The organism is Cyanobacterium sp. uoEpiScrs1, assembly GCF_947331815.1.
Lineage (GTDB): Bacteria > Cyanobacteriota > Cyanobacteriia > Cyanobacteriales > Microcystaceae > Rippkaea.
On the sequence record NZ_OX373462.1, the window covers coordinates 461,371 to 519,041 of the forward strand.

The following is a 57,671-nucleotide window of genomic DNA, read 5'->3' on the forward strand; positions in this document are numbered from 1 at the left end:
GATGAGTAGAATCTCCCACTAACCAAAGATTCTTCAATGGAGTTCGGGTGGCGATGCCAAAAGGACCAAAGGTAGAAACACGTTGACCAATCCCCCCAACAATACCTTTATCTCTAGCGGTAAATCGAGCAAATGTGTAAGGCGTTGCGGCTTCTTGGTAAATAAGAGTATCTGAAGTAAGATGAAAATAGGAACTTAAACGGGCAATCGCGTCTGAAGTGTATTTTTGTTTTAAAGCCTGATAGGCTTCCGGGGCTTGATGGAACCAAATTTGGGGATCAGTAAAGGACGAAGCAATGATAGTAGCTTTTCCCTTAGGGGCGCGCCCATCCCCTGGTTCACTGACCGAAATAAACAAAGAGTTATTTTCACTAATGGGTTGATTATTCTCATAAAGAAATTGTAAATGGGGGGGGCAGCCATCTGGAATAGCCTGACGATCAACCCCTAAATAAACTACAAATGCCCCTGATGATCTAGGTAGTTTATCCACACGGTTGCGATAAAGTCCCCAAAAGAGGGACGGGGGGGGATCTAATAATTTAATTAGGTTTTGAATCGTAACATTAGCAACGAAATGATCAGCAGTTTCTATCGAAGTTTCTCTTGTTTTCTGATGTCGGATAGTGACCTGTTCAACGCGATTATTCTGAGAATGAATGTTTTCGATACTGTAACCAAGTTTCAGTTTTCCTCCATATTTTTCCAATGCTTCTACTAGACAATTGCTTAACACTTGCATGCTGCCATGAAGATGATACAAACCTTGTGGCGCTTGAGAAACCGCTAAGACAGTAGCTGCATATAACAAAGCAGTTTCATCAGCGTTAACCTGGGAGTAAAGTTTTAATTGTAAGTCTAGAAAGCTCTTAAGACGTTGATCATTGCCTAACCCATACAACCGTAAAGCGTCCCCCACTGTCATTAAAGCGAAGGGAACAGTGATAAGAGTGTCTAACCGCAGTGCAGAAATTAACTGCCAGAAATCCCAAATGTTGCGGGGAGGTAACACTGGCTCCCGTCCTTGAAAGTTCCAACTAGCACGAAATAATTCAGCCATTAATTGCCAAAAAGGTTCACTCCCTGGAAATTGTCTTTGTCTTTCTAATTGCCATCTCTTGGAATCTCGCCATACTTGAATTGGCTCAGTTTCATGCGGTAAAAACACAGCACAAGCCGGATCGCACGGAGTAGCGGTAGGGAGATTTATACCCAATTCAGCAAAAACTCGTTGATGAACACCTCCAGGTTCTAACCCTGCTACTTGAGTTGCCCCCACATCAAAGCTAAATCCCTGTCGTTTAAAAGTGGATGCGCACCCTCCAGGAACCCTTGCCTGTTCATAAATAGTGACATCATAACCCCGACGGGCTAGCAGTGCCCCTGCAGTTAATCCTCCAATTCCGGCACCAATAACAATAATGGAGTGTGGCATGGTTGCTGAATTTACATTTTTTAATACTATTTCTTAATTATTGTAGCGTCTTCATCCCATCAGCAACTACAATGAGTTGAAATGTTGAATTCGTTTTAGGTCTTTGTCCAAAGTACTCCACACATTGGAACCTCTTTTATCTGTTTGGTATCCTCTAAGCTTAATTATGATTTATTTAGGAGCTATAATCAGTCTAGCTGAAGGAATAAATCATTTAACAAACTATGATGCGGAGTTTACTCGCAAAATCGTTCATATCAGTTCTGGTAATATAATTTTAATAGCTTGGTGGTTTAAGCTACCGACATGGGTATTGTTAAGTGCCTCATTGATTGCTAGTTTTATCGCGTTGATTTCCTATTTTTTTCCTATTCTTCCTAGCATTAATAGTGTGAGACGTAAAAGTTTGGGAACTTTCTTTTACGCTGTAAGTATCGGCATTTTAACCCATTGGTTTTGGACTATAAATAAACCTCAATACACTACTATTGGCATTTTAATAATGGCCTGGGGGGATGGAATGGCGGCAGTTATTGGAACAAGATTTGGTAGACATTCTTATCAAATTTTTGGTACAAAAAAAAGTTTGGAAGGTTCAATAACGGTAATGTGCATAAGCTTTTTAATTACCAGTGTTATTTTATTTATTACAGGTGAGTCTATTAACTTAATCCTGATAACTTCTGTACTAGTCTCTAGTATAGCGGCAGGATTAGAAGTATTTTCTAAATGGGGAATCGATAACTTAACAGTTCCTTTAGGTAGTGCCATTGTTACTTTTTATTTAACGTGAGTTCTAGTCTGAATTACGATATAAAAAATTAGATAACTATTCTAAATAATTAACGTCAAAAATCAAGACTACAATAGTTGTAAAAAATAGTAGTAGGCGACTAATTGCTTGTGCAGATAACAAGTTGCCTATGGTTAAAAGTATTTGGCATAAAATTCAATTAATGTTAAGCAGATTTTGTATAAATTTAAGACTTAGTAAGTTTTGTTAACCACTTGTTTGCTTTCTATATAAAAAACTAACGCTTCTGTTCAAAAATAGAGGCTTGCTTTTATGGTAGAAGTAATATAAATCGTAATACCGACAGATAAAGAACTCACTAATGATAATAATCGCGGTAATAGAAGAGACTTAAAATAATTTATTTTAGATGTGTGAGCTGATGCTCAGGGTATATCTAAATATAGAAGAAAAATGTTTATTGCTTAAAAGGTCAACTATAATTTTAATGAGGTGGGTTAGGAATAATTTTTGTGGAAATTAATACTTTTATCCGCACCATAACCCATCCTACCTAGATTAGCTTTAATATGCTAAATTAACTGTTTAACTAAGGCTTTCCCTACGATTTCAGCTTCTTTTTCTGTCATTCCTGATGTTAACGGGGGACAAATATGTTTAGGACACCAATATTCAGCGTTAGGAAAACTCTGTCCGCTACATATTCCTTGAAAAACTGGTTGTAGATGACAGGGAATTTCGTAAACGGTTCCCCCTAAAAATATATTTTCTTCAGCCAATGCAGCTTTAATATTCTGGGCTGTTTTTCCATCAGGAACATGAACAATTAATTTATATTGACTTGCATTATCCATGTGATCTGTAGACACAAATTTGAGTCCCGCTTCTCGTAAAGGGGCAGTAATTAACTGATAGGACTTTTGCCGTCTAGCTAACATTTGTGGTAACCTAGCTAGGTGAATTAGACCTAAAACAGCGTTAATTTCTGTCATACGGGTACTATTGCCAAAATCTGTATGTAATCCTCCAAAGTCCATCCCCCGTTTCCCCTGATTTCGTAGTGATCGTGCAATATAATTTTCTTTCTCGTCATTGAGGGTAATCATTCCGCCTTCAAAGGTTGTCATTACTTTCGTAGGAAAAAACGAAAATGCCGCACCATCTCCTAAATTTCCTGCCTTTATTCCATTAATTTGACTTCCATGAGCGTGAGCTGTATCTTCAAGTACAAAAAGCCCATTTTGATGACAATATTCGATAATAGAAGGAAACTCTGGAGAAATAACTCCACCAATATGCACCCAAAGTATCCCAGAAATTTTAGGAGTTGTCACTTTACTCACAGCTTTTTGTACCATTTTTAGAGATGGGGAAAAGGTTCTCTCGTCCATATCAAGGTATTGAACCTGCCCCCCTATACGAAGAACAGCAGCGATAGTAGCGAAATTAGTATTGGTGGGGACTAATACGGTCGTGTTCTCAGCTTTTTTAAGGCGTAGGAGGATTTCTAATCCTGAAGAACCACTATTAACAGCGATCGCATATTTTGTTCCTATATATTCAGCAAAGGCTTTTTCAAATTCTAAGGTATTCTCCCCTAAGATTAGTTTGCCAGATTTAAGAATTATTTTGGCTTGTTCAGCAAAGAACTCAATTTCCTCTTCTGTAATATCGAAATAAAAAGGCTTAATGGGTTGTTTTGTCATGTTAATAGTAGAAATCACACTAATTCAGTTGATTTTAAACCTAAACTTAAGGATTGGAAACGAAGTATACGGGAAAATAAAGAAGAGTTTTAACTTCTCAAAAGACTCCATTATATCTTCTATCTCTAACTAAAGATAGAAGATATAATGGAAGAAGACAATTAAGCTGTAAGACTAAAACTTTCAGTGTCATAAAAAATTTTTTATGGAGTTATTAAAATTTAGCCAAAATAGAATTTTATAAAAAATCAACTAATGAATTATTAAACTAAACTTGGAAGGACTAGGATTTTACGTTAAATCTATCGTTTGACTTTTTTCCAAATTATTGAATAATTACAATAAACTTTTACTGTCCTTTCATTGAGTTTGCATGTGTAGTTTTTTATTATAAAATTTAACCTGTCCACCATTTTACTTTAATAGAGATATGAGTTAAGATATAATCTCTTAAGTTTTGATATGGACAAATATGTTTTTTTGAAGTAGCTGACACAGACGATTCATTCTACTATTCTTCTGTAGAAAAATTTTTTGGATATATAAAGGCATAAAAAACTTAAAATTGTACTCTAATGATATATTTATAATTTGATTATGTAAACTAACACTGACACAGTGGTATTCAAGTAAATTATAGTTTTGATTAGTCATTTTTTAACATCAGGAAGAAATAGGTAGTATTAAGCTATTGACTAATAAACCAAAAAAATACTTTTAAAACATTATTATTATATTAAATAATTTAAAAAACAGTCTTTTTAGATTGTTCTATAATAAACAAGTACTTGCCTGAAAAAATACTGGGACAAGTTGGCTATGATGTGTATTTATTACTCTACCATAAGAAGAAAATCACTAGGTAAGCTTATGCTTTTTAAGCAATAATTATTTTTTTTGATAGATAGCTATTTTATTTGAAGCTTAAATCAAATACTAAATTAATCTGTAAAATTTTTATAGAAGTAATTATAATTTATATTTTTTGAACTTATCTGGTTTTCGAACTAAATATTCTAAAAATCAGATGGGTTCAACAACGGTCTATACTTGAAGTGAGTTAGAATCAGAGGCGAAAGCCATAACACTACTACGGGTCAGGCAAAGGGCAAAAGGCTTGGATTTATACGCAAGTTTATCATTTTTAGCCACTCCCTAGTCTTCATGGGTGGTGTTATGTATCCCAGGCAGTGGGACTACTAACAGACAAAACTAATAATTGACCAATGGAGATCAAAGCCGTTCAATCTGCTTACTACGGAGAGATTAATTTCCGAACACCTCCCCCAGATTTAGAATCCTTAATACTAAAAGAACGTATTATTTATCTGGGAATGCCTTTATTTTCTTCCGATGATGTAAAACAACAAGTCGGGATTGATGTTACTCAATTGATTATCGCTCAACTATTGTATTTACAGTTTGATGATCCAGACAAGCCCATTTATTTTTACATTAACTCCACAGGTACTTCTTGGTATACCGGAGACGCTATTGGTTTTGAAACAGAAGCCTTTGCCATTTGCGATACTATGAGTTATGTTAAACCGCCCATCCACACCATTTGTATTGGGCAGGCCATGGGAACGGCAGCGATGATCCTCTCAGCAGGAACTAAAGGTTGTAGAGCAAGTCTTCCTCACTCTACCATTGTTCTCAATCAAAACCGATCAGGAGCTAGGGGCCAAGCTACCGATATACAAATTCGGGCAAAAGAAGTATTATCTAACAAACAAACCATGTTAGAGATTCTCTCTAAGAATACGGGACAACCTATAGAAAAAATCGCTAAGGATACTGACCGCACTTTCTATTTGACTCCTGAAGCCGCTAAAGAATATGGCTTGATTGATCGGGTCTTAGAAAGCTCCAAAGAATTGCCTAAACAATTAACTACTATTTAGTTAATTGTTGTTCACCTTTACCTTTGAATTAATCGCTTATGCCTCTTGGTGTTCCTAGTGTTCCATATCGTCTTCCTGGTAGTCAATACGAACGATGGATTGACATTTACACCCGTTTGAGTCAGGAAAGAATTATTTTTCTCGGTCAGGAAGTGACTGACAGTTTAGCGAATCGTATTGTAGCCTTTTTGTTATACCTCGATTCAGAAGATCCTGGTAAACCAATTTATTTGTATATCAACTCTCCTGGTGGTTCTGTCACTGCAGGAATGGCTATTTACGACACAATGAAGTACATTAAATCTGATGTAATTACTATTTGTGTTGGGTTAGCCGCCTCGATGGGAGCATTTTTATTGGCTTCCGGAACTCCAGGAAAACGTTTAGCTCTTCCCCATGCTCGTATTATGATACACCAACCTATGGGTGGAACAGGAAGACGACAAGCCACAGACATTGAAATTGAAGCTAATGAAATCTTGCGAATTCGCCGTCAACTAAATCAAATTTTAGCAGATGAAACTCAACAAACTCTTGAGAAAATAGAGAAAGATACAGACCGAGATTATTATATGTCGGCAGAAGAGGCTAAAGGATATGGTCTGATTGATAAAGTTATTGATGAGCGTACGGTTTAGTTAATTGGTTACGTTTGTCATTATTCTGTTCCCTCATAATAGCTACTATTTTGGGGGACATCGAGGTTCAAAAATAGTATTTTTTCAATATCTAAGTCAAATTCGGTGAGATTGAATAAGTGTGAAGTAAAAAAGGAGTTAGAAAAATCTATCTACAATGACCTTTAGAATAGGAGTAGAAGCTACGATATCTAAATCTAGAAGGGTAGAAAGTTAAAGAAAATTTAGAGTAGGTAAAATTTTTGGAAACGACAGTTAGGATAGCAATTGCTAGATAAGTTATGTAAGTGAGTAATAAAAAGATACTGGGAACCTCTGAGAAGAGACTATAAAAGAACTAAAAAAAAGAAGATATAAAATATTTACTGAGAAATTATTTTTTATTTTAATAGAGTTTAAAATAACCTAGATTAAACTATCCAATAACACAGCTGTGTCAAATTATTAAATTCTTAAATTTATATCTGTTAATTGTCAATTAATATGTTTTTTATTCCTATTATTCATTATAAATTTTAAAAATAGTTATTGACTCCCTAATTAAACTCAGCTTCTTTTTTTTGCTACAAAAATTATGCAAATCGACAATAATATACTTTTTGTTTTTTTATTTGAATAAAAGTTTATGTTTTAAGTAGTTATTTTAAATATTTTTCACAAATTAATGATTAACAAATTAGGTTTTTAGACTTTAAATATAAATTAATTTATATTTTATCACCGTGATGGCAGCAACCACTTGACTATAAACGTTAACATAACGCTTTTGTTTCTCTAGTTAAGTATCGCAAATTATTTTGTTCTATGTTTTTAGTCACCATTAATACTTTTAGATATAATCCAGTTTTAATCCCTACTATATGGCAAATAAAGTACCATAGTTAAACTACCAAAGTCACAACGCCCACAGGACAGGCCAAAATTTGTATTAAGACCAAACTTTAGGGTTAAAATCAAAACCGAGTTATCATCTGCCCACTGATGTTGTGTGTGTCTGAATTGTACGAGAAAATATGATCTTAAGTCCCAATGGACGGACTGCCATAGTTTAAGGAGAAAACCCTTGTGTTTTGCTTAAAAATGCGATCACGACTCATCAAGTCTGTTTGTCTATCATTTCTTATACTCTCTCTTAGTTGGGGATTATTCGGTTGTAAAGATCGCCTAGAAACATCCCGATCTTTATTAGAATCGCTTCCTGAAGCTATTATTACCAACAAACTGGCAGAAGTAGCTCCTCCATCCATCATCCAAGAATTGGACAATAATCTAGATCAATATCAGCCACAAGTTGACATTGTTAGCCCTGGAAATGATCATGTTTTTTCTAAACCTAGCGTTGTTGTCAAACTAGAGGTGAAGGACTATCCTCTATTCAAAGATCCCAACTTAGGACTTGGTCCTCATCTTCACCTGATTCTTGACAATGAACCTTATCAGGCAATTTACAGTCTCGATGAACCAATTATTTTAGAGAACTTAACTCCAGGAACCCATACACTGCGGGTGTTTGCCTCTAAACCTTGGCATGAAAGCTTTAAAAACGATGGTGCCTATGATCAAACTACATTTTATGTTCTGACCAAAACGGAAAACAACGCTCCAGACATGTCTCTTCCCCTTCTCACATACAGCCGCCCTAGTGGAATTTATGGCGCACAACCAATTATGTTAGATTTTTACTTAACGAATGCCCCGTTACATTTAGTAGCACAAGAAAGTGCCAATGATGAAGTGGCTGACTGGCGTATTAAGGTTACCATTAATGGGGAAAGTTTTTTTGTTGATACATGGAAATCTATTTATCTTCAAGGATTTGAGGAAGGAACAAACTGGCTCCAATTAGAATTTATTGACGAACAAGGAAATATAATTAATAATGCCTTCAATAATACAGTTCGACTCATTACTTATAAGCCTAACGGTCAAGATACTTTATCTAAACTAGTTCGAGGAGAACTCTCAGCTGAACTTGCCCAGTCTATTGTTCATCCTGATTATAAAGCTAAAGTCCCCCCGACCTCTCTAGTAAAAGAAGCTCTCATACACGATATAGAGCCTTATAACAAAGAGATCACACCTTCGGACGAAGAGCCTCCATCAACTTTAGAAAAAATTACGACAATTCCCGACTACCCCGCTGCTATGTCTGAAGCACCGGGAGAGATATCTGAAGTTTCCCCCGGAAAAACTAAGCTATCATACACTCAGGAAACAAACATTGAAGAGGAGAAAACTATTGAAAACAAATCTTTGGACTCTCAAAAAAAAGTCACTCAGACCTCCTCTGATAGGATATTCTCTCTAGAGAGAATGCACCAATGGGGTAACAGTGTCTCAACTTTTTTCGAACAAGTTAATGATTTAATCTCTCAATGGGGTAGCAGTGTCTCAACTTCCTTTAGGCAGGCTAATTACCACATCTCTCAATGGTTGGAAAACCTAATAAATAAAGTAAATTCTTAAAGATTAAATAATCTATCAGGTAATGTAAGAATTAATACTAAAGATTTATAAATTTATCTTTAAATTTTGAGGTCTACCCTAAGGAACTGAATTATGCTGATAGGCGTCTACGGATAATTTGCCCATAAAATTCAGTTGGAGTGAGGTTATCGTGTTTTTTAAACAGTCTCATCTATTAGCAGGGTTAGCAGTGGCTGCCATGTCAGCTTTATCCATTGCTCCTGTGCAAGCAGAACCCACTAACGGCGAAGTTTTGATCAGTCAGTTGCGCGGCCATGAACTAGAAGATCCTATCGAAGTCTATCAACAGGATTGGGTTAAGTTCAAGTTTGAAGACTATGCCATTGGACGTATCAGAGGTGTAACTGGTGATGTAGCTCAAGTTCAAACCATATCTCCTCCCTATGTTCAAATCGGAAATGATGAGGTATGGCGCATCACTACTCGTCTCCCTAAGCGCTGGCCAACTTTGGTTGCAGGCTCTGACGTGATCATGAAAATAGTTGACAACAAATGGGTTATCCTCAGTGAGGATGTAGAGGAATTCGATTTGCTCTATGATTATGCCATGCCTGCATGGGTTTCTCGTCTAGACTTGAGAGAAGTGGCCCTCATTGAAAGGACCGACATTGATTGGGATCGTCCTGACGTCAGCTTACCTCCTTTAGCGCCTAGTAATGCTGTAATCGAACCGGTAGAAACGGCTCCTGTTCGGGGTATGTGGTAAAGATTTGCCCTGACGGAAGTTAGAGTATTTGGTGACAAGAGCACAACATAACTGTACTACAATCAATAGCGTTACTCTATCAAGATAAGATCGGGTAACGTTATTATTTTGTAGACGATACGAGTGTACTTTAAGTTTCCAAGTTTTCTGGAACGAGAAAACCTATAATAGGTTTTCTCGTTCTTCAATCGCTATTCTATGAGCTGGAAACTCTTCATAATTAGCTAAAGTTTTGGCTGTGTGTTTGATATTGTCAAAACCTTCGGGCGTTAAATAAGCTACTGTCGAGCGTTTTAGAAAGTCAAAGACGGATACAGCCGAATAAGACCGGGCAAAGCTTCCTGTTGGTAATACGGCATTAACCCCAATGGCATAAGTAGCCGCCGAAGATGGAGTATGTTTTCCTAATAAGATTTCCCCAGCATTATTAATTTTTCCAAGTAAACTAATGGGATCTGCTACCAGTACTTCTAAATGTTCGGGAGCATAATCATTAATAAACTGAATTGATTCTTCTAAACTCGAAGTTAACAAAATACCGCCATAAGCAGCTAACCCATCTTGACAAAATTCTCTGCGCCATTGAGGTAGTTCTCTGAGATATTTTAAAGCAAATTCCTGTGCTTTTTGGGCAACCATTTCACTATGGGTAACCAATAATGCTGCTGAGTCTGAACCATGTTCAGCCTCAATTAATAAATCCACAGCGGCTAATTGAGGATCAGTAGTTTCATCAGCTAAGATAATACTTTCACTAGGACCTGCAGGAAGTCCCACATCTACTTTACCAGCTAAAATTCGTTTAGCAGCCGCTCCGTAGACGCTGCACGGACCAATAAGTTTATCAACTTTAGGAACATTCTCAGTTCCCAAGGCAATTGCTCCCAAAGCTTGAATTCCACCAAGCTTATAAATATCCTTGACACCAGCCATTTCAGCCACCAATAAAGAAATGGGTTCTATATTTCCCCGTTTATCAGGAGGAGTACAAACTACAATCTTTCCTACCCCTGCTACCATCGCTGGAATAGTCAACATTAACATAATTGAGGGAAACGCTCCACGACCCCTAGGAACATATAATCCTACCCTAGGAATGGGAGTAATTTTTTCTCCAGCAAAAATGCCGTTATCAATTTCAGCTAGATGTATAGATTCTGGCATTTGCCCTTGATGAACAGCTCTAATATTACGAAACGACTGTTCAATAGCAATTTTAACCTCTGGCTCAATTAACCTCTTTGCTTGAGCAAATTCTGCTTCTGTTACCTTAATATTGTCAGCTGATGCTTCGGGATAATCGAACTTACGAGCATATTTAATAACTCCAGCATCTCCAGTTTGAACTATCGCGTCAATTATCTGCCTAGCAATGGGTAGCATTTGATCGACATCAACTTCCGCTCGTCGGTGCAGAGCAGTAAGTTCTTCGGTGCTTAATTGAGCAAGTTTAAGAATTCTGACCATGATCGCTACTCCTAAATGTTGCGTCATCTCTTCATTATAAGCTCTGATTATATCTAGTGCTAAGAGATAATACTGGTCTTTGTTTTATAGAAAATGTAGATAAGTAACAGATTAGGCTATCCGATGTTATCTTGTTTATTTGAGTTTTTAAGACTTAATATTAATAATCTTCTCAACGTTATTATTTATCTTTTGCTAGAAGGATTTTTAAAATTCACACCCTATTTCATTGTAAAATGAATCAATAATTCAAACTATTGATTCATTCTTGTTAGAATAATACTTATATAGTATACACATTATCCGTTAGTAAAAGCCGTAACTAGACTAATATATGGTTGATTTTTTCCAGCTTTGCTTAATAGATATGGGGGGTTAAATTTTAAGTAGCTAGTTAATAACTCTGCCCTTATGGTAATTTTAAAACATTCAATCAATATAAGCTATTTTTTTACTTTTAATTATCATATTATTCGTGTAAATTTTCTTGTTTATACAATAAAAACCTTCTTGCTATCTAATAATAAAAACTGTATTAATTGCCAATTATTTTAAACTTAATACTTTTATTTGTATCATTATTTGCTTAAGCTTTTGAGTGCAATTTTTGATTATTTTTTGTCTATTTTGTTAATGTTATAGATCAATTTAAAATATAGGGTTAATAGGGTTAAGCAGTTTTAAAATTTTACAGAATATAAATAGTATATATTACAAACAATTAATGTCGTGTCCAATATTATTTTTTGCCAAGAAAAATTTAGAATAAGACATAAAAAAGCACAATTAACCAAAAAGTATTTACTACTATCAATAAGCAAGGTTTATATTTTAACTTTAAGTGATTTTAGTACCAAATGTAATATTAACTATGTATTTCTAATACATAGTTAATATTACATTTGGTAAAATAAAAAATAGGTAAAAGTTTTATTTTAGAGAAATAGTTTTCAAAAAGGTTTGTATAACAATCTGTTAATAAAATAAACTAGAATAAATAGAATAATTTCAAATATTCTGTGCAATTAAATAAAAAGAGACAGTGTTTGTAGACTTTGTTCAAGCCAAGTTAATGTAAGTATCGTTTATCATCTATATCCAACTACTTATTATTTGAAGTTAAAGATTAACTTCTAAAGACTGATGAATCCGGATAAAATGAGCTCTGTATTTTTAATTACAGTAGGGATTGTTAGGTTTTATTGGGAAACTTAAGTTAATGCTGTTAGAGTTATGTGGAGCAAATGTTCGTCATGTATGATACATCAAGCCGTGTAATTGACGTTGATATTGAAGTCCACTGTAACTAGGGTTATCAAACTATTCTATAAGTTCATCCTCCTAATTGGCGGGCGGCTTTGTTATTATTAAGTTTACCTGAAGAAGATTAAATCTACGGTGGATCACAACTTTATCAGTTAATTTAATTATTGAAATTTATATGTCTCTATTAGACTGGTTTGCTAACCGAGAAAAATCTGAACCCATTATTCAAAAAACACAAGAACGGGAAATTGCCGATGGATTGTGGACTAAATGTGTTGCCTGTGATGTCCTTACTTATACGAAAGATCTTCAAGCCAATCAACTCGTTTGTGCTGAGTGTGGTCATCATATGCGGGTAAACAGTGATGAACGGATTGCTCAGTTAATTGATGATGAAACCTGGAAACCTCTCAATGAAAATCTAAGACCCACTGATCCCTTAAAGTTCTTTGATCGTAAACCCTATTGTGATCGACTCAAAGATACTCAGGAAAAAACAGGACTAATTGATGCAGTACAAACAGGAACAGGATTAGTCGATGGTTTACCTTTAGCTCTTGGCGTAATGGATTTTCGATTTATGGGAGGAAGTATGGGATCAGTGGTTGGGGAAAAACTTTGTCGTTTGGTTGAGTATGCCACCCAGGAACGATTACCTGTTGTTATTATCTGCGCTTCGGGAGGAGCACGGATGCAAGAGGGAATGTTAAGTTTGATGCAGATGGCAAAAATTTCTGGAGCCTTAGCATTACATCGGGATAAGCAGTTATTATACGTTCCTGTGTTGACCCATCCTACCACTGGAGGTGTGACAGCCAGTTTTGCTATGTTAGGGGATGTTATTCTAGCTGAACCTAAAGCAACTATTGGCTTTGCTGGACGACGAGTTATTGAACAGACCTTACGAGAAAAACTCCCTGAAGGCTTTCAAACCTCAGAATATTTGCTGAAACATGGCTTTGTTGATGCGATTATCCACCGTACTCAATTAAAGAAAGTTTTAGCTCAGTTAATCAGTCTTCATCAGCCTTTTTTCCGTGTTCTTCCTCCCTTAAAAAGGGAAACATTACACCCAGAACCAGAGCTGTTACTAAAAGTTGATGGAAAACAAATTTCCTAGGAAATGAACACAATCTATAAGAACACTCTTCAAAGAAGATGGTAAACTGTTGTATCAGGCACAAATTATCAAGATCAAATGGTCTAGAAAGCATCAAGATCTGGTATTTTTACCGAAAATTGGCAAAATAATTTATTGAGTCAGTATGAAAGTTCTGGTTATTGGCGGCGACGGTTACTGCGGTTGGGCAACCGCATTATATCTTTCCAACAAAGGATATGAGATTGGAATTCTCGATAATTTAAGTCGGCGATATTGGGATAGTAAATTAGGGGTAGATACCTTGACTCCCATTACCCCGATTCAAAAGCGTATCCAACACTGGAAGGATTTGACAGGGAATGGCATTGATCTATTTGTGGGCGACATTACTGATTATGGTTTCCTGAGTAGAACTATACGCCAGTTTGAACCAGAGGCGATCATTCATTTTGGAGAACAGCGATCAGCCCCTTATTCGATGATTGATCGTGAACATGCAGTTTTTACCCAAGTGAACAATGTAGTAGGGACATTAAATATCCTCTACGCAATAAAAGAAGACTTTCCCGAATGTCATCTCGTCAAATTGGGAACTATGGGAGAATATGGAACCCCGAACATCGATATTGAAGAAGGGTATATTACTGTCGAACATAATGGACGCAAGGATACACTACCCTATCCCAAACAGCCTGGTAGTTTCTATCATTTAAGTAAGGTCCACGATAGCCACAATATTCACTTTGCCTGTAAAATTTGGGGCTTAAGGGCGACCGATTTGAATCAAGGGGTGGTTTACGGCGTTCTTACTGATGAGACGGGGATGGATGAGATATTCATTAACCGCCTTGATTACGATGGAGTATTTGGAACAGCGTTGAACCGTTTCTGTATACAAGCAGCTATAGGTCATCCTTTAACCGTTTATGGAAAGGGAGGACAAACCAGAGGGTTTTTGGATATTCGAGACACAGTACGCTGTGTCGAAATTGCAATCTCTAATCCTGCTGATGCTGGTCAGTTTCGAGTCTTTAACCAATTTACTGAATTATTCAGTATTAAAGACTTAGCTTTAATGGTTAAAAAAGCAGGTAGTTCCTTAGGGTTAAATGTAGAGATTAATAACTTAGAAAACCCCAGAGTCGAATTAGAAGAACACTATTTCAACGCTAAAAATACTAATTTACTCGATCTTGGATTGCAACCCCATTACTTATCTGATTCTCTCTTAGATTCTTTGCTGAACTTTGCTCAGAAGTATAAGGGTCGGGTTGATAAAGAACAAATATTGCCCAGGGTATCTTGGCATAGAAAATAAGGGCAATTGATTAAATAAGCACCCATAAGGTAGGCATCGCCCACCTTATGGGGTCATAACATAAATTAAGTTTTCTAAATATACAATGTAATATTTATTCTTATTTGTCTTTAGGTATCTTGATCTACTTTATTTTATAGTCACTTAAGTGAGCTGTTTGTAGTATTATATATTTCTAGAGACTTCGTGACGCAGTCTACAAGAACTTTGATAAAGTTAAGTCGTGGATACTCTCGGTAGGATTTCTAGTAAACGAGAAAATTTGATTTAGTTGTGAAAAGTAGCTTATAAATTTAAGTAATTTTAAGGAAATCTAAAAGAGAAAAGAGTGATCAAGAAACATTAGCTTTATTAATAATGACTGATAACTATAAATTATCTATGAGATGAGAATAAAAAAGCATAAATTGTCTGTACACAAGAAGATAAAAAGTTAAAGAAATTGTATGTTAGATTAACATATCAGAAAATATAACTACAATAACAATTACCAAATACATTTTTCTAAAAATAGAAGAAAGGAACTCATATTATATGATTGATAACAATTATATAATTTTATTAAAAAAACACAATAATTAAATTAACTTTCATCAGAGTATGTAAGATTCTAAAAAGAGCTAGAAAAGGTAGACTTTAACAATTTTGAACACCACATTCTGGGGTACGCTATTTATATTTTTCAAAAATTACACGCCATTTACTCATATTTTTTATTCTCTACCGATTGGAGGCTTATATTTTCATTTCATTGCGATTTATCTCTCCTGTAAGAGTATATTTATAAGATTTAATTACCTGAATATCGTCATTTAAACCTAATCTCCAGGAAATTATAGGATTACCTATTTAGTCTAAAAATGACTATTATCTTTCTTCAATTTCATAATTAAACATTAAACCTGAATAATAAAACATCTCCTTCTTTAACTTCATATTCTTTCCCCTCACTACGAACTAACCCTTTTTCTTTTGCTGCACTCATAGTTCCACTGGCTACTAGGTCATTGTAAGCCACCGTTTCAGCTCGAATAAATCCTTTTTCAAAATCAGTATGAATAACTCCTGCTGCTTGGGGTGCTTTCATCCCAGCGTGAATTGTCCAAGCACGAGTTTCTTGTGGTCCTGTAGTTAAATAAGTTCGTAGTTTTAATAACTCATAGGTGGCTTTGACTAAAGACTGCAATCCACCTTCTGTGACTCCTAATGATTCTAAATAGTCGGCTCTTTCTTCACTAAGGATTTCTACTAATTCCGATTCTACCTGAGCAGAAACAATGACAACTTTTGCATTTTGCTCTTGTGCTTTTTTTTCAACCTGCTTAACCCAGTCATTCCCCATTGCTAGATCCTCCTCTGAAACATTGGCAGCGTAAATAATTGGCTTTTTTGTTAATAATCCCAAAGATTTAATTAACTCTTCCTCTTCTTCTGTTAAGTCGACGTGACGTGCTCCAATTGATTCATTAAGTGCGGCAATAATTTTCTCTAAGACAGGTATTTCTTCGTGTCCCTCTTTCTTCCCTTTAACTTGTTTTCGAACTCGTTCTAAGCGCTTTTCTGTTTGATATAAGTCTGCTAAAGCTAGTTCTAAGTTAATGACTTCAATATCTCTAGTAGGCTCAACTGAGCCAGATACATGGATAATATCGTTATCATCAAAACAACGAACTACATGAACAATAGCATCTACTTCTCTTATATTAGCTAGGAATTGGTTTCCTAAACCTTCCCCTTTACTCGCACCTTTTACCAAACCGGCAATATCTACAAATTCAATTCGGGTAGGGACAATTTTTTCAGAGTTAGATAACTTTCCTAGTACTTCCAAACGTTCATCAGGAACCGCGACGACTCCTATATTCGGTTCGATAGTACAAAAAGGGAAATTAGCTGCATCTGCTTTAGCATTAGCGACTAAGGCGTTAAATAGAGTTGACTTACCAACATTCGGAAGTCCTACAATTCCAGCTTTTAACATAAATTAATTACTAATCTAAAATAATCTCTTGAACGATTATATCTGCTTATAACAGAAAAAACGATCATAACGATCATTATGATGTTCATCGGTTGTTATTTCTTGTTTGTAAATAACAACCGATGAATTGATAATATTAATAGTTTATTTAAATACCAAATAAACTATTAGGATTTTTTGGAAACCAATAAAAGTAAATTAAGAGCTTATTGAAACAATTTTAGAAGCATTGAATCATAGTTAGTTATTAAAAAAATATTTTCTATAGATCACAAAGAATAATTTATTAATTTTGTTTAAAATATTCTGGCTTGTCATTGAAATAAATATTTTTTAAAAAAATACAAATTATTATGTGAGTTAATATAAAATATTTTGTAAATGGCATTGAATTAAATCTGGGGAGTTTTAACTACTTTGTCACTACTTAAAGTATAGAAAAAATCGAAAATATTTTCTATAATAGATTGGATTAAGTTTTATTATTCAGACAATGCTTAAACAGATAAATTTATATCAATTAGTATAATAAAACAAAAATAATTAAATTCATATGAAGTATACATTTTATACAGCTGATGTGTTTACTGATCAAATCTTTGGGGGGAATCAGTTAGCTGTTTTTCCAAATTCTCAAGGATTAACGACTAAACAAATGCAAAAAATTGCTGCTGAATTCAAATTTTCAGAAACAGTCTTTGTTTTTCCTCCCCAAACTACCCAAGGAACAAGAAATTTAAGGATTTTTACTCCTGTAACTGAACTTCATTTTGCTGGTCATCCGACGATAGGAGCTGCCTATATTTTAAGCTTAATTGGAGATATCTCTATTTTTGAAGAAAAGCAGACTATTTTCTTCGAAGAAACAATAGGATTAGTCCCAGTTTCAATTACAATTGAAAAAGGAAAACCAGTTTATGTAGAATTAAAGGCTATCCAATCTCCAGTATTTAACAATAATTCTCCCTCAGCGTTAGAATTAGCATCAATTTTAGGATTAAAAATCACTGATTTTAGAAGCGATAAATTTTTTGTCCAAGGAGTCTCTTGTGGAGTTCCTTTTTTATTTGTTCCCCTTCATAACCGAGAAGCATTAGGAAATATTCAATTTAACCATGAGTGTTGGAAACATATTTTAGCGAATCATTGGGCGCCCTCTATCTACGTTTTTTGTTTTGAGCCTGAAAGGGAAGAGTCAGATCTACGAGCACGCATGTTTGCTCCTTCCATGGGAATTTTGGAAGATCCCGCCACCGGATCGGCAGCAATAGCTCTAGGAAACTATTTGACTATACAAGAGGAGATTTCCGATGCAACCTTTAATTGGACAGTTGAACAGGGTTTTGAGATGGGTAGACCGAGTATCTTGAAGATAATTGCAAAAAAAAAACGAGGGAAAGTCAGAGAGATTTGGGTTGGGGGATCGTCAGTATTAGTCAGTGAAGGCTCAATGGAGATTCCCGAGCTCTAAAGTATGATTTGAGAGTAAATAATATTTTCTCTTCGAAATCACAGCTAAATACGTGATAATCTCATATAGGCAATTAGACAACACTCAAAATGCATTGAATAAAACGGTTTCCAAATTAAACATTAAGTCAAGATATATCAAGTTGATGTAATTTTTAGTATTATCGAAGGAATAGGAAACATATTTTAACTTTATTTTTTTTAAAAATACCAATAACTATTAGTATTTTACTCCTTAATAAATAAAAAATAATTTGTATTTTTTATATACACATAATATTTTTTTTTAGATAGAAAAATGCAAATTAATACATCAACTTGATTTTTACAAACTTTATAAAGTAGATATACTATTTCTTAGTATAATTTTTATCTCTTTATAAGATCTTATCTCAAACTAGAATAATTATTTTTGTGGTTTATTGATATATCCCGTATGATTTATATCCGATACTAATTGTAGATCTACAATTAGTATTATTGTTATGAGAATAAAAATTATTGACATGGTAAGTTTTTACCATCATCAACATATGATATTCTTATAGTTTCTTTTTTTATTTTCAACTTTTCGATTAACGGTTTTATGCGTTTTTATATGTTGTATATAAGTAATTTTATTAAGATAAACTTTAGACAGAGAACATAAAAAATAATACCTATTTAATTTAACATCTGAATAAATAATATACAAAATGATTCAGAAAAAAAGATGTTGTTAACCAGATTAATATAGGATTATCCTGGTCATAAATCCCGGTTTTCTTTGATCGAGAGTATCATCCAGTATCAAAAGTTAATATTTTGATACTGGATGATACTGCAAAAAATAAGGTTTAAAATTGAACTTAGAGTGCCATTGATTTAACAATTTTATCTTATGTCAGATCAGCCAATATCGATCGCTACTCATTATCACGAACGGACTAAATACCATCCTGAAACTATCACCATTAAAAATAAAGAACTAGATTGGTCAAAACAACCCTCAGTTTTTAAACAATATAAGGTCGGTAAAACTTATGACCTTACCACTTATTTATCAAAAAAATTCCCCCAAGATAAACTCACTAAACAATGGCGGCGTTTATCTCGTTTACTAGCTTGTAGTTATGGTTTGACAGCTAGACTTGTTATCATGGGGACCCCTTTATATTTAAGAACCGCCCCCTCAGCTGGAGGACTATACCCGGCGGAAGTCTATCTAATTTCCCAGGGGACTTCTTTACTGCCCTCAGGTTTATATCATTATCAATCTAAAACACACTCCCTTATTCACTTTTGGGAAAGTGATGTTTGGTCTGATTTGAAAGAGGCTTGTTTTGAGGATATAACATTACAAGAGGCCCAACTAGCTATCATTACAACAGCGATTTTTGAGCGTTCAGCTTGGCGATATGAAGATCGAGCCTATCGTAGAATAATGATAGATATAGGGCATTTATTAGGTAATATTGAATTGAGCTGTGCCATCAATCAATATCGTCCTCATTTAATTGGAGGATTTGTAGATAAGATGATAAATGAGATGTTGTATCTTGATCCTGATCAAGAGGCTGCCATTACAGTCATTTCCCTTCAAGATATATCTAACAATAATCAAATTTTATTTAATCCTCCAAAAATAACCAGTTTTCCATCAGAAATTCATACTGATTATCCGCCTATTGAAGATGGGGAATTACTTTCTTATTTCCACCAAGCAACTGAAATTAGAGACCTAGAATCATCTCCATCTTCAACTCTCACCTCAGATCCATCAAATTTAAAAGATAAATATAATTTTCCGTTTTGTTTGAAAATTACTACTAAAACATCACCCATTGACTGGAATAAAGATCTGATTAACTTAGAAAATACCATTTTAAGACGGCGATCTACTCGCGCATATACAGGAGAAAATATAACTTTAGATGAACTTAAGTCTCTACTCAATTTTACCTATCAATCTCAAGACTATAAACAAACAAATTTAGATCCCAATCCTGATTATTTTAATTTGGAGTTGATAGAAACGTTTGTCGCTGTTTCTGGAGTTACAGGCTTGGAAGAGGGATGTTACTATTATGCGCCACAAGCGCAAGAATTAAGACAAATTCGTTTTAAAAACTTTCGAAGTGAACTCCACTATTTATGTCTAGGACAAGACCTAGGACGGGATGCAGGGGCTTTAATTTTTCATACAGCTGATCTTCAAAAAGCTGTTGCCAAATATGGTGATCGTGCTTATCGTTATTTACATTTAGATGCCGGACATCTTGGACAACGGCTGAATTTAGCTGCTATTTATCTAAATCTAGGGGTAAGTGGAATAGGAGGATTTTTTGATGATCACGTCAATGACATCTTAAGCATCCCCCTTGAAGAAGCAGTTCTTTATATTACTACTTTGGGACGAGCACAATAGAACAACTAATCTTGAAAGAAAAAGTATATGTAAATTGAGATAATTTCTCTCCCATTTTCTTGTTTCTACCTCAACTACAAATTAGAGATTTAGACTGTGAACGGTATATACTTCACTAGCAAATATAGATAAAGCTATTACTTATTTGATTTGATTGATATACTTTCATTCTTATTTATTTAATGAAAATTTATATTATATTTTTTAAAATATAAACTTTGTGTGTGTAATATAAAAGGTTAAATAGTGATAGTAATTGAAGGCTAATAAATAAAAAACTAAATAATTGACAATTAACAATTAACAAAAAATATAATCAGACAAAAATATTAACCTTCCTATTGCAATTAGTCTATAAAAATTAAATCAACTTAATCTTCAGACAAAAGTTTGGCTAATAAAATGTATAATTTATGATCGTTACACAAAACATATTAATTTTTTAATCTTTCACTATTTTGATAATATAGTGAAATTGTTTCAGCAATCTATACATTGAAATTAATGATTAACTCATCTTTATTAAGAAGTAAAATAACTAATTTTTCTGTATTTTATTTTTAATAAAGAGTACAGCTTAAAAAAGCAACATAATTTAAAAAAGTGCAAGAGTACTAAAGTTGAGTTAAAAAATTTACCAAGCAAACTCAACATTAAAATTTAGATACATCAGACGATGATAATTATGGACGAAGTAAATATAGTACATTTTAACGTTACTGAATAACAATACCAATAGATATAGATTTTAATTCATGTAAAATAAAGATATTTGGTGATTTTTAACTAAAATTTTACATTTTAGTTAAAAATACTTAACCTTAGGCAATTAAACTTTCTATCTTCACTTTAAATATTCGCCGATTATTGAGTAATATAAACGGTTAATTACCCACAAATATAAATATATTAAAAACAGACAGGTACATACAATTTTTTTGTAAAATAGTACAAGCGCAGTATTATAAATATATCATTAACGCGGCTAATTATTGTTTGAAAACTCATAAAAAATATGCTATTACTGTTGCTATGGCAATTACTGTTCAATAAGTGACGGGCAGTTGCTTCAAACAAATCTAAATATGAGGAATAATGTGACAGTAAATCCTTTTATTTTATCAATTTTAATGTATTTGTCAATAAGCAGTGAGCCCTTGTTAAGTACTTTTGTTGACAAAAAAATATTAGACTCTCTTCTCATGTTAATTCCGCAAATAACAATCAATAATATTGATAAATCAAATAAGATGACAGTTCAATTATACGAAAATAATTTTCATCAACTTGAATTAAAAAAACAGTTTAAAAATGTAATTAATTCGGTAAGCAATTATAATTTATCTGAATTAAAAATAGAAGAAATCATGCAAAAAGTTGCAGAACAATTTATTGGATCAACTTATAAAGCAGATTTGTTAGAAATATTTACGAAAGAAAAATTATTTGTTTCATTCGAAAAATTTGATTGTGTTTTGTTTGTGGAAACTGTTTTAGCTATTGCCCGTAATATCATTATAAATGATAAGAGATATCTAACTTTTACTAAGCATCTTCAAGAACAACGTTATATTAATGGTTTAATAAATGGATATTGCAGTAGACTACATTATTTTTCTGATTGGATCAATGATAACCAAAAACGAGGTAATGTGAAAGATATTACAGCAGAATTAGGAGGAATTAACTTCAATAAGAAGATTTACTTTATGAGTAAAAACCGAAAACTTTATCCTAATTTAGCGAATAATGAAATTAACTATCAATGTATTTTAGAAAGAGAAAACAAAATCAATAAATTAGTATTAAAATATATACCTAATAATAAAATAAAGCAAATTTATCCTAAACTAAAACCAGGAGATATTATTAGTATTGCTACTGATATTGATGGTTTAGATGTTACTCATGCTGGTTTAGTTTATAAAACTATAGAGAGAAATATTGGTTTTATTCATGCTTCTCCTGTTGGAGAAGTTACCATAGCTAGGGATTTAGAAAAATATGTAATAAATGTCAAAAAATCTGTCGGAATTATAGTAGCTAGACCTATTGATATTCGATTAAGAAATAACAAAAAAATATAAATAACTACATAGGTAGAGAATATTTGAATACTTTTATAAATACTTAAGAAATCTATCGTATTTACCAAACCTAGTTGTTAAAAAAATAGCAAAATTATACTTTGCAATTAAATAATACTATTGTTGATTAACATCGCTAACAATTTGTATCAAAAAGTAATTAATAGGAACTAAACTTTAACTTTATAGTTTATGTCGTATAAGGCTATTCTTTCTTCTGCTTTTTTAAATGAATTAGAAGTAGTAACACTAAATGAAAGAAGAAATAAAAAACCCACACTACGAGTGTAATGCAGGAGATTCTCTGATGGCTATTAAATTAGGATATTAATATCTAAAATGACTAGGCTTCATCGTAGGCTTCAATATCGAGTAGATATAGATAAGGTTCAGCCAATTCTTGGCATTGAAAAGCAATCGCTCTCAGTAAATGCCAATCATTTAGGGCATCAAAGGGATTACTATAATCATCCTGTTCTAACCGCTTAGCTAAACCCGCGACCTCCTCTTTCGTTAACGCCGAAATGTCTGACTGCCTTGCACTTAAAACTGTCATTCCGCACCTCCTGATCAATCCGCACTATGAATTTTATAGCAGTCGAAGTGTAGGCCAGGATAAACCCTGTATTCTAAGCTCTAATAACAAGTAGAATTTCACTTGTGAACTTGGTATAGAAGTCTAAATGATCCTCGGCTCTGATAACTTTTGCTATGCGTTCCCCATTATTCTACTGTGATATGAGAAATCTTCCCATAAATCCAATTCAGAAATTTTGATGCCTTGATTAAGGTAATACCTAATTTTTTCTTAGGGTCCTTATTCTAATAGGGTTTCAGGAATTTATAGAAATTAACTTTCGCTTAAGGTACTAGCAAATATTTAAATAATTTTTAATTACTATTATTAGATAATTGATAGTGTATAGCTAACTAATTTCAAATTCTAAATAATAAATATTTAGAACTTAAAGTAGAATATAACTTGTCTAATCCTACAAAAAATAATAACAAGATTTTATATAGAATAAAAAACTTATTAAAAGTACTTAGAGTAGCTTATATTAACAATACAATAATAAATCCATTCTAAAAAACATAAGAAATTAATATTTAATAAATATCTTATCCACAAATTTTTATGTTAATGATAAAAAATCTTAGATCAATTTAAATAAAAATCATCTATTTTGTAACAAAATTATAAAGTAGATAATGTTTTGCAAATAAAAACTATTTTATTTACTGTAATTAAACTATCAAGCAACTTCAATATTTTAATGAATAAACTATGAAATAGTGGACTCTCATATAGAATATAGGATCATCTAATATAGATCTTAAATAAACTTAACCTTATAAGTATATCTAAAAATAGATTAAAGTTACTTAAAAAAGAAATAATATATGCTGAGATATTCAAAGGCAATATCAAAAATATAGCTAAAATCGATAAAGTTAATTAATAAGTAATACAAGTAATTATTAAATATACAAATAAATAGTTCTAACCAAAAAAATAGATATTAAAATGATTAGTAATCAGTATAATCACTGTAATTTACAAATAGATAAGTTGTTATATAATAACAGTACATTTAGATAAAAGAGTGAGCTCAAAAATATAAAAATATACAAATTAATAGTAAAACAACTATAATCTTAGAAGAAGAACATGCCTAAGATAAAGATACGAGTTTTTTTTGCAAAATATTTTTCTTATTAAGATAATTATAGATATTATCCTGGCAAAAAAATTAAAAATGTAAACGAATATTTACTGGTTTAAGCTGTTGTTTTAGTTAATTTAATTTCTTCTTTAACACACGCAGAACTATGTGAAGACTTAGAAAAACTTAAAATATTAATTGGTAAATACTATGAACGTTATATCATTGTTCTATTTCTTATAACAATTATTAGTGATTGCATCACCTAACTGATTAACAAAATTTACTAATTAAAGCCAATATAAAAATAGTAAACATTAGTATGTTGTGGAACTAGATTTGATACAAAGTTTATTCTAGATTAATTAACATAAGTATAATCAATCTAGTAAAAATAAGTATATAAGAAAAATTGGCTATGCCAGTTAGCAATAAAACTAAAAACTAAACTATAGACTAGCTTACTTCAAAAATATTGGTTCAATAGAATAAAAGCAATTACCTGTTTTAATTTAATTATTAGTTTTAATGGCAAATATATTATTAATAACTTCCTCTACAACAATATCAGGAGTAGATGCTCCAGAAGTAATACCAATTTTAACATGATCATCTTGAAGCCAGTTTTTTTCTAGTTTTAAATCTTTACCTAAAGGTTTATGTTCGATGCTATTATCTAATTTGATACAAGTGGCATCGTCAATATGATATGACGGAATTTGTCGTCCAATAGCAATTTCTTGCAAATGAGTGGTATTAGAGGAATTAAATCCTCCAATAACTACCATTAAATCTAAATTATGTTTAACTAATTCTAGCATAGCATCTTGACGTTCTTGGGTGGCATCACAGATTGTATTAAAACTCATAAAATAGTCACGCAAATTCGCTTTTCCATATTTTTTGATAATTGTCTCTTCAAATATTTGACTAATTTGTTCTGTTTCACTTTTCAACATAGTTGTTTGATTAGCAATCCCCAACTTTTCTAAATCGGAATCAGGATTAAATCCTGCTGAATGGGCATTCTTGAATTTATCCAAAAATTCTTTTTTGTTTCCTCCATTCAAGATATAGTTGCAGACGTAGTTAGCTTGTTCTAAATTTAAGATAACTAAATAATCACCGGCAAATGAACTGGTAGCAACAGTCTCTTCGTGAAGATATTTGCCATGGATAATGGAGGTGTAATTGCGTTTTTTGTGTTTTTCTACGGAATTCCAAACCTTAGAAACCCAAGGACAAGTAGTATCTACAATTGTACAACCTTTATTATTTAAAAGTTCTATTTCACTGATACTTGCTCCAAAAGCTGGCAAAATAACGACATCTCCTTGTTTAACTGCAGAAAAGTCTTTATCGTTATTTACCACTTCGATAAAATCTACATCCATTTCCAAAAGTTGTCGATTAACAGAAGGATTATGAATAATTTCGTTGGTAATCCAAATAGATTTATTTGGAAAATGTTTACGGGTTTCGTAAGCCATCGCAACAGCTCGTTCAACCCCCCAACAAAATCCAAATGCTTTTGCTAGGTGAATCGTCACTTTTCCATTTTGCCATTGATAGTTGTTTTGACGCATTCGTTGAATCAGAGAACTTTGATACTCCATATTCATAGTCTGCATAATTTCGTACTCATAGCCAAATCCTTTGCGATGGTAATGTGCGGACTGTTGCAATGAACGTTTAAATTTTTTAGTATCCATCAGACTTAATCTAGATATTGTAATAGAAAGTATAGTCTTAGTTTGAGTGAGCACTCGTATGATAGCTTTATTCTTTCCTATAAAAAATATCAATTGCTCCAACAAATCTAATACGAATGATAGTATCCATTGTTTTAGTTTTTAACTAGTTAATTAGTGAGCAATATTAACAGTTTAAAGAAAATTATGGCGCGGATTAAACATTTCTATTTCACGAATTTTTTGATATAACTCAAACTCTTTTTCATTAATTTCTAAGGGAATAGCAATATGAATTTCTACTAATTGGTCTCCTCGACCACCATTGCCGTCAGGATATCCTTTATTAGCCAAACGCAACCTTTGACCTGGACGAACTCCTTCAGGAATAGTCATCTTCACCAACCCATCAATTGTGGGAATTTCGATAGTTTCCCCTAGAATAGCTTCACTAGGAGTAACGGGGATACGACAAAAAATATCCGTTCCTTGTAACTCAAAATATGGATGAGTTGCTAGGGAAATTTTTAAATAAAGATCTCCTCCGTCAAGCCCCTGTCCTTTGAGACGAATTTTTTGTCCATTAATCATTCCGGAGGGCATTTCTACTTCTAATGATCGCCCATCTTCAAGGCGAATGCGTTCACGTCCGCCTTGATAAGCCCTTTCTAGGGGTAGATTTAACTTAGCCTCTACATCCCGTCTTCCTAAAGGAGAAGAGTTAACGATTTTTATCCTTTTGCTGTTTCCTGGGCTAAAATTTTTAAACTTCCAGAAGTCGGAGTCTTGACGATAAGAATTGTTACTACCAATACCATTGCGGAAAATCGTATCTCGTCCACGACTAGGACGACGTTTACCAAAGAATTGTGAATCGTATTCAGCACGTTTTGTCTGATCCGAGAGAATATTATAGGCTTCATTAATATCTTTAAATTTCTCCTCAGCCATCTTATCCCCTGGATTAACATCAGGATGGTACTGTCGTGCCAATCTCCGAAAAGATTTCTTCATCTCCTCACTAGTAGCGTTTTTTGAGACTCCTAGAATGGCATAATGGTTGCGGACTTGCTGCATATAATTAGTTATCTAAATATATAGTAGACATTGAATGGTTAGGTTCAAAAAACTTAGTAGTAAATAACTTATTAACTACCTTAGAACCAATCATCGTCCTCTTCATCCCAATTATTCTCGGCAGGAATAAGACGAGATTTATCGCGAGAGTAATACCTTTCAGACTCAGTTCCAGGATACCGTTTGTCTGATGTAGATGACTTACGACTCGACTGGGAACGATAGGAACGATTGTCCCCCCAATTTTCATAATCGTCATAGTTATCGTAGCGGGGTGATCGATAGTCTTGAGGTTCCTCATACTCATAAGGGGAGGAAGCATAATCATCACGATAGGTGCTTCGACGACGGGTAGTATAGGAGAGATCGTCTTCAGATTTTCCCGTTAACGTCTTGCGAATAGAATTAAAAAAGCCCTCATCCTCCTCGTCATATTGTAGACGAACTTCTCGGTTAAGTTCGTAGAGTACGTCTTGCAGATCAGCTTGAGCGAGATCGAGACGACGTTCATCGTCTTTATCAAGACTATCCTTAATTTCAGTATTTAAAGACTCAATTTGACGACGATAAGAACTGGTAAACTGAGTTCCAAAATCAAGAGTAACTTCCTTAAGTCGCCGTAAGGCTTGATCCGTTAGAGCTTGAGCTCGGTTGCGTTTTTCTACTCGCTCTCTTCGTTGGCGATCACCCTCAGCAAATTTGGCGGCTTCTTGAATCATTCTATTGACTTCCACGTCATCTAGGGTAGAAGTTCCTTGAACGGTAATGGTTTGCTCCCGTCCTGTAGTACGATCACGGGCCATCACCTGCAAAATTCCATTAGCATCAATATCAAACGCCACTTGAATTTGGGGAATTCCTCTAGCGGCTGGCGGAATTCCGCTTAATTTAAACCGTCCTAAAGATTTATTATCCTTCGCCATTTCCCGTTCTCCTTGAACCACATGAATTTCCACCATAGTCTGATTATTTTCTCCAGTAGAAAAGGTGTCCGAACGTCTAACTGGAATTGTCGTGTTACGGGGGATTAATTTTTTGGTAACACCTCCAATAGTTTCTAACCCCAAAGATAAAGGAGTAACATCAAGTAGTAATATGTTCTTAACTTGCCCCTCCAAAATACCTGATTGAATAGCAGCTCCTACTGCCACCACTTCATCAGGGTTAACATTTTCGTTAGGTTCTTTATCAATAAAACTTCGTATCAACTCTTTGATCATAGGCATTCTGGTTGCTCCCCCGACAAGTACAACCTCATCGATTTGAGCAGAGGTTAACTGTGCATCATTGAGAGCACGTTTGATAGGACGACGGAGGCGACTCACTAAATCTCCACAAAGATCTTCAAATTCGGGGCGAGTTAAACGGGTTTCAATGTGTTTTGGACCATCTTCAGTGGCAGTGATGAAAGGAAGATTAATGTCAGTTATACTAACCCCTGATAATTCAATTTTGGCCTTTTCTGCAGCCTCGGTTAGGCGTTGCAATGCCTGTCTATCCTTGCAGAGGTCTACTCCTTCTTGTTCAATAAACTTTTTAGCTAACCAATCAACAATACGTCTATCAAAGTCATTGCCTCCTAATTGGGTATCTCCACTAGTTGCTCTAACTTCGAGGACTCCATCCCCCACTTCGAGGATAGAAACATCAAAGGTTCCTCCTCCCAAGTCGAAGACTAATATTTTTTGTGAGCGCTGTTTATCCAACCCATAAGCTAAAGAAGCCGCCGTTGGTTCATTGAGAATACGATGAACTTCTAAGCCGGCAATGCGCCCAGCATTTTTAGTAGCTTGACGTTGGGAGTCATTAAAATAAGCGGGAACAGTAATTACGGCTCCTGTGATTGGCTCTCCCAAATAACGTTCAGCTTCCCCTACTAATTTTCGTAGAATCATCGCGGAGACTTCTTCGGGGGCAAATTCTTTTTTAAGGCGAGGACAACGAATTTTAATATTATCGTTGTCATCTCGACGAACAGTATAGGGAACTTGTTTCGATTCTGGTTCAAGCTCTTCATACCGACGACCCATAAACCTTTTCACCCCAAAAAATGTATTTTGAGGGTTGAGAACAGCCTGTCTTCTAGCCAATTGCCCAACTACTAATTCTCCATCTTTATTAAAACCTACTACTGAAGGGGTTGTCCGCATCCCTTCTGAACTGGCTATCACTACTGGTTTTCCGCCCTCCATGACGGCTACCACAGAGTTAGTTGTCCCCAGGTCAATGCCGACTACTTTTCCCATGCCTCTGTTTTTCTCCAGCTACTCCAATTAAATCTTGAGTCTTTATTTTTTTGAAAGATTACCGCGTACGCTGAAAGCGTGCCACCGGCCACCATGCCTCACTGAGAATATTCTATCTCAATGTTGTGAGAGGTCTTCCATATAAACTCTTTATGCAGTTTAACGGAATCGGTAACGGTTAACGCGTAATATTCTCAAAAGCTTTTTTGAGAAGTAAAAGATCTATATAAAATTTCGCAGACCTAGACATAAATGTCTAGTAATTATTCCCATAGCCTTAATAGTTTGAATAGTCTTAGTTTTTAATTATGAAGCAGAGCAAAAAGCAAAAGTTATTGCTTTAGTAAATCAAAGAATATTTTTGTATAAAAATCATAATAAACCCACTTTTAGACTGGTCTATTTTTGTCAATAGAATTTTTAATTTTTGACAATAAATATAGATAGTCGTCGCAATAATTTCAACTTATTTTTTTGTTTTTAAAAAGCAGCTTTTCTTCTAAACTACTTTTTAAAAATTTAAATTCATTAAATAACTATCTATATTTATTGTTTATTGATAGTTTGGTGCAAGTTCTTTTCTTAAAACAACTATTTTATATATCAAACAGTTATTTACGCATATTGTATGATATGTCCTTTATTAAAAAGTTAAACAACTAAATTTAAACAAAAAAATCGATAAAGTAAATAAATGATCTGTATTTTTTTACTAAAGTAAAGTAAGTACATGTAAAAAAATACAACATCATATCATAAAAAGATAATTTTTTACAAAATTTATATTTAATCCTATAAAATTATATGTATTGGATTTAATTATAAACATCATATTTATTTATAATTAACAATTTGAATGTCATAATATTTCATGAGAGCTATTCTTTATTTTGAGAGATTAGGTGTTTAAATTGCAGTCAGATATCTAAAAAAATTTAATATGTTTGAGTAGTACTTTGTATCACGCAAAAAGTCTAATTAAAAGTCAACACAGTATTTTAACTGCAATTTTATTTTCACAAAAAATAATGAATTATTTATAAACTTACTTATTGTACAAATAATATTTTTGTACTAAACACTTTAAATGGTATTAAAAAAAGAGCAGCTTATTTATCTTACGTCTAAACATGACAAAATTGTACAAATACTTTAATGAAAGCTAATAATCATTAGTCTTAAAAACTTTTAAAGAAGCTATTTCGTAACTATTTATTCAAGTTTGTGCTAAAATCACACACAAATCTATGAGTCAAATTACAGTAAGTAATAAAAAATAATTCTATCTAGTTGCGCTATTAATTGGATGAATAAGTCAATAATTGTTGACCTTTACTACCTGCTTCTTATAAGAAGTTATACTATGAGGAATAAAGATTAATAGCCTTAGCTCAAGAGACTCCCCTGAAGAATGTCCAGCGAAGTTCAGAAAGAAATCCGAGAAGCCGTAGAAAAACGACGTAATTTTGCTATTATTTCCCATCCTGATGCGGGAAAAACCACCCTAACAGAAAAACTTCTACTGTATGGGGGGGCAATTCACCAAGCAGGAGCAGTAAAGGCCAGACGAGACCAACGTAAGGCCACCTCCGATTGGATGGAAATGGAAAAACAGAGAGGAATTTCAATTACCTCCACTGTTTTGCAATTTAAATATAGAAGCTTTCAGATTAATCTACTAGATACTCCAGGGCATCAGGATTTTAGTGAAGACACCTACCGTACTCTAGCGGCAGCTGATAATGCTGTCATGTTAGTCGACGCAGCTAAAGGGTTAGAACCCCAAACCCGTAAACTGTTTGAAGTCTGTCGTTTACGTGGACTTCCCATTTTTACTTTTGTTAATAAACTTGATCGCCCCACAAGAGATCCTCTGGAATTGCTCGATGAGATTGAACAGGAATTAAGACTACAAACCTATGCTATTAACTGGCCAATTGGAACTGGTGATCGTTTCCGGGGGATATTTGATCGTCGTCAACAAGCTATATACCTCTTTCAACGTCGTGCACATGGTAGCCAACGTGCTCAGGAAACTGCCATTAGGCTTGGTGATCCTAAAATTGAAGAGTATCTTGAGCAGGACCTCTATTGTCAGCTTAAAGAAGAACTAGAAATTCTAGAGGAATTAGGAGCCGACCTCGACTTGAAAAAACTCCACTCCGGCCAAATGACCCCAGTATTTTTTGGATCGGCTATGACTAACTTCGGAGTGCAATTATTTCTTGAAGCGTTTCTAGAATACGCCCTAAAACCTGAAGGACGGAATTCTTCTATGGGACTAATGGAGCCTACTTATCCTGAATTTAGTGGCTTTGTGTTTAAATTACAAGCCAATTTAGATCCAAAACACCGTGATCGCGTAGCTTTTGTACGAGTCTGTACAGGGAAATTTCAAAAAGACATGACCGTCAGCCATGCTAGAACTGGAAAAACCGTGCGTCTGTCACGTCCTCAGAAACTATTTGCCCAAGATCGATCTTCTATAGAAGAAGCTTATAGTGGAGATATTATTGGGTTGAATAATCCAGGGGTATTTGCTATTGGGGATACCATTTATAATGGTAAAAAAATAGAATATGAAGGAATTCCTTGCTTTTCCCCTGAAATATTTGCATATCTAAAAAACCCTAACCCCTCTAAATTTAAGCAATTCCAAAAAGGTATTCAAGAATTACGTGAAGAGGGAGCGATTCAAATTATGTATTCTACCGATGACTTTAAACGAGATCCGATATTGGCTGCTGTGGGACAATTACAATTTGAAGTAGTCCAGTTTCGGATGCTCAGTGAATATGGGGTAGAAACTCAATTGGAACCTCTTCCCTATAGTGTAGCCCGTTGGGTAACCGGAGGCTGGAAAGTTCTAGAAAAAGCCGGAAGAATTTTTAATACTACTGTTGTAAAAGATAATTGGAGTCGTCCAGTATTACTGTTTAAAAATGAGTGGAATTTGCAACAAATTCAAGATAATCAGCCAGAATTAGGATTAACTACTATTGTTCCTGTAGGAGCAGGTATTCAACCAAGTTAAAGGCTAAACTGTTGGAGTAAATTGTTATTTATGATAGTCGAGTAAAAATACCTCACTAGAGAGTTAAATTAAGACTAAAAGCTATAAATAAACCATAAACTTAAACAACTAAGAGGGGAAAAGAACGTTGTTTTTATCCTTTATACTGTGATCTCAAAGCAATTATTCAGCTATAATCAGCCTCAGTCAGAATTGTCAATAGAATAACGATGAATAAAGAAGATTTAGTCAACATGATTGCTGCCAAGACTCGTATGACCAAAAAAGATACTAGTCATATTCTGGATGCGCTTACAGAAACTATTATGGAAACCGTCGCTTCAGGAGATAAAGTTGTCTTAGTTGGATTTGGGACTTTTGAACCAAGAGATCGTAAAGAACGTAAAGGAATGAACCCTCAAACTGGACAGTCTATTACCATTCCTGCCACTACTGTTCCTGCTTTCTCTGCAGGGAAAGTGTTTAAAGAACAAGTTGTCAACCCTGAAAAAACAACTGACCTTTACTAGCTATCAAAAATAACAGACCCAATGTATCGATCTCAAGTGATGTTCTTGGGTCTTACCACTTCTACTTAACATCCCTGTGTACTTTAAAAAAATGATTTATAAACCTCACAATTCAGACTTCTAGCTATTAGCAAATGTCTCTACTCGCAATTTATATTTTTAAAAGTTGAGGTGTTGTAACTACATCCCATACTAGACATCTAATTGATAGCCTTACCTGGGATAAATTTATCATTCAGTATGCTCTAAATAGTACGATTAGTTTAGTATTCAGAGTTTATTGATAAATAATAGAACAATACATTACTCACTTTTAAATCTTTTTCGAGAAACTTTTATGGATAGTTTAATAGGTGTAACTACTGATTACACTTTACTCTTATACCTTTGATGGCTTTTTAAAATTCAAGCAATAACAAAGAGGTTAATTAGAAGGGGAGAGTAATTACGTAAAGAGAGAATCTAGAGACTAAAGATATACTTTCTCAAAAACTAACCTTGTTATTACAAACAATATAATTCTCGTTTGAGATACTCTTTAAAAAAACTAAGGTCTTTTTTCCAGTTGAGAACTTCCTTAAGACGAGTAGACGAGTAATTGACCCTTTCTATCAAAAACACTACTTCCAGAACAATCGGCTTTCCCTTTAGCAGTTTACTGTTTTACAGTTACACCAGAATATTCTTCAGCGACAGTTCTTGGAGCAGCTAAAATCAAATCTCAGATTATTACCACCTTAGCGGGAGTATTAGTCGGGAGATACAATAGTTATTTTGGTATTTTATCTAACTGGCAGTCAGCTTAAAGGAGAAAAGAAGAAAGTTAATTAATAAAGCACATTATTGCCAAGTTGAGCTAAACCTTAACATTAATGTCGTTAACTCGCTTTTAATTATGCAAAAACGTTTATCTGTCAAACTTGTTTCCCAAAAATAATATTGGCTCTTCTAAAGAAGACTATAATAAATCAGTAACTAATAACTGTCAAAAATCTTAGCCCAGTTACATTTTATAACCCCAAAAACTCAATCTATATCAAAATAAGGTTTTTGAGATCTGGGAAGCCTTACAAAGCGAGATTTTTTATCTTTTATTTACGTATGATTTTTTACATGCAGTCTAGAAGAATTGTAATACTTAAAATCAAAGCCATTTCCAGAGATAAACAGTAAAGTAGTTAAAGACGTCTGATGATTAAATTGAGATTATTTTATCATGGCTAGATTTCAAGGTAAATCTACCCTAGTTTAATTTAGTGGCGTATTTCTTAGGGCTCTCTATTACGCTCCTAATGTCTTTTCAGCGACCTCACATACGATGAAAAAGCTTCAATTTTTAACCAAAAGCCTGGATAAATGGCGTACAAACTACCATAATTTTAGTTTTTCGCCTTCGAGGAATATTGATGCTTCACCTATACCCCACAAGTCTCAGTCAAACCATGCTCCTAATTTTTTTCAAAAATTACATAGTTCATCATCCTTGAGAAGAATTCACCCACCCATGATGTGGGGGCTAGCGATTATATCCTTGACTAGTGTAATTAGTTATCGCTTCTACAATCAACCAAAACTAGCCGTAGGAACTGTTTCTCCAGTGACTATTATTGCCCCTGGGGATGGAACTTTTGAAGATCTTAAAACCACTGAGGAGAAACGAAAAGAAGTTCGCACTGGAATCATTCCTGTATTGCAACGGGATGTCAAATTAACCAGTCAATTGGAATTGACTGTGAAAGAAGCTTTAGTCAGTATGCAACAATTACGAAATATAAGTAATCCTTTCCCTGTAGTTAGTGTTCAACAGCTTTCCTTGTTCACTCAACAAAGATTACGGGCTTTTTCTGAACAAGACTGGCAAAAAGTCTTAAATATAGCTAGATTTCACTTAATTACTAACAATATTGACAGTTTCCCGGAGAAAATATCCAAACTATCTCCTGATTTTAAAAAAGCTCTAACTGAGCTTAAAGATTATCGGCAAACCACGACTGGAGAAGAATTTCAAACCTTTTTAGAAGAGATGAGTCAAGCTCGTCAACGGTATAGTCAGGCTAAATTAATTCTATCGGGTATTAGAAGTCCTTACCTATCATTAGAAATAGCTGTTGCCTTTCTAAACTTGGATGAGTATACCTGGAAAAACACTCAAAAAGCACTACTCAACACCACAAAAAAAATATTAATTCAAGGAATTCCAGCCGGAATGCCAAATAATCTTTTACAGGATATCCTCAAAATACAATTTGAGCCGTCAATACCTTTTTCTAGCAAGATTATGGGTCAAAAGCTGCTCATGTCTGTTTTTCAAAATCGACATAATTTAACGGTAGATAGAGAAGAAACAAAGAGGCAGGCTGAACAAGCAGCTCAAGCTGTAGAACCAATAATCGTTGAAATTCAAGAGGGAGATGTTATTGTCAAAGCAAATGAAACGATCAGTCAAGCAGATTTTATCTTACTTGACAGCTTTGGATTAAGTCGTAGGGGCATCAATTGGTTAGGGTTAGGAATTTCTGTGATTCTAGTAGCAGGAGGGGTTACGGTTTTTTGCATGGTAACTCATCGTGTTCATTGTCCGATGCGTCGCCGCGATCATTTTTTACTGTGTTTATTAAGCTTAAGTACTCCTTTTCTTGCAATTTTTAATCTAGGTTATACCAATTTGCCAGCTATTGGGTTATTGACAAGTAGTTTCTATGGACCTACCCTAGCGGTTACTCAAGTTTTATTATTAAGTGGTCTATCAACATTTACTGCAGGAACAGTAAATTGGAGCTATGTTCTAGCGGGAACAGCAGGGGGCTTATTAGCAGGAGTTATGGCTGGAAAGCTCCGTTCACGAGACGAATTAGCTCGTTTAGGGGGAGGGGTAGGCATCGTTCAAGGAGGCCTTTATTTTCTCATTTATTTAATAGTCGCACCGGTAGCGGGAACAATTTGGTCAGCAGTTTTACCGGGAGCAATTGTTTACGGTCTATCTGGATTCCTCTGGAGTGTCATGGCTTTAGGAATCTCTCCTTATCTGGAACGCTTGTTTGATTTAGTAACTCCAATTCGTTTAGTAGAATTGGCTAACCCTAATTGCCCTTTACTCAAACGATTATCGACCGAAACACCGGGAACGTTTCAGCATACCTTATTTGTAGCTTGTTTGGCTGAAGCAGCTGCTAGAGAACTGCATTGTAATGTTGAGTTGGTAAGAACAGGAACTCTTTATCACGATATTGGTAAAATGCACGATCCTTTAGGATTTATTGAAAATCAAATGGGTGCGCCTAATAAACATGATGAGATTAACGATCCCCGGCAAAGTGTGGAAATTATAAAAAAGCATGTTACCGAAGGTTTAGTCATGGCTCGTAAATATGGCTTACCACGAGTGATTCGAAACTTTATTCCTGAACACCAAGGAAAGTTATTAATTTCCTATTTTTATTATCAGGCTAAACAACAGGCAGAAAAAAACGGAGAGGAACTAATTTGTGAGGAAGAGTTCCGCTATGAAGGACCCATCCCTCAGTCACGAGAAACCGGGATTGTGATGTTAGCCGATGGCTGTGAAGCGGCATTACGATCCTTGAAAGAAACGACACCAGAAACCGCTTTAGCAATGATCCATAAGATTTTTAAAGCGAGATGGCGAGATAATCAGTTGAATGATTCAGGAATTAAATATGAGGAGCTACCTATAATTGCTGAGGTTTTTGTCAAGGTTTGGCAGCAATTCCATCATCAAAGAATTGTGTATCCTAAAGCTGCTTTAGAACCTAAGGGAAAGTGAACTGATCAGAGTTGTTGAGCCTACACTTTCGGTACTCTAACGAATAAATCATTCGAAAATTTCTCTGACACGATCTTAAATTGATACATGATAGAAGGTTAAAAAACAACACTCTGAATACTGTAACTTCTAGACCCTTACGAAACCTGATGATGTTTTCTTGGCAATAGTTTGCTAAAGTAAAAATCAAGCTTATCTCTAAAACCCAATAGCCCAATAATTGAGATCAATGCCCTATGTCAGGTGACTATTATGAAATCCTTGGTGTCCCTCGTAATGCCAAGAAAGAAGAAATTAAACATGCCTATCGTCGTTTAGCGCGCCAATACCATCCCGATATCAATAAAGAATCGGTGGCAGAAGAACGTTTCAAGGAGATTAACCGCGCTTATGAAGTCCTATCAGAACCAGAGACCCGTGCCAGATACGACCAATTTGGGGAAGCTGGAGTCAGTGGTGCTGGAGCAGCCGGATTTGACTATGGTGATATGGGGGGCTTTGCTGATATTTTTGAAACCATCTTTAGTGGTTTTGGTGGTGGAGTAGGAGCCGGAACGGCTCGTCGTGGTAGTAGTACTAGCAGAGGAGATGATCTCCGACTTGATTTAAAACTCGGTTTTGCTGAGGCAGTATTTGGGGGCGAAAAGGAAATCCGTATTCCCCATCTAGAAAACTGTCAAGTTTGTAATGGTAGCGGAGCTAAACCAGGCACTGGAGCTAAGACCTGTCCAACCTGTAATGGACAAGGACAAGTCCGACGGGCAACCAGAACCCCATTTGGTAATTTTGCTCAAGTTTCTACTTGTCCTACCTGTAACGGGTCCGGAGAAGTTATTGAAGAAAAATGTGAAGCTTGTGGGGGCAGTGGACGCAAACAAGAAACAAAAAAACTGAAAATTACGATTCCTGCTGGTGTTGACAATGGGACCCGCCTACGGGTTGCTAAAGAAGGTGATGCGGGAATGCGAGGAGGAACCCCAGGAGATCTCTATGTCTACCTGTTTGTAGAAGCTGATAAGGAATTTACCCGTGAGGGAATGAACATCCACTCAGAAATTACTATCAGTTATCTACAAGCGATCCTCGGTTGTACTATTCAGATAAATACAGTTGACGGTCTCCAAGAATTAGAAATTCCTGCCGGAATTCAACCTAATGCAGAATTGATGCTTGAAGATAGAGGAGTTCCTAAGTTAGGCAACTCTTCCATTCGAGGAGATCATTTGATTACTGTGAAGATCTCAATTCCTACCCGCATTAATACAGAAGAACGAGAACTTCTCGAGCAATTGGCACATATTAAGGGTAAAAGTCATGGGAAGGGCGGTTTAGAAGGTTTTTTGGGTAGCTTATTTCACCATAAATAAGCTACTCAAAAAACCTAACTTTATTATTAAAAGTTAGAAGTTTAAGAGCTATGATTTTTTCAGAATTTAATTGTCTAATATCAAATCTAGATTACTAGAAAAGCAAGAAGTGAAAAGTAAACGGTCAGTGGGAATATTCTAAAAATGAGTCAAACAGCTACCGAGATTCCTCTACTTGATTTGCGGGGGATTTCATGTCCTATTAATTTTGTTCGCACTAAACTAAAATTACAACAGATGTCTCCTGGTTTGCTATTAGAAGTATGGCTCGATCCAGGAGAGCCTATCGAACAAGTCCCTGATAGTCTAGCCATGGAAGGTTATCATGTTGACACTATTGAAAATCGTCAGAAATTTTTCTCCTTGAAAGTCTGCCGTCTCTAGAACGAGTCATTATCTATAGTCTATTATTGTGTGAGTGATTTTATCTATCGTGATGTTACTCCCTATTCTGGTTTATCTCAACCTTTGGGGACTATAACTGCTGCGCAAGCAAATTTCTATCAGGTTCGCTTGGATCGATTATCTGAAATAGTTGATTATGAACAATCCTTTTCCTTATTATGTACCCGACGCACTCGTTTAAAGAAAATTGGACAAAAGGTGATAGTAGGTGATCGTGTAGTAATCGAAGAACCAGACTATCAGGATCGACAAGGAGTGATCGCTCAAGTGCTTCCCCGTAAAACGGAATTATCTAGGCCATCTGTAGCCAATGCGGAGCAAATCCTTGTAGTGTTTGCTTTAGAAAAGCCTTCTCTCGATCCCTGGCAATTAAGTCGATTTTTGGTGAAAGCTGAATCAACATCTTTATCCTTATGCTTATGTTTAAACAAGTTAGATTTAATTGTCGACAATAAACGGAAAGAATGGCAAAAACGTATTGAACAATGGGGCTATAGTCCTTCTTTTGTTAGTATTTTAAATCGTCAGGGTTTAGAAGACTTAAATACTCGTTTACAAGGTAAGATTACTATCCTAGCCGGTCCTTCAGGGGTCGGTAAATCTAGTTTAATTAACGCTTTAATTCCAGAGGTTAACCAAAGAGTATCTAAGGTTTCAGGAAAACTCGACAAAGGTCGTCATACCACTCGCCATGTAGAATTATTTGAACTTCCAGGAGGAGGATTTTTAGCAGATACTCCTGGATTTAATCAGCCTGATCTTGACTGTAGTCCCCAGGAATTAGTTTTATATTTCCCTGAAGCAAGGCGGCAACTTAAGACAGGTAATTGTCAATTTAAAGACTGTTTACATCGGGGAGAACCGTATTGTATCATTAATGATAATTGGGAACGATACGAACATTATTCAACCTTTCTAAAAGAAGTCATTAACAGAAAAGAGACTGAAAAAAAAATAGGAGATCAAGAGTCGAATTTGAAGTTAAAAATAAAAACTTTGGGACGAGAATGTTACGAGCCTAAGTTAGAAAGTAAAAAATATCGCCGTCGTTCCCGCCGAGATAAACACCAAACCTTGCAGGGATTATATGATAAGCAAAATTTAGAGGACATTGCCCATAGAGATGAAGATTTATAAAAATATACACAGACAAATAATGTAAATACTAGTTAAATAGTATTCGTCGAATTGGTTGTTCTTCTACTATTCATACTGCAAAAAATAAGGACTTATCGTCAGATAACTCATTGTAAATTCTATATAAATAACCACAGCTTCAATGTTACCATTTAACCAGTATATACAGTTATGTAACTCTACATTACACTTGTTTATTGATTACTGAGTGCTGGTTTCAATGGCTGTAATTTTAATTTAGTAATTTTTTTAGTTGTCGCTATTTATTTTTAGTATCTAATTATGTAGCTTCATGATAACTATATTTAATTTTATTTATCAATCTATATATTTTAAAATCTAAATTAAAATATATATTTGTTTAAGTAAGATCGATATAAATTATACCAATAACATAAGTAATAAAAGTAATATTTTATAAATAAAATGTATTGTCAATTTTCATAAAAAACTCTAATCCTTTTAAAAAGCAAAAATATAGAGAGTTTGAAAAAAAATATTGTAAAAAAGTATAAACTAACAATCTTTAAACAATCAAAAACTTAACTTTTAAACTATTAGTTTTAAGGTTCATAAAAGTCGGTTAGCAGGTTAGTTTCTTGAGTTACTTTAGAGACATCTAAATAAAATTTATCGATTTGATGAAGCCAATTACTTTATAACAAGTAAAAACTAAACCTGAAGACAGATAAAAAAACGAAGCCTAAAAGCAATCGCAGTTGACTTACAAACTTTGAAGAAACCAGCATAAATTGCTAAAGATGGCAAATAAACTATTCTAGTTGCGCGACGTCTCTAAATTAATAAAAATGGGAACTTTACACGATGTATGTTATTCGGTGAATTTTGTATTAAAGATTGAGTTAGTAAATCAGGTAATGAGGTATGGTAAATGAGGTGAAATAATGAAAATAAGGTTAGGGAAGAAAGTTGCCTAACAGTAACTAAATCCTTACGGAATAAACCTTCATTCTTGAAACTTTGGACTCAAAAGGTTTTAGAGTAGGAGTTGTGGTAGCAATGAGCTACGGCAACAAGAGAATAAACAAACACAAGCATCACCGATAACTGCGATCTAGATAGAATAACCATGGCAAAAGTTCTTGTATCCGATACCATTGATAAGGCTGGAATCGATATCTTGTCTCAAGTAGCGCAAGTAGATATCAAAACTGGACTTCCTGCAGAAGAATTGGTCAAAATCATTCCTGAATATAATGCCTTAATGCTTCGTTCAGGAACCCAAGTAACCCAAGCCATTATTGAAGCAGGAACCCAACTTAAAATCATCGGACGCGCTGGAGTTGGTGTTGATAACATCGATGTTAAGGCAGCTACTCGTCAAGGCATTGTGGTGGTTAATTCCCCGGAAGGAAATACTATTGCGGCCGCCGAACACACCTTAGCTATGATGTTATCCCTATCTCGACACATTCCCGAAGCGAATCAGTCGGTTAAGGAAAAAAAATGGGATCGAAAAAAGTTTGTTGGGGCTGAAATTTATAAAAAAACCTTGGGGGTTGTGGGATTAGGTAAAATTGGCTCCCATGTAGTTAATGTCGCAAAATCCATGGGCATGAAATTATTGGCATTTGATCCCTTTATCTCTAAAGAACGTGCCGATCAATTAGGTTGCACCTTAGTAGATCTGGATTTACTTTTTACTGAGTCTGATTATATAACTCTCCATATTCCTAAAACGCCAGAAACTGAACATCTAATCTCCACAGAAGCGTTAAATAAAATGAAATCAACAGCTCGTTTGATCAATTGCGCGCGTGGGGGAATTATTGATGAGTCTGCCCTGGCTGAGGCAATTGCTAACAAAAAAATTGCCGGAGCCGCCCTAGACGTATTTGAAGAAGAACCTCTTGGAGAATCTGGACTACGAGAGTTTAATAATGTGCTCTTAACTCCTCATTTAGGAGCGTCCACCGCCGAAGCACAGGTGAATGTGGCGATTGATGTGGCTGAACAAATTCGAGATGTGTTATTGGGACTGCCCGCCCGTTCAGCTGTTAATATTCCTGGGCTAACTCCTGATGTCATGGAAAAATTACGTCCCTACTTACAACTAGCTGAAACCTTGGGAAATTTAGTCGGACAATTGGCAGGAGGACGAATTGAACGTTTAACAGTGAGGCTTCAAGGGGAATTGGCAACCAATAAAAGTCAGCCTCTTGTCATTGCTTCTATAAAAGGACTGCTATCCAGAGCTCTACGCGAACGGGTAAATTATGTTAATGCGTCTATCGAAGCAAAAGAACGAGGAATCAGAGTTATTGAAACTCGTGATGCAACAATTCGAGACTATTCTGGATCTCTTCACTTAGCAGCTCAAGGATCAATGGGTGAACATTCCGTAACAGGGGCATTACTCAGTGATGGAGAAATTCGTATTACCGATGTGGATGGTTTTCCAATTAACGTTCCTCCCAGTAACTATATGTTATTCACGGTACACCGCGATATGCCAGGCATTATCGGTAAAATTGGTTCTCTACTTGGTAGTTTTAATGTGAACATTGCTAGTATGCAAGTAGGACGGAAAATCGTTCGTGGAGATGCGGTAATGGCTTTGAGTCTTGATGATCCCCTTCCTGACGGACTACTGACAGAAATTACTAAAGTAGCCGGTATTCGGGATGCATACACAGTTAAATTATAGTGTTGACAATTTCCATAGAGGATTCCCGTTATGATCGGAAATCCTCTAATAACACTTAAAATATTGTCATATCGATAATTTGCTACTTATCGATTACTAACTTAAATCTTTAATGTCAATGAGCTGGTGGGAAATTAGCATTCTTTGTAACCCCAACTTGGAAGAGTCCATTCTTTGGAGGTTAGATCAATTTGGCTGTTCTGGTACTGCAAGGGAGATAAAAGGAGAATTTTATTCGATTTACGCTTATATTCCCAAAATCAAAGAAGTAACCTTGGATTTAGCCACACTATCTTTAGAACTACAACATGATGCTTTGGTGTTAGGATTTCCTTCACCATTAACCAGTTGGGGGTTAATCGAGGAAGAAGACTGGGCAAGTAGCTGGAAAGAAAATTGGCAACCAACAAAAGTAGGCGAGCATTTTCTGATCTATCCAGCTTGGTTAACCCCCCCAAAAAAAAGCGACCACCTCATTCTACGTCTTGATCCGGGAGCAGCTTTTGGCACTGGAACCCATCCCACCACGCAGTTGTGTCTAAAATCTTTAGAAATGTGCTTATCAGACTCAACCAGGGAAACTATTATTGCAGATATTGGCTCTGGATCTGGTATTCTCTCAATTGGGGCTATTTTATTAGGGGCTGCTAAGCTCTATGCGGTGGATACTGATCCTTTGGCAGTAAATGCTGCCTGTCATAATCGCCGTCTCAATCAAATTGATCCGTCTATCTTAGTGATTAACCAGGGTAGTGTTCAAGAAATTTTAAACTTAGTTCCTGAAGGCGTAGACGGTATTCTATGTAATATACTAGCCGAAGTTATTGTTGAGCTTATTCCCCAATTGACAGGTTTAGTTAAACCTAATGCTTGGGGCATTCTTAGTGGCATTCTACTTGATCAATCTCAGGTGGTTGCTGATACCCTCGAACAATATGGCTGGATTGTGACTGCTTTTTGGAAACAACAAGAATGGTGTTGTTTCCAAATTCGACAAAGTTAGTTGAGATGCAGAAACAATAATATACACTGGTAGTAAATTTATTTGAAATAATATTTGTCTTTTTCAAAAATATTACGTTCTACTTATTTTCGCTGATTCTGTGTTTCTGAAATTTATAAATACAATCTGGTTAAATTTCACATATTTAATTGTTTAGATGGTTATTAACAACTTGTAGCGTCTCTAATATTTTTGGCATTTTAATAAACAAATATAATAAATCTTATCATTAGTGAGTATTAAGTGAATAGTTCCAAATAGATTTTATAAAAATATCCTTTCTCTCTATATTTTAAATGATAAAAATTAAGTTTATACTAACCTTAAAGCTGACTTATTATTTAATAAGTATTATTCATAAATAACTTTTTTGTTCTCCACTTACTTAAACTACTTTATTAGCTCAAAAATAATAATATCTTCGATAAAGTTTATGACTTGTGTTTGAAATATTCATCTTTATAACCAGCTTATAGCTAGACTGTTAGATTGTTACAATGAAAATTAATTAATGTTTGGCTATAAATTAGATATTAAAACAATAATTTGCACGATTTATACTGAAATATACATATAAAACAACATGTAAATTACATATGATATCTAAATATCATCATCCTTGAACTAAATTTAAATCAGCTTTACAGTCCTTTCTTCCTTGATAGCTCACTAAGTGCACTTTTGTCAGTGTGTAATCGTTCTGAACGATACTATAAAAATTATGATGGTCAAATGAATTGGTTAAGTTGTTTTCCCAGGAACGAGCGATTTATAAAATTTCTGAGCTGCATCGGGTGATATTTCCTAAGCTTTTTTTTGATAAGCAAAACTGTTAAGCTTAGTTTGATAAGCAATTTCGATGTGCTTATCGAACTATGATGCCTGATTAACACCAAACCAAACTATAGTACGGCCTTGGGTTGAGTAATCAATTTATGGAAATAGTGTGAGAAATAAGCTCCTTGTCCTTGTAATTATAGTAGATATTGAAAAAGAGCAACATCACAGTGATTGTTAGAAAGTTTTTCAACTTCTTACAATTTACTTAATGTCAACATTCACATGACTTAAATTTCGTTGATCAGGCCAATTTAGACTAGACCGATTAAAATAGAAAAGTTGTCTAGTTTCTCAATAATAAGGCTCACACGAACTATGGCAGTCCCAAAAAAGAAAACCTCTACTCTCAAACGAGATCAACGCAAGGCTCATTGGAAAAGACAAGCAGCTAAAGAAGCCCAAAAGGCTTTATCTTTAGGCAAATCTGTCCTTTCAGGGCGTTCTACTTTTGTTTATCCCCAAGACGAGGACGACGAAGAATAACAAAACAACAAGGCACACGACTAGAAAAATTTTTCTAGTCGTGTGCCTTGTTGTTTCTTTAAAAAATGGCATATTTATCCTAAATTTATTGATTAATAATCTTTAAAGCGGAAATACTATTGCAACCTCGATGGCATTTCTGTTATTAAAAATAATTACTAGCTATATTAAGATCAATCATTGTAGTTTATTTTGAATACAAATGGACAATCTACTATTATTACCAGACGATAGCTACAGAGTATTTTGTTTAATAATAAATTGATTGGATTGTTAAAAGCTCAAATTATTTTGATGTAACTATAAGTAGAAAGGCGTGATTGTTATAGTGATAAATATGCTGATTGTCTAGATAGATGTCCTAGAAATTAGATTTTAAACTAAAAACATTAACGATATTTATTTACTAGTTAATTTTTTACTAATAACTATTATATAAAGGCATGACTAAAGATATATCTCTACAGGGTAGATATCAAATCAATGATTTTTATTTTTAATATAGCAATATACTTTTAATTAAGTAAAGCATACTGTTAATAGTAAGATTATTGCTGCAATGTTAATTGTTATTTAATATGATTGACATTGTACAAAATAAAAACTAACAAATATTATATAAGATATTGATATTTTTACAGTAATTTTAATGTTGTAGATTTTAAATTATTTAACAAGTAAGCAGAAATTAACTATCCTAGTAAAGGATAATTAATTGTTTAACTTATTCACATAGAAAACTAATTATTTAACACTTTTTTAAAGATGGACTTTAAGTAAAATACAGCTAAATCTTATTTTTAGTCAATTTCAAAGAATACTAACTATTTTAGTGATTATTTATTTAATTAATATTAGTTAATTAAATAAATAATCACTACCATCAATTAATCTTGAATATAAATACATAACATCAAAAGACAAAGTAACTGATAATAATCCTATTCTCTTTGGAGTAAAAATGATAAAAGACTATATATAAATTTACTTTAAACAAAAAAACAATCATAATAGTATTGATACGCGCTCAAGACAAGAATAATCGGATGGTGAGTAGATAAATTTATATTCATGACTTATCTTAAAAAGATTATCACTGAAGGAATAGCAAAAAAAAATAAATAGTAAAGTGACAATTTTTTACTAGAAAATTATGCAATATAAGCTTAATTTATTGACTAAATTTTATTTTTTGGCAAATGATTCTTGTATAATTAATATTATCTTTTTAATATATTTATATACAATGGTTCTTATTGGATAAATTAACCAAGTTATATGTTTAATTTTTACTAAAGATCAAAGTAATTGAGCTTAAGAATTTAACTTTTTGTATTTAACTTGTTGCGTTGAGGATCCCCCAAATAAGGTTTAGTTTTCTGAGTAGATAAAACATGAGTCAGTTGCCAATGCTCTGCTAAACGCTGCAGGAATCTATCCTGTTCAACCCGAAAACGCTCAATATTGTAACCATGGTTAATTATAGAAAACCAAACTTGACCTCGTTCTTTCGTAGGTATCACCCCAGCTAAGGCACTTACTTGGGCTAGGGTCCCTGTTTTAACCGCAACTCCGTCTGGAAGATTACGCAATTTTACCGTTCCAGTAGTGTCTCGTCCAACCATTGGAAAAATATCTGTGATATTGATAGGTTTTTCTTCCAACCTCTTCTGAATACCAATCAACATAGCAACAGATGCTTGGGGAGAAATACGGTTTTCGAGTCCCAATCCTGAGCCGTTAATCAACTGAATCTCTTCGAGAGGAACATTAGCAGCCCTGGCAGCTTTCTGCGCTACTATTGTTGCTCCTCCTACTGATTGTGCTAAGCTTTCAGCCATGGCATTATTACTGTAAAGATTCATTTGTTTAAGGAGTTCGGCCAAAGTTAAAGACTGGTGACAGATTAGTAATTTAGAATCTTCTGGGAGATTAGATTGAAATTGAACTTTACCGGTGATCGCTACTTGGGGACGAGAAGTATCTGAAAAGAGGTTTTGATACTTTTGTTCGATAATTTTACGCCAACTAGATTTATCTAAGCCTACCTTGAGCAGTTCTCCTGAAACTTGAGGATCAGGATTAAAGTTCATAGAAAACTTGTCAACTATGATCAAATCACCTATTACTTTACTAATTCCTAATTTGTTTAATTGATTACCCAGGGCAATCGCTTCTTCCCAAACAAATAAAGGATCACCGCCTCCTTGTATCACCAAATCTCCTCTTAAGACTCCATCTGTGAGAGAACCCGTCCTATAAATTAGGGTTTCAAAACGATGATCTGTGTTCCAAGTTTCTAAGGCAGCAATAGAAGTAGCAATTTTAGTCAAAGACGCGGCAGACAAAGGAATATTAGACTGGTGTTGTCCTAAATGAGCCCAGTCTGATTGAATCCAAACCCCTTGTTTATCTAGAGAAAAACCTAAGGAGCTGATGTTTTGGAGATAGTCGGCTACAATTTCTTCTACTATAGGATCAGAGTTTATGGGAACATTAAAAATTTCCGCCTGTTGCCAGGCAGCTATCATAATTGGCTGTAACGGTTCTGGATTAAGCCCTAAAAAATTTATTAAAAAGTTAGCAATAGCCAAACCGAATAGTTCTTGCATTCTGAAATCACCTCACGTCATGCGATAATTTAGGTAATGTTAATTTTTTTGGTCTTTCTTTTTTTATCATTATTTGTTTGGCCTATTGTGAAATTGCGAATTCTTTCCATTCTGATTTTTCAGGGCTTCTGTTAAAATTTTGAAGGTTTATATCACTTTGATTCAATGGCAGCAACCACCGCAAGAATTGCAGTAGACGCTATGGGAGGGGATCACGCTCCTGGCGAAATTGTCGCTGGAGCAATCCGAGCTTCTGAAGAGCTAGATGTTAACGTTTTGTTGGTTGGCGATCACCAACAAATTCAAGACTCCCTAAAACACCATGCTCATGCCCCTAATATCGAAATTGTCGAGGCCAATGAGATAATCGCTATGAACGAAGGACTCAAGGGACTTAGACGTAAACCAAAGGCATCTATTAACGTAGTTATGGATTTGGTTAAACAAAATCGTGCTGATGCGGTGGTTTCGGCAGGACATTCAGGGGCTGCCATGGCGGCTGCCTCTCTCCGTTTAGGCCGCATCAAAGGCATTGATCGTCCCGCAATTGGGGCTGTCTTCCCTACCCTACTAGAAGGTAAATCGGTGATTATTTTAGATGTAGGGGCTAACGTGGATTGTCGTCCCAAATATTTAGAACAATTTGCTCTAATGGGGACTATTTATAGCAAATATGTAATGGGAGTCGACCAACCCAAGGTTGGTTTACTTAATATCGGCGAGGAGTCTAGTAAGGGCAATGATTTAGCTTTACGAACTTATGAATTATTAGAAAACAACCCAAAAATTCCTTTTATCGGTAATGCAGAAGGAAGAGATGTCCTTGTAGGGCGGTTTGACGTAATTGTCTGTGATGGCTTTGTTGGAAATGTTCTACTTAAATTTGCGGAAGCTGTTGGAGAAATAGTTCTACAAATTATGCGCGAGGAATTGCCTCGAGGATGGCGTGGGAAAATTGGTGGACAAATCCTTAAGCCAAATCTGAAAAAGCTGAAACAGCGTGTTGATCATGCTGAACATGGAGGTGCACTATTGTTTGGGGTAGCTGGGATTTGTATTATTAGCCATGGAAGCTCCCAAGCTCCATCAATTTTTAATGCGATCCGCTTGGCAAAAGAAGCTATTAATAACAAAGTTATTGAGCGTATTCAGTCCGATGAGTCTACTTACCTCGATAAAATGGCGAATAGATCAGCCATAGTAAATATTGAGCCTTAATAATGACACTGAAAGACTTTTAGGGGAGTATTCTCCCCAATAATTATAAATATTTCAGGGAGACCCAAGGAGAAAATCTTTGAACGCATTAGGAGCTAAAATCGCAATTACGGGCTGTGGTTCATCCATACCCCCTCAAGTGATCACTAATGACGACCTTAGTCGTCTTGTTGATACCTCCGATGAGTGGATTCAGACACGCACTGGAATCGGCCGTCGGCATTTAGCTTCGCCAGATACATCACTTAGCGATATCTCGGCTCAAGCAGCTCAAGAAGCAATTACTATGGCTGGTCTGACTCCAAGAGACATTGACCTAATTATCTTAGCGACTTCTACTCCCGATGACTTATTCGGGAGTGCGGCTAAAGTACAACATTTATTAGGAGCCTCTAATGCGGTAGCTTTTGATTTAACTGCGGCATGTTCTGGCTTTGTTTTTGCATTAATTACAGCTGCCCAATTTATTCGTACTGGGGTTTATCAACGGGTAGTAGTGATTGGAGCAGATATCCTTTCCCGTTGGATGGACTGGTCAGATCGTAATACATGTGTTCTCTTTGGCGATGGGGCAGGTGCCGTGGTTTGTCAAGCAACCCTTCGTGAAGATTGTTTATTAGGGTTTGATATGTACAGTGATGGCAAGCAACATCATTCCCTTAATCTTTCTTACAAAGGACAGCAGAAAACCCTTAAAGAGAAGGTTAATATCAGTCAAGGAAGTTACCATCCCATCACGATGAATGGACGAGAAGTTTACCGTTTTGCTGTAGTTAAAGTGCCAGAAGTTATCGAAAGAGCTCTAGTTCGTGCTGGCATTTCTAGTGAAGAAATTGATTGGCTAATCTTACATCAAGCCAATCAGCGTATAATACATGCAGTGGCTCAACGGCTAGATATTCCCTCAGAAAAGGTCATTGCTAATCTAGAAGAATGTGGTAACACATCAGCCGCCTCCATTCCTATTGCTCTTGATGAAGCTGTCAGAGATGGGAGAATTAAAATGGGGGATATCATTGCTAGTTCAGGTTTTGGAGCGGGGTTGACTTGGGGTGCAGTAATTTTTCGCTGGGGTATTTAATCACCTTTAATTAAATTTTGAAAATTTATTGATAAAAGCAAATGAAAATAGCGTGGGTATTTCCAGGGCAAGGATCACAAACTGTTGGGATGGGGGTAGATTTACAAGAAACTCTCATAGGCAAAACTAAATTTGGACAAGCACAACAGATTCTAGGTTGGTCTGTTTTAGAGAAATGTCGGGGCGATGAGAAGGAGTTATCCCGTACTCTCTATACTCAGCCGTGTTTGTATGTAGTTGAAAGTATTTTAGTCGATCTATTCCGAGAGACAGGTCACACTCCTGATTTAGTAGCTGGACATAGTTTAGGGGAATATTCAGCCTTGTATGCGGCAGGAGTATTTGATTTTGCTACCGGATTGCAGTTGGTTCAACATCGTGCCCAATTGATGGATAAGGCTGTTGGGGGAACAATGGCCGCTTTAATGAAGTTTGATCGTGGTCAATTAGAAGAGGCGATCACAGCTAACCCTGATGTTGTATTAGCTAACGATAATAGTGAGCAACAGGTAGTTATTTCGGGAACTCCTGAAGCAGTCAATGTAATTATCTCTAAGATTAAAGCTAAACGAACTGTTCCTCTTAAAGTATCTGGGGCATTCCATTCTCCGTTAATGAAAAAAGCAGCTCAACAATTTGAGACTTTACTGACTGCTTATGAATTTACTGATGCTCAAATTCCGGTACTTTCTAATGTTAATCCTAATCCGACTCAGTCAGGGAAAGTCTTAAAAGCTTATTTAACTCAACAGATGACTAGTTCTGTTCGTTGGCGGGAGATAATGTTGCAGTTGCGTCAAGAAGAAATTAGTCAGGGGATTGAGATCGGTCCAGGAAAGGTTTTAACTGGTTTAATTAAGCGCACTTGTCCCGGTATGGAGTTGGCTAATGTTAGTAGTCTCAAAGACTTGGTCTAATTAAATTGATTAATAGAGAAATGGTCGAGCTCAACTAAACTATAGCTAAGTTCTTTGTCCAGAATAATTCTAATTCTACCTTTTTTATTTGTTTGTTATATTTGACCCTTATGTATTTCCGAATAAAGTGGGTCAACTTTTCTATTGGTCTAGGTATCTATACAGATGTAATAGACCAAATTAGTGAGTTTACGGCCTTATATACTCTATTCATATCTTTTAAATATAACTTTGAATAAGTTGACAAAAAAAATATTAGTGCCATAGAACTTTCTTTCTAGGATTATCGAACTTAGTTGGGGCATAAGCTTGTTTTTATTATCTATTTTATTTAGTTAGTTCATTGTTAAAAACTGACAATAGTTAAGAAATACAATATCGCTTTATCTTTTACATTTTTTGGATAAAAAATATAGATTAATGTTTCTATGAACGGGTTAAAAAATACTAAAATTAACAGTTTTTACTATCTTCTTGAGAAGAATAATATAATCTTATTTTTATAAAATTATATTATTCTGGTTAATTGTTAATAAATGATATAGCTTATAATATTTTTTAGTTAAGATACACAATAACTTTTTATACTCTTTAAAATATAATAAATATTTTTAAATACTACTAATAATTTATCTAGAATTTTCTATTTAAAAGATATATTATAGAATAATAGGATAATATTAATGTCTTATATACTCAATTTAGTTTTATTTATTATATGTATTAGATACAATCTATTTGATTAAATTTTATCTAATAATTTAATTGGCAAAATGTTTTTATGCCACAATAAATAATTACTATTAGCTTAGATATTGAAATTGATTTGTCTATACAAACATTATGTATTCATAGTACATTTACTATTATTATGAATATAGTTCTTTCAAGATTAAAATATTTTTATAGTTTTTGTATTTATACTCTCATACAAATTAATCAGGGTAATATAAGGTATTCTTGTGTTTTAGTTACAAATATTTTGTTAATTATCAGCTGTCAAAATTTATAATGTTGTTACATAGAAATTGCCCAACTATATTGGCTATATATAACTTGATAATTGTCATTTTATAAAAAACTATAAAACTCAATAAATAATAACAAGCTAAGTATTGAAAACAGTTTAAAAACCAACTAATATATTATTGTTATTAAGTAATATTTATTAAGTACTTAGTAACAATAATATATATGTTAACTTCCATATATATTAAATAATAATACAGTAGTTATTATTTTTACAGTTAAACTCAAAATATTTTTTATCTTTGAACAAAGTCTTACTCTTAGTTCATCACAATGTAATATATTTATCTAACTTTTAAAAGTTACAAGATCTTTGATTTTTAGAAATAAATTATCAATAAATTTTTATTGTTTAATCTACTTTTTTCTTTGTTCTCCACTTTTATATTTAACGACAAGAAGAATATTTAATCTTTTTTAGTTAACCCCATCTTGTTTAAGATAAAACTTTTTTAAAACATTTAAATATAAATATTATTTTCTTAATTATAAATATTTAGTTTTTTGAATTTAAGCAAATTAAAATATGGGAATCAACCAAGGTTTTCTGATATAGTTTTTAACTTAATTATTTTATTTATATTTATAGTCTAGCTCTTATTAAAATAGATATTTTTTATTGTAAAACGAAATTTATAACAATTAATTATGTATTTTAATAAAGTTTACTAATGATTAATTTTGAATATATATATATATATATATATATAATAAATCCTATATATTATCCTAAACAAGATTTTTGTCCTATATCTGTAATAGAAATAGCTTTATAAAATGCTCATCAGCATAGCTTTTTAGAGGAATATTGAGTAATATATTTTCGATTTTTTAAAAAAATTATAGTCAATTTTTATTGACTATCAAACTGATTTATAATTCCATACAATTTTAACTTGTGAGGCTATATCTAAAAATTTTTTTGCTAAATATGCCAACCGGCAAATAGAATAATAATGCTATGCAAACTCCTAATGATAGTTGTTTAAATTATAAAATATTACTATGATATCAAGGTAAAATTTTTACTCATAGCACAATACATTAATAAATATTTATTGTAGAAAATAACTGAGATTTTCTATTCACTTTATAAGTTTATATTGAACTTACCTCGGTATAGAATATAAATTTATATAACTTCAAATAAAAGTTTATTATATTTTCAGAAATTATTTCTTAAATAAAAATAGTAAAACAATAAATTTTAAATAGAAGAAAAAGGCTTAAGTTTTTGAAGTAACATTTTAGCTTTTTGAGTAATAACTTCCCAATTTTTATTATCAATAGCATTCTTAGGGAATAATTGGCCCGATAAACCTACTGCGATTGCTCCTGCTTGAATAAAATCCGCAGCATTGTCAAGGGTTACTCCACCAGTGGGGATAAGAGGAATAGACCCTAAAGGACCTTGTAGCCCTTTAATATAAGAGCTTCCTCCCATTGCTTGTATGGGAAAGACCTTAACGCAACTAGCCCCTAATTGCCAAGCAGTGACAATTTCTGTTGGAGATAAAGCACCAGGAATTATGGGAATTCTAGCGTTAATGGCGGTTTGAATTAATATAGGGTTGACATTTGGGGTAAAGCAAAATTGAACCTTAGCTGCAATCGCCCCCTGTAGCTGTTCGAGGTTTAAAATTGTTCCTGTTCCAACAGTACAGTTAGGTAATTCTTGGCAAATTTGGCGAATTAATTGTGCAGGTCTTCCACTATTCCAGGTAATTTCAATTAGACGAATTCCACCGGCAGATACGGCTTTGGCCATATTTAAGCCAAGATTTAAATTATTAGTACGGATGACTGCAATAGCCCGATGTTGTCTGAGCAAATTTTGCCAAGAAAGTGAAAGGTCTTTAGAAGAGTTTGAAAATATCAACTTTTTTATTTGATAGATAATTAATTTCCCAATCTAGTCTAACCATTCCATACATTTAATACAAGTAAAATATATCAATTAAAATAAATTACATAAACAATATTCTATAAGTTTTTTCTTAAATAATCCTTTATATTCAAAAAATATGTCAAATGAGAATAGACCGCATTCTATAAAATATATTATCTAAAAGTTAAAAAGACAAAGTTTAAGAAATTGAATCTATATTTATTAAATAAGCTAGTAAATATCTTTGTCATAAAGTACTAAAAAATATTTTAATTACTGTATATCAATGCGTAATTTTTTATTTACTAATCCAGTATATTGTTTGATTTATCTTTATAAGTGAAATTAAGTGGTTGACTTAGAGTCTTTTGTTATTAAAATCATTGGATTAGACAACTCTTGTTTTGTTTAATGAACTGCAGCTTCTTCTAGAATTATATACATATAATTATGATTGGATAATTATATAGCTTTAAACACTTATTCTTTACTAAATAATTACAGTCATAGCAATAAATATTAGAGTACTTTTTAATAAAAAAACACGTAAGCTCTTAGTGATTATTGTCTAAATCTACGCTGATATTAGTAACTATTTCTTTATCAGTTTATTTTGTGCTAATATTCTACATTTGGAATAAAAAAGATAGTTATATTGACAGTGATTTTCATATATGGTGGCGACACTAACTATCAATTTTGATTGTAACTATTAAGACTATAACTAAAGTAAAATAGATAGTACGTAATACAACAAAACGTTAATTTATTCTCTTAAATAGTCAATGTTTAACCTTGATAACTACGATAGCGATAGTAAGCAGAGCAAGCTCCTTCTGAGGACACCATAGGTGCGCCTAAAGGACGTTCTGGGGTACATTCTTTTCCAAAGGCAGAACAATGGTAAGGTTTTTTACATCCTTGCATAATTTCCCCACTAATACAAATTGAAGAGATATAAGAGGAGTTTATTGAAGATAACTCCTCAGCAAACCGTTCTAAGGCGTCAAAACTAGCGTATTTTTCTCGCAATCCTAGTCCACTTCGGTTAATTTCTCCAATACCTCGCCACTGTCGGGGAACAACCTCAAATACTTCTCTAATAATTTGTTTTGCAATAGAATTACCCTGCTGTTCTACAGAACGGATATATTGATTTTCACAGTGCGCTTGTCCTGACTCTAATTGTTGCAGACATAAATAAATACCTTGGAGGACATCGATGGGTTCAAACCCTGTTATCACAATGGGAACACCATATTTATGAGCAATGGGGTGATATTCCTCATACCCCATTACTGTACAAACATGACCGGCCGCTAAAAACCCTTGTACTTGGCATTTAGGTGACCCTAAAATAGCTTCTATAGCAGGGGGGACTAAGACATGAGAGACTAATAAAGAGAAATTGGTTATTGCACGTTGTGCAGCTTGATAAACGGCCATGGCAGTTGCAGGGGTAGTTGTTTCAAACCCGACTGCAAAAAAAACTACCTGTTTGTTGGGATTTTCCTCGGCAAGTCTAAGACCATCTAAAGGAGAATAGACAATACGAATATCTCCCCCCTTTGCTTTGACAGTGAGTAAATCTTCATCAGTTCCAGGAACTCGTAACATATCGCCAAAGGAACAGAAAATTACATCCCGAAGACTAGCAATTTTTAAGGCGGAATCAATCAGTCGAATAGGGGTGACGCATACGGGACAACCAGGCCCATGAATTAATGTGATTTTTGATGGTAAAAGTTTATCGATTCCGTATTTCACAATAGAATGTGTTTGTCCGCCACAAATTTCCATTATGTTCCAATCTCTGGTAGTTATTTGAGTAATTCTCTTGGAATATTTTTGAGCCAAGTTAGTATCGCGATATTCGTCAATAAATTTCATAGTTAATTAATAATAAATTAGTTATGAATAATATTTTTTAGGTTTTTTAACCTTACTAGATAACCTCCATATTAATTAACACTGTTATAAACATTGAATAACTTTAATTTTTCTTTACATATTAAGTGTTAAAGATCAATCAGGTTATTAAATTTGATCATTTAAAGTATACTAAATAGCTCGAGTTAATTTGATTATAATTTATATAAATAATTCAAAACTTTTTTACTTTTTTTGCTAAAAAATATATTAAATTTTATTTTTTATTGTTTAACGTAAATCATTGTTGTAAAGAGATAGTCAGTATGATTGGTGTATTAGACTATTGGACAATGTCTAGTATTTTATACATTGAATAAGTAATTGACTTTAAGTAAAATAAAGAAAATAATTGTATATATTTACATCTCGAAAGACATGATTTTAACTGTCCAGGATTTATATCGCTTATGCTAAGTATTTAAAGTTAAATTTTGTTTGATTTTCTTAGCCACTTTAATATATATTTGTATTTAAATATTTTACAAAAAATTTATCATTTTCTACATTTAATGAGATTCATCTTCTATTAATCTAGTTATAGATAATACAATTATATAAACTATAGATATATTTTGTCTCTGCCATCTTCCTTTTTATTTAAGTAGAGTACAATATACAATGATGAATTTTTACTAATTAATTAATTATTCTATTTATTTAGAAAATATTTTATAAACGTAGTATTTTGCTATTGTTCTAGTTATAGAAATGACTTTATATTTTGATCTAACGATGATGAGCATTATTTTTTGATATTATTATAGCAGTGATTAAATTATTTCAAGTCTAAAATAAATTGGATATCAATTTTATAAAAACTCGTAGTATAACCTGATTTATGGAGCAATTTATAACCCAATAAAATTCTAAAGCTTAATAAAAAAAATTGTCGTTCTACTATGGCAACTAATTCTAAAATTAAATTTACTCTTTCAGGCTCTATTCAAACTTGACCGGGAGAACTAGTTCTCTATAATATCCAAGTAGTTATTTTGCTTACTGCTTCTGCAGACATAAAAGTAAAAATAATTTTACTGAATAAAACCTATTTCTCTCTATGAGGTTGTCTCAACCTTAGCTAGAGGACCCTAAGAAAACTGACTAAAAATTTTTATAGGATAGCAAAATAATTTAGCAGTCTAGTGTAAATAATTATCCATTAGCTTATGGAAATAATTACTATCATAGCTACCCCGTATTTAGGTTATTGCAAGTGCGGTAAATTGAAATATTTGAAGTTGACTTAAGAACAAAAATAGATTGATTTGTAATTACACTCTCTTGAGTCTTAAGTAATTTACGAAAAGGATAATTTTAATTAAATAGAAGATTAGTTTTTGGGATCTATGCAAACTTATGATTTAATGAGTAATTAATAGATAAAAATTAGTCATTTAATAAGCTAAGTTTTGCACTGGTCTTTAGTGATAAATCTACACCTTCAATTAAGGAGATAAAGGCATTCTTGAAATATTTAGCTACACCCTTAGGGACTTTATCACTGTATAATAGTGTCCACTAAGTACCTGACATTTTATAAATAAATTCAAAAAACTTTCTAATTAGAGAGAAACTTTGATAGTTTCTAATAATTTTATATTTTTTTTAAAAATTCTTTAGTAAAGTTAAATGATTGAAGTTTATGAGAAAATTGGACAACTATTGAAGTTATCCAATACTCTTCTAAGCTTTTCGAGAATAATACTCAACTACCAATAATTCATTAATTTGTAAAGCTATCCATTCTCGCTCAATAATCCCATTTACTTTCCCCGTTAAGGTATTTTTGTCAAAATCTAAATGACTTGGAAGATTAGCTAGACCAGGATATTCCATATTTGCTTCTACCAAGCGACGAGAACGCTCTTGATTACGAACTGAGATAACTTCCCCAGGACGGCATTGATAACTAGGGATGTTAACAACTTGTCCATTAACGGTAAGATGACCGTGCGAGACTAGCTGGCGGGCTCCTGGAATGGTTCCTGCCATACCTAAACGAAATACTGTATTATCAAGGCGCATTTCTAGTAATTCCAGAAGTTTTTGACCGGTAGAACCTGTGGCTCTACGAGCTTTTTTCACATAGCGTACTAGCTGACCTTCAGTTACGCCATAGTTAAAGCGCAGTTTCTGTTTTTCCTCAAGACGAATAGCATATTCCGAACGCTTTCTGCGTCCTTGTCCATGTTGCCCTGGGGGATAGGCACGACGAGGGTTTTTGCGACTTAAGCCAGGGAGTTCTCCTAGTCGTCGTACAACTCTTAAACGAGGTCCTCTATAACGAGACATATAACGGATTTTCTCCTAAAATACATAGTTATTCCAAAACCATCATTATACACGATTTGTAGT

General features: G+C 34.0%; 34 protein-coding genes (1 of these 34 running past the window's edge). 22 read left to right on the plus strand and 12 right to left on the minus strand.

Annotation, left to right across the window (positions count from 1 at the left end):
* Positions 1-1,435: the 5' portion of a C-3',4' desaturase CrtD gene (gene crtD, locus OXU93_RS01675; protein WP_267384108.1), read on the minus strand. 71 nt of this gene lie to the left of the window's left edge; 1,435 of the gene's 1,506 nt are visible here — the first part of the coding sequence; it begins with the start codon at positions 1,433-1,435; its stop codon lies off the left edge, out of view.
* Positions 1,436-1,559: 124 nt separating this feature from the next.
* Between crtD and OXU93_RS01680 the strand changes: the two genes are divergently transcribed.
* The gene (locus OXU93_RS01680; protein WP_267384739.1) at positions 1,560-2,228 is read left to right on the plus strand and encodes a diacylglycerol/polyprenol kinase family protein; all 669 of its coding nucleotides are present in this window, start codon (positions 1,560-1,562) and stop codon (positions 2,226-2,228) included.
* Positions 2,229-2,761: 533 nt separating this feature from the next.
* On the opposite strand, the gene OXU93_RS01685 is transcribed toward OXU93_RS01680, so the two are convergent.
* Positions 2,762-3,895: a DegT/DnrJ/EryC1/StrS family aminotransferase gene (locus tag OXU93_RS01685; RefSeq protein WP_267384109.1), complete on the minus strand. Its 1,134-nt coding sequence runs from the start codon at positions 3,893-3,895 to the stop codon at positions 2,762-2,764.
* Positions 3,896-5,121: 1,226 nt separating this feature from the next.
* Between OXU93_RS01685 and OXU93_RS01690 the strand changes: the two genes are divergently transcribed.
* From OXU93_RS01690 to OXU93_RS01705, 4 genes are all read left to right on the plus strand, one after another.
* Complete coding sequence (locus OXU93_RS01690; RefSeq protein WP_267384110.1) at positions 5,122-5,799, plus strand: ATP-dependent Clp protease proteolytic subunit; 678 nt, start codon at positions 5,122-5,124, stop codon at positions 5,797-5,799.
* 38 nt (positions 5,800-5,837) lie between these two features.
* On the plus strand, positions 5,838-6,437 hold the full coding sequence (locus OXU93_RS01695; protein WP_267384111.1) for an ATP-dependent Clp protease proteolytic subunit: 600 nt from the start codon (positions 5,838-5,840) through the stop codon (positions 6,435-6,437).
* Between the two features lie 1,065 nt (positions 6,438-7,502).
* The gene (locus OXU93_RS01700) at positions 7,503-8,903 is read left to right on the plus strand and encodes a hypothetical protein (RefSeq protein WP_267384112.1); all 1,401 of its coding nucleotides are present in this window, start codon (positions 7,503-7,505) and stop codon (positions 8,901-8,903) included.
* Positions 8,904-9,054: 151 nt separating this feature from the next.
* The gene (locus OXU93_RS01705; RefSeq protein ID WP_267384113.1) at positions 9,055-9,630 is read left to right on the plus strand and encodes a hypothetical protein; all 576 of its coding nucleotides are present in this window, start codon (positions 9,055-9,057) and stop codon (positions 9,628-9,630) included.
* A 162-nt stretch (positions 9,631-9,792) separates the two neighbouring features.
* On the opposite strand, the gene hisD is transcribed toward OXU93_RS01705, so the two are convergent.
* The gene (hisD, locus tag OXU93_RS01710) at positions 9,793-11,097 is read right to left on the minus strand and encodes a histidinol dehydrogenase (protein ID WP_267384740.1); all 1,305 of its coding nucleotides are present in this window, start codon (positions 11,095-11,097) and stop codon (positions 9,793-9,795) included.
* A gap of 1,441 nt (positions 11,098-12,538) precedes the next feature.
* Between hisD and accD the strand changes: the two genes are divergently transcribed.
* Both accD and OXU93_RS01720 read left to right on the plus strand, forming a co-directional pair.
* Positions 12,539-13,483 (plus strand): acetyl-CoA carboxylase, carboxyltransferase subunit beta, encoded by a 945-nt coding sequence (gene accD, locus OXU93_RS01715; protein ID WP_267384114.1) that lies wholly within the window; start codon positions 12,539-12,541, stop codon positions 13,481-13,483.
* A gap of 145 nt (positions 13,484-13,628) precedes the next feature.
* A complete protein-coding gene (locus OXU93_RS01720; protein WP_267384115.1) occupies positions 13,629-14,783 on the plus strand; it encodes an NAD-dependent epimerase/dehydratase family protein in 1,155 nt (384 codons plus the stop codon).
* 889 nt (positions 14,784-15,672) lie between these two features.
* Here the strand turns inward: OXU93_RS01720 and ychF are convergent.
* On the minus strand, positions 15,673-16,764 hold the full coding sequence (gene ychF / locus OXU93_RS01725) for a redox-regulated ATPase YchF (RefSeq protein ID WP_267384116.1): 1,092 nt from the start codon (positions 16,762-16,764) through the stop codon (positions 15,673-15,675).
* A 553-nt stretch (positions 16,765-17,317) separates the two neighbouring features.
* On the opposite strand from ychF, the gene OXU93_RS01730 reads away from it, so the two are divergent.
* The 3 genes from OXU93_RS01730 to OXU93_RS01740 all read left to right on the plus strand — a co-directional run bounded on the left by OXU93_RS01730 (position 17,318) and on the right by OXU93_RS01740 (position 22,728).
* Positions 17,318-18,235: a PhzF family phenazine biosynthesis protein gene (locus tag OXU93_RS01730; RefSeq protein WP_267384117.1), complete on the plus strand. Its 918-nt coding sequence runs from the start codon at positions 17,318-17,320 to the stop codon at positions 18,233-18,235.
* 879 nt (positions 18,236-19,114) lie between these two features.
* The gene (locus OXU93_RS01735; RefSeq protein WP_267384118.1) at positions 19,115-20,641 is read left to right on the plus strand and encodes a SagB/ThcOx family dehydrogenase; all 1,527 of its coding nucleotides are present in this window, start codon (positions 19,115-19,117) and stop codon (positions 20,639-20,641) included.
* Between the two features lie 1,097 nt (positions 20,642-21,738).
* Positions 21,739-22,728, plus strand: a complete 990-nt coding sequence (locus OXU93_RS01740; protein ID WP_267384119.1) for an N-acetylmuramoyl-L-alanine amidase-like domain-containing protein — start codon at positions 21,739-21,741, stop codon at positions 22,726-22,728.
* 343 nt (positions 22,729-23,071) lie between these two features.
* Here the strand turns inward: OXU93_RS01740 and OXU93_RS01745 are convergent, their stop codons facing one another.
* The 4 genes from OXU93_RS01745 to dnaK form a co-directional block, all read right to left on the minus strand.
* On the minus strand, positions 23,072-23,284 hold the full coding sequence (locus OXU93_RS01745) for a DUF2555 domain-containing protein (RefSeq protein WP_267384120.1): 213 nt from the start codon (positions 23,282-23,284) through the stop codon (positions 23,072-23,074).
* Positions 23,285-24,907: 1,623 nt separating this feature from the next.
* Positions 24,908-26,107, minus strand: a complete 1,200-nt coding sequence (locus OXU93_RS01750; RefSeq protein WP_267384121.1) for a 4-hydroxy-3-methylbut-2-enyl diphosphate reductase — start codon at positions 26,105-26,107, stop codon at positions 24,908-24,910.
* 174 nt (positions 26,108-26,281) lie between these two features.
* On the minus strand, positions 26,282-27,163 hold the full coding sequence (locus OXU93_RS01755) for a J domain-containing protein (protein WP_267384122.1): 882 nt from the start codon (positions 27,161-27,163) through the stop codon (positions 26,282-26,284).
* Between the two features lie 80 nt (positions 27,164-27,243).
* Positions 27,244-29,409 carry a molecular chaperone DnaK gene (gene dnaK / locus OXU93_RS01760; RefSeq protein ID WP_267384123.1) on the minus strand — a complete coding sequence of 722 codons (2,166 nt, stop codon included), beginning with the start codon at positions 29,407-29,409 and terminating at the stop codon, positions 27,244-27,246.
* A gap of 1,411 nt (positions 29,410-30,820) precedes the next feature.
* Between dnaK and prfC the strand changes: the two genes are divergently transcribed.
* The 9 genes from prfC (at position 30,821) to OXU93_RS01805 (ending at position 44,639) form a co-directional block, all read left to right on the plus strand.
* Positions 30,821-32,443 carry a peptide chain release factor 3 gene (gene prfC, locus OXU93_RS01765; RefSeq protein WP_267384124.1) on the plus strand — a complete coding sequence of 541 codons (1,623 nt, stop codon included), beginning with the start codon at positions 30,821-30,823 and terminating at the stop codon, positions 32,441-32,443.
* A gap of 191 nt (positions 32,444-32,634) precedes the next feature.
* Positions 32,635-32,952: an HU family DNA-binding protein gene (locus tag OXU93_RS01770; protein WP_267384741.1), complete on the plus strand. Its 318-nt coding sequence runs from the start codon at positions 32,635-32,637 to the stop codon at positions 32,950-32,952.
* Between the two features lie 1,318 nt (positions 32,953-34,270).
* On the plus strand, positions 34,271-36,736 hold the full coding sequence (locus OXU93_RS01775; protein ID WP_267384125.1) for an HD family phosphohydrolase: 2,466 nt from the start codon (positions 34,271-34,273) through the stop codon (positions 36,734-36,736).
* A 236-nt stretch (positions 36,737-36,972) separates the two neighbouring features.
* On the plus strand, positions 36,973-38,103 hold the full coding sequence (gene dnaJ / locus OXU93_RS01780) for a molecular chaperone DnaJ (RefSeq protein WP_267384126.1): 1,131 nt from the start codon (positions 36,973-36,975) through the stop codon (positions 38,101-38,103).
* A 144-nt stretch (positions 38,104-38,247) separates the two neighbouring features.
* Entirely contained in the window at positions 38,248-38,487 is a 240-nt protein-coding gene (locus tag OXU93_RS01785) for a sulfurtransferase TusA family protein (RefSeq protein ID WP_267384127.1), read from the plus strand.
* 30 nt (positions 38,488-38,517) lie between these two features.
* A complete protein-coding gene (gene rsgA, locus OXU93_RS01790) occupies positions 38,518-39,645 on the plus strand; it encodes a small ribosomal subunit biogenesis GTPase RsgA (RefSeq protein ID WP_267384128.1) in 1,128 nt (375 codons plus the stop codon).
* Between the two features lie 1,090 nt (positions 39,646-40,735).
* Entirely contained in the window at positions 40,736-42,313 is a 1,578-nt protein-coding gene (gene serA / locus OXU93_RS01795) for a phosphoglycerate dehydrogenase (protein ID WP_267384129.1), read from the plus strand.
* A gap of 112 nt (positions 42,314-42,425) precedes the next feature.
* Positions 42,426-43,316, plus strand: coding sequence for a 50S ribosomal protein L11 methyltransferase (gene prmA / locus OXU93_RS01800; protein WP_267384130.1), 891 nt, complete (start codon positions 42,426-42,428; stop codon positions 43,314-43,316).
* Between the two features lie 1,155 nt (positions 43,317-44,471).
* Entirely contained in the window at positions 44,472-44,639 is a 168-nt protein-coding gene (locus OXU93_RS01805) for a 50S ribosomal protein L32 (protein WP_267384131.1), read from the plus strand.
* A 1,322-nt stretch (positions 44,640-45,961) separates the two neighbouring features.
* Here the strand turns inward: OXU93_RS01805 and OXU93_RS01810 are convergent.
* Positions 45,962-47,251 (minus strand): D-alanyl-D-alanine carboxypeptidase, encoded by a 1,290-nt coding sequence (locus tag OXU93_RS01810; RefSeq protein ID WP_267384132.1) that lies wholly within the window; start codon positions 47,249-47,251, stop codon positions 45,962-45,964.
* 165 nt (positions 47,252-47,416) lie between these two features.
* Here OXU93_RS01810 and plsX point away from each other — a divergent pair, with 165 nt between their 5' ends.
* From plsX to fabD, 3 genes are all read left to right on the plus strand, one after another.
* On the plus strand, positions 47,417-48,469 hold the full coding sequence (plsX, locus tag OXU93_RS01815) for a phosphate acyltransferase PlsX (RefSeq protein ID WP_267384133.1): 1,053 nt from the start codon (positions 47,417-47,419) through the stop codon (positions 48,467-48,469).
* Positions 48,470-48,548: 79 nt separating this feature from the next.
* Positions 48,549-49,550, plus strand: coding sequence for a beta-ketoacyl-ACP synthase III (locus OXU93_RS01820; protein ID WP_267384134.1), 1,002 nt, complete (start codon positions 48,549-48,551; stop codon positions 49,548-49,550).
* A gap of 41 nt (positions 49,551-49,591) precedes the next feature.
* Positions 49,592-50,467 (plus strand): ACP S-malonyltransferase, encoded by an 876-nt coding sequence (fabD, locus tag OXU93_RS01825; protein ID WP_267384135.1) that lies wholly within the window; start codon positions 49,592-49,594, stop codon positions 50,465-50,467.
* Between the two features lie 2,236 nt (positions 50,468-52,703).
* On the opposite strand, the gene OXU93_RS01830 is transcribed toward fabD, so the two are convergent.
* The 3 genes from OXU93_RS01830 to rpsD form a co-directional block, all read right to left on the minus strand.
* Complete coding sequence (locus tag OXU93_RS01830; protein WP_267384742.1) at positions 52,704-53,372, minus strand: bifunctional 4-hydroxy-2-oxoglutarate aldolase/2-dehydro-3-deoxy-phosphogluconate aldolase; 669 nt, start codon at positions 53,370-53,372, stop codon at positions 52,704-52,706.
* Positions 53,373-54,173: 801 nt separating this feature from the next.
* Complete coding sequence (hypD, locus tag OXU93_RS01835; RefSeq protein WP_267384136.1) at positions 54,174-55,274, minus strand: hydrogenase formation protein HypD; 1,101 nt, start codon at positions 55,272-55,274, stop codon at positions 54,174-54,176.
* A 1,725-nt stretch (positions 55,275-56,999) separates the two neighbouring features.
* Positions 57,000-57,608 (minus strand): 30S ribosomal protein S4, encoded by a 609-nt coding sequence (gene rpsD, locus OXU93_RS01840; protein ID WP_267384137.1) that lies wholly within the window; start codon positions 57,606-57,608, stop codon positions 57,000-57,002.
* Positions 57,609-57,671 lie beyond the last annotated feature (63 nt).

Bases quoted from the DNA above. Each gene is read 5' to 3' on its own strand.
- OXU93_RS01735 (WP_267384118.1), top strand. From the start codon at position 19,115: ATGTCAGATCAGCCAATATCGATCGCTACTCATTATCACGAACGGACT.
- OXU93_RS01810 (WP_267384132.1), bottom strand. From the start codon at position 47,251: ATGCAAGAACTATTCGGTTTGGCTATTGCTAACTTTTTAATAAATTTT.
- OXU93_RS01785 (WP_267384127.1), top strand. From the start codon at position 38,248: ATGAGTCAAACAGCTACCGAGATTCCTCTACTTGATTTGCGGGGGATT.
- ychF (WP_267384116.1), bottom strand. From the start codon at position 16,764: ATGTTAAAAGCTGGAATTGTAGGACTTCCGAATGTTGGTAAGTCAACT.
- OXU93_RS01690 (WP_267384110.1), top strand. From the start codon at position 5,122: ATGGAGATCAAAGCCGTTCAATCTGCTTACTACGGAGAGATTAATTTC.
- OXU93_RS01685 (WP_267384109.1), bottom strand. From the start codon at position 3,895: ATGACAAAACAACCCATTAAGCCTTTTTATTTCGATATTACAGAAGAG.
- OXU93_RS01750 (WP_267384121.1), bottom strand. From the start codon at position 26,107: ATGGATACTAAAAAATTTAAACGTTCATTGCAACAGTCCGCACATTAC.
- serA (WP_267384129.1), top strand. From the start codon at position 40,736: ATGGCAAAAGTTCTTGTATCCGATACCATTGATAAGGCTGGAATCGAT.
- hisD (WP_267384740.1), bottom strand. From the start codon at position 11,097: ATGGTCAGAATTCTTAAACTTGCTCAATTAAGCACCGAAGAACTTACT.
- hypD (WP_267384136.1), bottom strand. From the start codon at position 55,274: ATGAAATTTATTGACGAATATCGCGATACTAACTTGGCTCAAAAATAT.
- OXU93_RS01730 (WP_267384117.1), top strand. From the start codon at position 17,318: ATGAAGTATACATTTTATACAGCTGATGTGTTTACTGATCAAATCTTT.
- fabD (WP_267384135.1), top strand. From the start codon at position 49,592: ATGAAAATAGCGTGGGTATTTCCAGGGCAAGGATCACAAACTGTTGGG.
- prfC (WP_267384124.1), top strand. From the start codon at position 30,821: ATGTCCAGCGAAGTTCAGAAAGAAATCCGAGAAGCCGTAGAAAAACGA.
- OXU93_RS01755 (WP_267384122.1), bottom strand. From the start codon at position 27,163: ATGCAGCAAGTCCGCAACCATTATGCCATTCTAGGAGTCTCAAAAAAC.
- dnaK (WP_267384123.1), bottom strand. From the start codon at position 29,409: ATGGGAAAAGTAGTCGGCATTGACCTGGGGACAACTAACTCTGTGGTA.
- plsX (WP_267384133.1), top strand. From the start codon at position 47,417: ATGGCAGCAACCACCGCAAGAATTGCAGTAGACGCTATGGGAGGGGAT.
- prmA (WP_267384130.1), top strand. From the start codon at position 42,426: ATGTCAATGAGCTGGTGGGAAATTAGCATTCTTTGTAACCCCAACTTG.
- OXU93_RS01720 (WP_267384115.1), top strand. From the start codon at position 13,629: ATGAAAGTTCTGGTTATTGGCGGCGACGGTTACTGCGGTTGGGCAACC.
- OXU93_RS01695 (WP_267384111.1), top strand. From the start codon at position 5,838: ATGCCTCTTGGTGTTCCTAGTGTTCCATATCGTCTTCCTGGTAGTCAA.
- accD (WP_267384114.1), top strand. From the start codon at position 12,539: ATGTCTCTATTAGACTGGTTTGCTAACCGAGAAAAATCTGAACCCATT.
- OXU93_RS01745 (WP_267384120.1), bottom strand. From the start codon at position 23,284: ATGACAGTTTTAAGTGCAAGGCAGTCAGACATTTCGGCGTTAACGAAA.
- dnaJ (WP_267384126.1), top strand. From the start codon at position 36,973: ATGTCAGGTGACTATTATGAAATCCTTGGTGTCCCTCGTAATGCCAAG.
- rpsD (WP_267384137.1), bottom strand. From the start codon at position 57,608: ATGTCTCGTTATAGAGGACCTCGTTTAAGAGTTGTACGACGACTAGGA.
- OXU93_RS01805 (WP_267384131.1), top strand. From the start codon at position 44,472: ATGGCAGTCCCAAAAAAGAAAACCTCTACTCTCAAACGAGATCAACGC.
- OXU93_RS01775 (WP_267384125.1), top strand. From the start codon at position 34,271: ATGAAAAAGCTTCAATTTTTAACCAAAAGCCTGGATAAATGGCGTACA.